Here is a 56,187-nt window from a genome sequence, read left to right as displayed (position 1 = left end):
CTGCTCACCTCCACCGTCTACGAGCCAGGCCTGCGCACCCCCACGGACAAGCGCGGGCTGCTCGCCGGGATGGGCATGACGGAGAAGCAGGGCGGCACCGATGTGCGCGCCAACACCACGGCGGCGGCCGAACAGGCCGACGGGAGCTGGCGGTTGCGCGGCCACAAGTGGTTCACCAGCGCCCCGATGAACGACCTGTTCCTCGTCCTCGCGCAGGCGCCGGGCGGGCTCTCCTGCTTCCTGGTGCCGCGCGTGCTCCCCGACGGCAGCCGCAACACCTTCCGCATCCAGCGCCTGAAGGACAAGCTCGGCAACCGCTCGAACGCGTCCAGCGAGCCCGAGTTCGACGACACCGTCGCCTGGCTCGTCGGCGACGAGGGCAAGGGCGTACGCACCATCATCGACATGGTGACGATGACCCGGCTCGACTGCGTCCTCGGCTCGGCCGGGCACATCCGCGAGGCCCTCGCCCAGGCCGCCCACCACACCCGGTACCGCGCGGTGTTCGGCGCCAAGCTCATCGACCAGCCGCTGATGCGCAATGTGCTGGGCGACCTCGGCCTGGAGTCGGAGGCCGCCACCACGCTCGGTCTGCGCCTGGCCGGGGCCGCCGACCGGGCCCAGCGCGGCGACACGGGCGAGCGGGCGTTCCTGCGCCTGGCCACCGCCGTCGCCAAGTACTGGGTCTGCAAGCGGCAGCCCGCATTCGTCGCAGAGGCCCTGGAATGCCTCGGCGGCAACGGCTATGACGAGGCGTCAGGCATGCCCCGGCTGTACCGCGAGGCCCCGCTGAACGGCATCTGGGAGGGCTCCGGCAACGTCAACGCGCTCGACATGCTGCGCGCCCTGGCCCGCGAGCCCGAGTCCCTGGAGGCGTTCCGCACGGAGATCGAGGCCGCGTCCGGGGCGGACCGCCGACTCGACGCCGCCTGGCGGGAGTTGAAGGAGCAGCTGGTCCTCACCGAGGACGCCCCGGTGCGCGCCCGCCGCGTCATCGAGCGGGCGGCCCTGGTGCTCCAGGGCTCGCTGCTCGTGCGGCACGCCCCGGCCTCCGTCGCCGACGCGTTCTGCGCGTCGCGGCTCGGCGGCGACCAGGGGCTGGCGTTCGGCACGCTGCCGCCGGGGACGGACTTCGGGGCCCTGATCGAGCGGCTGCCCGCCTGAGAGCCCGTCTTCGGGACCGGCTCCGGGCGCTCAGACCGCTGCCCGGGCCGGCTGCGGCGCCACGCGGCGGCGGGCGCCGAGCAGGCCGACAGCGGGATGGGCGACGCCCCAGGCCGCGCCCTTGCAGACGATCTCCTTGTAGAGGGCGGCGGCGCGGCCGGTCAGGGCCGCGTCCTTGGCCGTGTCGTCGGCGGTGACGAACTGGATCAGGCCCTCCTTGCGGCCCAGCGAGACGCACTGGTTGAAGTACCGGATCGGAACCGTCGGCACCTCGCCGCCCGCCAGGCGGGCGGCGATCGCGTCGGCCGCCTGCCAGGCCGAGGGGACGCCCGAGGCGCACGACATCCGCAGCGGCTTGCCGCCGGGTCCCTCGGCGAGGGCCGCGTCGCCGACGGCGTAGACGTCCGGGTGGGAGACGGCGCGCATCGTGCGGTCGACGACGATCTGCCCGGTGTCCGAGACCTCCAGGGTGGTGGCCTTGGCGATCGGGTGGACGGCGAATCCGGTGGTCCACACGGTCACCGCGGCGGGCAGCGACGTCCCGCCGGCGGTGCTCACCCGGTCCGCGTCGACGGCCGTGACGGCGGCGTGCTCGTGCACGGTGATGCCGAGCCGGTCCGCGACCTTGCGCAGGTGGGCGCGGCCCTTGGCGGAGAGCCAGTCGCCGAGGGCGCCGCGGGCGGCGAGCGCGACGTCCAGGTCGGGGCGGGCCTCGGCGATCTCGGTCGCGGCCTCCACGCCGGTGAGTCCGGCGCCGACGACGACCACCGGCTGTCCCGGGGCGAGTTCGGCCAGCCGCTCGCGCAGCACCAGGGCGCCGGAGCGGCTCGCGATCTGGTGGGCGTGCGCGGCGACACCCGGGACGCCGTGGTCGTCCCAGCCGCTGCCGAGGGCGTACACGAGGGTGTCGTACGGGAGCCCCTCCTCGCTCTCCCCCCGTTCGCCGGCGAGCGTCACCTCCTTGCGCTCGGCGTCGACGGCGGTGACCCGCGCGATCCGCACCTCCACGCCCGTACCGGCGAACATGTCGCGCAGCGGGCGGCGGGCGAGGTCCTGGCCGGTGGCGAGCTGGTGCATGCGGACGCGCTCGACGAAGTCCGCTTCCGCGTTGACGAGGGTGATGCGGACGTCGTCGCGGTGCAGCCGCCGGGCGAGGCGGCCGGCGGCGATGGCTCCGGTGTAGCCGGCGCCGAGGACGACGATGCGGTGCTGCTGCATGGCGGGCTCCTACAGGCTCTGGCCGCCCCCGTTCCGGGCGGGCTCGCCTCTTGAACCGGACAGCCCCGCGTTTCCTGACACCACCACGACGTGACCCGCGTCACATCATGTCGGGGCGCTCAGAGGAACGCCGCGAGCACCGGCTCCCCGTGGTCCGTGGCCGCCCAGGTGCGCGTGGCGCGCTCCAGCTTGTCGGGGTTGACCTGGCTGCGGAACGAGACGATGCCGCCGTCCCCGAACTCCGGGCACATGACGCCCACGACCCGGCCGTCGAGAACGGCGACGACCGCGACCGTGCCGTTGGCCGTCGTGACGTACACGTCGGGCGAGCCGCCGACCAGGTCCCGCTTGGACCTGGCGGGCTTGAACAGACCCCGCATGAACGTCGCGACCGCCTTCGCGCCCACGAACGCGCTCGCCCGCGCAGGCACCTTCCCGCCACCGTCGCCGATCGCGGTGACGTCCTGGGTGAGGAGCGCGACCAGGGGCTCGGTGCGGCCACTGGTGGCGGCCGCCAGGAACTCCTCCACGACGCGCCGGGCGGCGGCCTCGTCGATCTCGGTGCGGGCCCGGCCGTCGGCGACGTGCTTCCGGGCGCGGTGGAAGGTCTGCTGGCTGGCGGCCTCGCTGATGTCGAGGATCTCGGCGATCTCCCGGTGGGAGTACGCGAACGCCTCTTTGAGGACGTACACCGCCCGCTCGTTCGGGCTCAGCCGCTCCAGGAGCACGAGGACGGCGTACGAGACCGAGTCGCGCTGCTCGGCGGTGGCGGCCGGGCCGAGCATCGGGTCACCGGCGAGCAGCGGCTCCGGCAGCCAGGCGCCGACGTACGTCTCGCGGCGGGCGCGGGCCGAGGTCAGCTGGGTGAGGCAGTGATTGGTGAGCACCTTGGTCAGCCAGGCCTCGGGCACCTCGATCCGCCCGATGTCGGCGGCCTGCCAGCGCAGATACGTCTCCTGCACGGCGTCCTCTGCCTCGCTCGCCGAGCCGAGCAGGCGGTAGCCGATGGCTTCCAGGCGGGGCCTTGCGGCCTCGAAGCGGTCCACGTCGCGCACGGTCACGGCCATGGCACCGGATCCTAACCCGCACCCTTGTCTCCTCCCAGCCCGTCTGCTTGACTCCCGCCGCCGCTCACCTGCCCCGTCCCGTCCCCTCACGTCGTGGAGGAAGCCGATGGAGATCACCCGCAGACGACTGCTCGGAGTGCTGGCGGCGAGCGGGGTGCTCGCCGCCGTCCCCGCCGGTCCGGCGAGCGCCGACGAGACGGCGGACGGAGTGGCACGGCTGCTCGCGAACACGATCGGTGTCTTCGCGGGCACCGAGGAGGCCAACTCCCGTACGGAGACGGCCGCCAAGGTCGCGGCGGTCGAGCGGACGGCGCGGGCGAACCTGGCGTCGTGGGACGCGGCGAACGGCGAGGACGAGCTGTTCGCCGGTGTCCCTCTCGGCACCAGCGACCCGAACCTCTCCACCACCTACCAGCGCCTGTACGAGATAGCCCTGGCGACCCGCACCCCGGCCGTCTCCGGTGACCTGTACGGGAGTTCGGCGGTCCAGCGGCGCGTCGTGGACGGCCTGTCCTGGCTGCACACGCACTTCTACGGCGACCAGTCCCAGGGCTACTACGGCAACTGGTTCACCTGGGAGATCGGCATATCCCAGTACGTCACCCGCACGCTCGTCCTGCTCGCCGGCACCGACAGCGCCTCCGCCGCCCTGACCGGCGCCTACGTCGACTCCATGGACGCGTATCTGCGCAACGGCAAGGACGGCGACGTCGACCTCGACTCGCGGTTTCACACCGGCGCCAACCTCGCCGACATCACCACGAACCGCATCCTCCAGGGCGCACTCGTCGGCGGCGGTGTCGGCGGGGCCCGCATCACCAAAGCCCTCACCGACCAGCTGACCGTCTTCGCGACCATCGACCCGTACGCGCTTCGGCACGGGGTGACGGACGGCCATTACGCCGACGGGTCCTTCATCCAGCACGCGTCGGTCGCGTACACGGGCTCGTACGGGAAGGGCCTGCTCAGCCGGGTCGTGCAGACCCTGAAGATCCTCGACGGGACGGGCTTCGCGAACGGCGCCGAGCTGGTGCCCGTCATCGACGGATGGGTGCGGAACGGCTTCGCTCCGCTGATCTTCGAGGGCTGGATGATGGAGGCCGTGAAGGGGCGCTCGGTCTCCCGCACCGGCACCGGGTACGCCGACGTGGCCACGGTCGTCGAGGCGGTGGTCGATCTGGCCTCGCTCGCGACGGGCGACCGGGCGACGGCCCTCGCCGGGTACGTGAAGCACGTCCGGGCCACGTCCCGCGCCGCGCTCGACCCCGCGACGTTCGTGTCGCCGCTGAGCGTCGTCCGCTACACCGCGATCCTCGCCGACACCTCGGTGCCCGCCGCCGACCTCAACCCGCCGGCCCGCTCCGTCGCCTTCAACGCCATGGACCGCACGGTGCACCGGCGGCCCGGCTACGCGTTCGCGCTGTCCCGCAGCTCACGGCGGATCAGCAAGTACGAGTACATGAGCGGCGAGAACCTGCTGCCCTGGTTCCAGGGCGACGGCGCCCACCACCTCTACCTCTCCGGCCAGGACCAGACGCAGGCGTTCGGCGTCGACTACTTCACGACGGTCTCCCCGTACGGCCTGGCGGGCGTGACGGCCCCGGTCGAACTCCGGCGCTCCGTACCGGAGTCGTACGACGGAGACCTCTTCTACGACAACCCGTCGCACCCCCTGAACTTCACGGCGTCGTCCGAGTCGCAGAACAAGTACGTGTACTTCCCGACGGCGACGCAGGCGTACTCGGGCGGGGCCGTGCTCGACGGCGTGTACGGCGCGGCGGGCTGGGTGGCCTCGGACGACGTGCCGTGGCGCGACAAGCGGGCCGGGATCCTCCCCGACGACTTCGTCGCCTACCGCGCCGCACGAGCGACCCGTTCCTGGTTCCTCTTCGACGACGAGATCGTGGTCGTCTCGGCGGGCGTCGGGGACGCGCCGGGCGGCGGCCGGGCCGTGACGACGACGGTCGACGCGCGGATCGCCGCCGCGGGCGACCGGGTCGCGGTCACCGGCGGCGACGGCTGGACCCACTGGGCCAACACCACGCAGAACGTGTCCGTCGGCTACCTGCGCCTCGCGGGCCCGGCACCGAAGCCCCGCCTCGCCACGGTGACCCGCAGCCGCCGCACCGTCCGCACCACGAACCCGGACACACCGGTGACCAAACAGGTCTTCTCCCTGACGCTGGAACACCCGGCAGACGCCCGACCCACCTCGTTCGCCTACGCGTTGCTCCCGAACGCCCCCGCACGAAGGCCGCACACCCCGGTCCGCCTCCTGTCCAACACCCCGCACCTCCAGGCGGTCCACCACCCCGCCCTCGCCCTGACCACCGCCAACACCTTCACGCCCGGCACCCACCGCACGGCGGGCCTGACGGTGCAGGGCCCGGCATCGGTCCTGGTACGCCGGGAGAAGACGGTCACCGTCGCGGTCGCGGACCCCACGACGACCCGCGACACGATCACGGTGCTGCTGCCCGGCCGCCCCCTGCGCAAGATCTCCGGCGACGAGGCGATACACGTGAGCCGGGCCCCCGGCGGGACCCGGCTCGACGTGAACACGCGGCACGCTTACGGGCGGAGCTTCACGGTGACGCTCCGCTAGAACCTGCCGGGTTCAGGACTCGTCCGCCTCCAGGTCGCCCTCGGTCTCCAGGTACACCTGGCGCAGGGCCTCCAGGACCTGGGGGTCCGGCTTCTCCCACATGCCGCGGGACTCGGCTTCCAGGAGGCGTTCGGCGATGCCGTGCAGGGCCCAGGGGTTGGCCTCGGAGAGGAACTGGCGGTTCGTCTCGTCGAGGACGTACGTCTCCGTGAGCTTGTCGTACATCCAGTCGGCGATGACGCCGGTCGTGGCGTCGTAGCCGAACAGGTAGTCCACGGTGGCGGCGAGTTCGAAGGCACCCTTGTAGCCGTGGCGGCGCATCGCCTCGATCCACTTCGGGTTCACGACGCGGGCCCGGAACACCCGGCTCGTCTCCTCGACGAGCGTGCGCGTCTTGACCGTCTCGGGGCGCGTCGAGTCGCCGATGTACGCCTCGGGGGCCGTGCCGCGCAGCGCGCGCACGGTGGCGACCATGCCGCCGTGGTACTGGAAGTAGTCGTCGGAGTCGGCGATGTCGTGCTCGCGGGTGTCCGTGTTCTTGGCGGCGACCGCGATCCGCTTGTACGCCGTCTCCATCTCGCCCCGGGCCGCCTTGCCGTCGAGGCCGCGGCCGTACGCGTAACCGCCCCACACCGTGTACACCTCGGCGAGGTCGGCGTCGGTGCGCCAGTCCTTGGAGTCGATCAGCTGGAGCAGGCCCGCGCCGTACGTGCCCGGGCGGGAGCCGAAGATGCGGGTGGTGGCCCGGCGCTCGTCACCGTGCTCGGCGAGGTCGGCCTGCGCGTGGGCGCGGACGTGGTTGTGCTCGTCCGGCTCGTCCAGCGAGGCCGCGAGGCGCACCGCGTCGTCCAGCAGGCCGATGGTGTGCGGGAACGCGTCGCGGAAGAAGCCGGAGATGCGCAGCGTCACGTCGATGCGGGGGCGGCCCAACTCCTCGTACGGGATCGCCTCCAGGCCCGTGACGCGGCGCGAGGCGTCGTCCCAGACGGGGCGGATGCCGAGCAGCGCGAACGCCTCGGCGATGTCGTCACCCGCCGTACGCATCGCACTGGTACCCCAGAGGGACAGCCCGACGGAGGTCGGGTACTCCCCGCCGTTGTCCTGCTTGTACCGGTCCACCAGCGACTCGGCCAGCGCCTGTCCCGTCTCCCACGCAAGGCGGGAGGGAACGGCCTTCGGGTCGACCGAGTAGAAGTTCCGCCCGGTCGGGAGGACGTTCACCAGCCCGCGCAGCGGGGATCCCGAGGGCCCGGCGGGCACGAACCGTCCCTCCAACGCCCGTACGGAGTTGTCGAGTTCGGCGGTGGTGGCGTCGAGACGGGGGACGACTTCGCGGGCGGCGAAGGTCAGGATGTCAGCAACCAAATCCAGCCCCTCCGGCGATTGAGGAGCGGGGTCCGGGGCAGAGCCCCGTGACGCCAGCGCAATCGCCGCCGGAACCGCTTCGGGCGACCAGTCGGCGGCCTCCATCGCCTCGACCAGGCCCCGGGCCGCCGACTCAGCGGCATCAGCATCAGTACGGGTCGCCTTCGACTCGTCCAGCCCCAAAGCCTCCCGCAACCCCGGCAGAGCCTGACTCCCGCCCCAGATCTGCCGCGCCCGCAAAATGGCGAGAACCAGATTGACCCGGTCGGCACCGCCCGGCGCCTGCCCGAGCACATGCAGCCCGTCGCGGATCTGCGCGTCCTTGACCTCGCACAGCCACCCGTCGACGTGCAGCAGGAAGTCGTCGAACCCGTCGTCGTCGGGCCGCGCCTCCAGGCCCAGGTCGTGGTCGAGCTTCGCGGCCTGGATCAGCGTCCAGATCTGGGCCCGGATCGCGGGCAGCTTCGCCGGGTCCATGGACGCGATCTGCGCGTACTCGTCGAGGAGTTGCTCCAGGCGCGCGATGTCACCGTAGGAGTCGGCGCGCGCCATCGGCGGCACCAGGTGATCGATGAGCGTGGCGTGCACCCGGCGCTTGGCCTGGGTGCCCTCGCCCGGGTCGTTGACCAGGAACGGGTACACCAGCGGCAGGTCCCCGAGGGCCGCGTCGGGAGCGCACGCGGCGGACAGGCCGGCGTTCTTGCCGGGCAGCCACTCCAGGTTGCCGTGCTTGCCGAGGTGGATCATCGCGTCGGCGCCGAACCCGCCGTCGTCGGCGGAGGCCGCGATCCAGCGGTAGGCCGCCAAGTAGTGGTGGGACGGCGGGAGATCGGGGTCGTGGTAGATCGCGATCGGGTTCTCGCCGAAGCCGCGCGGCGGCTGGATGAGGATCAGCAGGTTCCCGCGCCGCAGCGCCGCGAGCACGATGTCGCCCTCGGGGTTGCGGGAGCGGTCGAGGAACATCTCGCCGGGCGGCGGGCCCCAGTGCCGCTCGACACCGTCCCGCAGCTCCTGCGGCAGCGTCACGTACCAGCGCTTGTAGTCGGCGGCCGGGATGCGGACCGGGTTCTTCGCGAGCTGTTCCTCGGTCAGCCACTCCTGGTCGTGGCCGCCCGCGTCGATGAGCGCGCGGATCAGTTCGTCGCCGTCGCCGGAGGCGAGGCCGGGGATCCCGTCGGTGTCCCCGAAGTCGTAGCCCTCGTCGATCAGCCGCTTGAGCAGCACGATCGCGGAGGCGGGGGTGTCCAGGCCCACCGCGTTGCCGATCCGGGAGTGCTTGGTCGGGTACGCGGACAGGACGAGCGCCAGCTTCTTGTCCCGGGCCGGTATGTGCCGCAGGCGGGCGTGGCGGACGGCGATCCCGGCGACGCGGGCGGCGCGCTCGGGGTCGCCGATGTAGGCGGGCAGCCCGTCCTCGTCGATCTCCTTGAAGGAGAACGGGACGGTGATCAGCCGGCCGTCGAACTCCGGCACCGCGATCTGCGTGGCGGCGTCGAGCGGCGATACGCCCTCGTCGTTCGCCTCCCAGTCGGCGCGGGACGAGGTCAGGCACAGCGCCTGGAGGATCGGCACGTCGAGGCCGGTGAGCGCGCCCGCGTCCCAGGCCTCGTCGTCGCCGCCCGCGCTCGCCTCGGCGGGGCGGGTGCCGCCCGCCGCGAGGACGGTGGTGACGATGGCGTCGGCGCCGGTCAGCGCTTCGATCAGCTCGGGCTCGGGGGTGCGCAGCGACGCCACGTACAGCGGCAGCGGGCGGGCGCCGGACGCCTCGATCGCGTCGCACAGGGTGTGCACGAAGGCGGTGTTGCCGCTCATGTGGTGGGCGCGGTAGTAGAGCACGGCGACCGTGGGGCCGCCGGCCTGCGACGCGGGCCGGTCCAGGGCGCCCCAGGAGGGCGCGGGCTGCGGCGGCTCGAAGCCGTGGCCGGTGAGCAGCACGGTGTCGGAGAGGAAGCGGGCGAGCTGCTCCAGGTTCGCCGGGCCGCCGTGCGCCAGGTACTTGTGGGCCTCGGCGGCGATGCCGACGGGCACCGTGGAGGCCGCCATCAGCTGGGCGTCCGGCGCCTGTTCACCGGTGAGGACGACCAGCGGCACCCCGGCGGCGGTCAGCCGGTCGATGCCGTCCTGCCAGGCGCGGACCCCGCCCAGGAGCCGGACGACGACCAGGCCCGCGCCGTCGAGCAGCGCGTCGAGATCGTGCTCGACGCTGATCCGGGAGGGGTTCGCGAAGCGGTACTCGACCGGGGTGTCCTCCGCGGCGTTCGCCGCTCGGGCGCTGAGCAGGTCGGTGTCGGAGGTCGACAGGAGCAGCAGCTGCTGGGGCATGCGTCGGCTGGCCTTCCTCGGGGTGTCCGCGCCCCGGGTGGTCGTTCGACGGCAGGAGTTCCTGGCTCATCCCGTGCCGGGCACGGGACTCACAGTGGCGGGACCGCGCCGGATTCGCACCGGCTTCCTCCCCTGTCGCCGTCGCTGGCGATGTTGGTCTGTGCGGCCATCGTACGGGGCCGGTGCGCACCCCGGTACGGGGCGCTCGTCACAGCCCCATGGGTATGCTCCCCGGCATGTCCCCCACCCACATATCCGCTGATCCCGCCCGGGGCGACGCCTGCCCGGGCGCGCTGCGGCTGCACGCGGCGGACGACGGTTTCCTGGCGCGGGTGCGGATTCCCGGCGGGGTGCTGACGGTGACGCAGGCGCGGGCGCTGGGCGCTCTCGCGGGGCGGCTCGGGGACGGCGTGCTCCATCTCACCTCGCGGGGAAACGTTCAGCTGCGCGGGCTGCGGGACGGCTGCGGCGGCGAGTTGGCGGACGCTCTGAGCGCGGCCGGGCTGCTGCCGTCGCCCGCGCACGAGCGGGTCCGCAATGTGGTCGCCTCACCCATGTCGGGGCTCGACGGGGGCGGGCACGTCGACGTACGCGGGTGGCTGCGCGGGCTCGACGCGGCGCTGATCGCGAGTTCCGTCACGCCCGAACTGTCCGGACGGTTCCTTTTCGCGCTGGACGACGGTCGCGGGGATGTCGCCGGGCTCGGCCCGGATGTCCTTCTTCGGGGGCTGCCCGGGGGCGACGGGCTCCTCTCCGTCGGGGGTGTGGCGTTCCGGGTGCCGTACGAGGACGCTGCGCGGGCTGCTGTGAGCGCGGCTGAAGTCTTTGTGGAGGCGGCCAGGGAGGTCTCCGATCGCCGGGTGTGGCGCGTCTCTGAACTCGGCTTGCCCGAAGGCGAGTTGACGGCCCGCCTGTCCCGTCGCCTGGGACTGCGCCCCGTAGGGGCGCGGGGAACTGCGCGACCAGCCACGACGAACGCGCACCCGACGACGGGCACGGGGCTCCGCCCCGGACCCCGCTCCTCAAACGCCGGAGGGGCTGAATGTGCCGGACCCGGCGTGGAAGAGCGCCCCGTAGGGGCGCGGGGAACTGCGCGACCAGCCACGACGAACGCGCACCCGACGACAACCGGCATCGCCCTCCCCTTCGGTACGGCCACCCCCGACCAGTGGGCGGACCTCGTAGCCCGCGCCGCAGAACTCCCCGCACAAGAACTCCGCGTCACCCCCTGGCGCCGCATCGTCATCCCCGGCGCCACCGAAGAGGAACAGCACCCCGAAACCCCCTGGACCCGCGTAGGCGCCTGCATCGGCAGCCCGGGCTGCGCCAAGTCCCACACCGACGTCCGCGCGGACGCCACAGCCCACCTCGCCGAGGCCCACCCGACCCTGCCCACGTACTGGTCGGGCTGCGACCGCCGCTGCGGCCACCCGGCAGGGACGACGTACATCGACATCACGGCCCGCCCGGACGGCGGCTACGACACGACCACCCGCACCACCCCACAACCCAGTTGAAAGAGCCGAACCCCATGTCCCTGTACGACTACGAGAAGGACGGCGCGGCGATCTACCGCGAGTCCTTCGCCACCATCCGCGCCGAGGCCGCGGCAGGCCTCGCCGCGCTGCCCGCCGACGTCGCCCAGGTCGCGGTCCGCATGATCCACGCCTGCGGCCAGGTGGATCTCGTAGCGGACATCGCGTACTCCGCCGGGGTCGTCGCGAAGGCCCGCGAGGCACTGCGCGCGGGGGCACCGATCCTGTGCGACGCCCGGATGGTCGCGAGCGGCGTCACGCGCAAGCGGCTGCCCGCCGACAACGAAGTGATCTGCACCCTCAACGAACCCGAAGTGCCTTCCCTCGCCGCCGAGTTGGGGACCACGCGGAGCGCCGCCGCGCTGGAGCTGTGGCGTGACCGCCTGGAGGGCTCCGTCGTCGCCATCGGCAACGCCCCCACCGCCCTCTTCCACCTCCTGGAGATGATCGCGAAGGGCGCCCCGCGTCCGGCGGCGATCCTCGGCATCCCGGTCGGCTTCGTCGGCGCGGCCGAGTCGAAGGACGCGCTCGCCGCGTCCGGCCTGGGCCTGGAGCACCTGATCGTGCGGGGCCGGCGCGGCGGCAGCGCGATGACGGCGGCGGCACTGAACGCGATCGCCACCGAGGCGGAGATCCTGGAGGACCGGGCATGAGCGCCACCCCCGAGACCACGGGCAGGCTGTACGGGGTCGGGCTCGGCCCCGGCGATCCCGAACTGCTCACCGTGGCGGCCGTGAAGGCGATCGGCGAGGCCGACGTCGTCGCGTACCACTGCGCCCGGCACGGCCGGTCCATCGCCCGCTCGATCGCCGCGCCGTACTTGCGCGAGGGCCAGATCGAGGAGCGGCTGATGTATCCGCTCACCGTGGAGACGACGGACCACCCGGGCGGCTACCGGGGCGCCCTCGACGACTTCTACGCGGAGGCCGCGGCCACGCTCGCCGCGCATCTGGACGCGGGCCGCACGGTCGCGGTGCTCGCGGAGGGCGACCCGTTCTTCTACGGCTCGTACCAGCACATGCACAAGCGGCTCGCGGACCGCTACGACACGACGGTCATCCCCGGTGTCACCTCCATCAGCGCGGCGGCGGCCCGGCTCGGGGAGCCTCTGTGCGAGGACAAGGAGACGCTGACCGTCATACCGGGCACGCTGGACGAGGACGAGCTGGCGGCGCGGCTCGCGGCGGCGGACTCGGCGGTCGTGATGAAGCTGGGCCGTACCTTCACCAAGGTCCGTACGGCGCTGGAGAGTTCGGGCCGGCTCGACGACGCGCGGTATGTGGAGCGGGCGTTCATGGCGGGCGAGCGCACCGGCCGCCTCGCCGACATCGACCCGGACTCGGTCCCGTACTTCTCGGTGGCGGTGCTGCCGTCCCGGGTCGAGACCGAACCGGCCGGGGCGCCGGAGCGCGGCGAGGTCGTGGTCGTCGGCACCGGTCCGGCGGGCGCGCCCTGGCTCACCCCCGAGTCGCGCGGCGCCCTCGCGAACTGCGACGACCTTGTCGGCTACACGACGTACCTGGACCGGGTTCCGGTCCGGCCGTGGCAGCGGCGGCACGGTTCGGACAACAAGGTGGAGTCGGAGCGCGCCGAGTTCGCCCTGGACCTGGCCCGGCGCGGGCGCCGGGTGGCCGTCGTGTCGGGCGGTGACCCGGGCGTCTTCGCGATGGCGACGGCCGTGCTGGAGGTCGCCTCCGAGGAGCGGTACGCGGACCTTCCCGTACGCGTCCTGCCGGGTGTCACCGCGGCCAACGCGGCGGCGGCGAAGGCGGGCGCTCCGCTCGGCCACGACTACGCGACGATCTCCCTCTCGGACCGGCTCAAGCCGTGGGAGGTGATCGCGGAGCGGCTGCACGCGGCGGCCGCCGCGGATCTGGTGGTGGCGCTGTACAACCCCGGTTCGAAGAGCCGCACCTGGCAGGTCGCGAAGGCCCGCGAGCTGTTCCTCGAACACCGGGCGCCGGACACCCCCGTCGTGGTCGCCCGGGACGTGGGCGGCCCGGAGGAGTCGGTCCGCGTACTGGGCCTGGCCGACCTGGACCCGGCCGAGGTCGACATGCGTACGCTGCTGATCATCGGCTCGTCGCAGACGCGGGCGACGACGCGCGGCACCGGCGCCACCATCGCCTGGACGCCCCGCCGCTACCCGGAGACGCCCACGACCCGCTGAACCCAGGCGGCGGCCTCCGCCACGGTGGCCGCCACCTCCACGCCCTGCGGCACGGGCGGCCGCCGCACGACGACGACCGGAATCCCGGCCTCACGGGCGGCGGTCAGCTTGGGCGCGGTGGCGGCGCCCCCGCTGTCCTTGGTCACGAGCACATCGATCCGATGCCGGGCGATGACCTCCCGCTCCCCCTCCAGCGTGAACGGCCCGCGATCGAGCAGCACGTCCATGCGCGGCGGGAACGGCGGCTCGGGCGCGTCCACGGCCCGTACGAGGAAGTGGGCGCCGCCGACGTGCGCGAACGCGGCGAGCCCCTGCCGCCCGGTGGTGAGAAACACCCGCCCGAACCCGGCGACGGCCTCGGCCGCCTCCCCCAACGACCCGACCTCCCGCCAGTCGTCCCCATCCTGTGCCACCCACCCGGCCCGCCGCAGCGCGAGCAACGGAACCCGGGCCTCGGCGGCGGCCCCGGCTGCGTTGAAGCTGATCCGCTCCGCGAACGGATGAGTGGCATCGACGACAGCGTCCACCCCGTGTCCCCGCACCCAGTCAACGAGCCCAGGAACCCCACCGAACCCCCCGACCCGCACCTCCCCCACCGGCAACCGAGGCGCGGCGACCCGCCCCGCGAGCGAACTGGTGACCCGCACCCGCCCGTCCAGCACCTCAGCCAGCTCCCGGCCTTCGGTGGTCCCACCGAGGATGAGTACGTGCGGCAACGGGGGCTCCATGGGCTTGCTCGGACGAAGGGGGTGCGCCCACTCAAACACACGGCGCGCCGCCCCGAACGCCCCGGTGGGCCGCCTCAGGGCTCCCTGCGCACGGGCCGCCAGTCCGAGGGCCAGGGGACGTCCCGTTTGGCCGGGCCGGGTACGCCCAGGCCGATGCGGGCGTGCTCGATGTAGAAACGCTGGGCCTGCCGGAACTCCGCGGAGGCCTGCTCCCAGCTCTGGTCGACCTCGGTGGGCACGTCGCGGGCCAGGAGTTCGAGCCGCCACAGGCAGTGGTCCAGCGCCTTCGACGCGGTGTTCGTGTCGGTGTCGCCCAGCAGGGCGCAGGTCTCCGTCAGTGCGGAGCGTCTGGCTTCAAGGGCGCTCATCTCGGCCAGGACGTCCGCGGTGAGTTCCAGCGGTGCGGGGCCCGTCACCAACCCCCGCCCGGCGGCTATGCGTTGATAGCGGGCCGCCAGTTCCTTGACGGTGTGCAGGTACTCGGCGTACGCGTCCAGGCGGCGCGCGTCCCACCGCACGGACTGCTCACGCCGCCACCGCGACCGCTCGCTCAGGCTGCCCGCGAGAAACGACGTGACGGCGCCGAGCGCCACGCCCGCCAAAGGAATGATCTGCCCCGACAGACTCATGGAGACTCCCCCGTCGATCCCGGCCGTTCCCGTCGACGGCCGCCCCTGGCCGGGACGGTACCCCGCGTGTCCCCCGCGCATCGGCACAGCCGGAACAGCGCCCCCTCAAGTAACCGCCCCGAGTCGGGGTCCACGTGCGTGGAGCCCGCGTCAGCCCCGGCCCCGCCCCGCGTCGCCCAGGTCCCTGACCGCCCGGTCCAGGCGGGCCCGGCGGTTGTCCGGGGTTGCCTGGAGGAGGGGGAGCAGGACCAGGTAGCGGGCGGTTCGGTCGAGGGCGTCGAAGGCTTCGCGGGCCGTCGGGTTCGCGTCGAGGGCCGCCGTCAGGTCGTCGGGGACGGCGGCTGTGGACTGGGAGGCGTAGGCGCGGTCCCAGCGGCCGTCGTCCTGGGCGCGGCGCACCTCGGCGAGTCCGGGCTCGCGCATCCGGCCGGCCGCGGCCAGCGCCGCTACCTTCTCCACGTTCACCCGCGACCAGACGCTGCGCGCCCGCCGCGGCACGTACTTCTGCAGGTAGTAGCGGTCGTCGAGGGCGCGCCGCTGTCCGGAGATCCAGCCCCAGCACAGGCCGATGTCGACCAGTTCGTCGTCCGTGACCGACGCGATCCCCGACGCCTTCTTCGCCACCTTCACCCACACGCCCTCGCGCCGCGTGTGCTGCCCGGACAGCCATTCCTCGAAGGCCGCCGCGTCCGGGAACGCGCGGACCTCCACCCCGTCGAACTCGTCCATGCGGGCAACCTAACCCGGCCGGTGCATCGGCTTCAGCGATTGCGGGGATGGTTGCGCGCCGCGCGTTCGTTGCCGTGTTTGTAGGCGCCGGTCCAGCGCGCCATCACGAGCTGGGCGTCTCCCGACTCGACCTCCTCGAGGAACTTCTCGGCCCGCGCGCCCCGCAGCGTTCCGGCGGCGCGGCCCTGATGGGTGATCGTCACGGTGCCGTCGGGGCGCTGGTCGTAGGTGAAGCCGTAGGGGCGGGGCATGGCGGGATGGTAGGCCCCGGGCGGGCGGGGCCGGTACCGGGTTTCCCGGCTCAGCAGTCGTGCCGGTCCCGGTCCGCCGAGTACAGGTGGCTGTCGCGGAACTGGGAGGCGCCCAGGGTGCGGCCCACCAGGATCACCGCGGTGCGCCGGACTCCGGACGCCTTCAGCTGGTCCGCAATGTCGCCGAGGGTGCCGCGCAGGACGAGTTCGTTGTCGCGGCTCGCGTAGGCGACGACCGCGGCGGGACAGTCGGCGCCGTAGTGCGGGAGCAGCTCGGAGACGATGCGGTCCACGTATTGGGCGCCGAGGTGCAGGACCAGGAGGGCGCCGGACGCGCCCAGCGTCGCCAGGTCCTCGCCGGGCGGCATGGGTGTGGCCTGCTGCGCGATGCGGGTCAGGATGACGGTCTGGCCGACCGTGGGCACGGTGAGTTCGCGCTTGAGGGCCGCTGCCGCCGCCGCGAACGCGGGGACGCCGGGGACGACCTCGTACGGAATGCCGTGCGCGTCCAGGCGGCGCATCTGTTCCGCCACCGCCGAGAACACCGACGGGTCGCCGGAGTGCAGGCGGGCCACGTCGAGGCCGGCCTCGTGGGCAGCGACCAACTCCCGCTCGATGGCGTCCAGATCGAGGTTCGCCGTGTCGATCAGGCGGGCGTCCGGCGGGCACTCGGCGAGGAGTTCGGCCGGGACCAGCGAACCCGCGTACAGGCACACCTCGCAGGCGGCCAGCCTGCGCGCGCCGCGCAGCGTGATCAGGTCGGCGGCGCCGGGGCCCGCTCCGATGAAGTAGACCGTCATGAGGGGTCCGTCCCTGCTGTGTTCGCTGTCTTCGTTGCTGACCATTGGGTGACCGGCATCGCCTGACGCCAGCCCGTGAAGCCGCCGACCGGCACGGCGTGCGCGACCGAGAGCCGCGTCAGGTCACCGCCGTGGCGCCGGTAGTGGTCGGCGAGCAGCGCCTCCGACTCCAGCGTCACCGTGTTCGCGACCAGCCGGCCACCCGCGCCGAGCGCCTCCCAACAGGCGTCGAGCAGGCCCGGAGCGGTCAGGCCGCCGCCGATGAACACCGCGTCCGGGGAAGGGAGTTCGGCCAGGGCCGCCGGTGCCGCGCCCGTCACGACGTGCAGGCCGGGGACGCCGAGGCGGGCCGCGTTGCGGGTGATCCGCCCGGCCCGTTCCGGCGAGCGTTCCACGGTGTACGCGCGACACGACGGGTGCGTGCGCATCCATTCGACGGCGATCGAACCGGAGCCGCCGCCCACGTCCCAGAGGAGTTCGCCGGGGGCGGGCGCGAGCGCGGCCAGCGTCGCGGCCCGGACGTGGCGCTTCGTGAGCTGCCCGTCGTGCTCGTACGCGGCGTCGGGCAGCCCCGGCACCGCGCCGAGGCGCAGCGCGTCCGGGGCGCGTACGCAGGTGACGGCGATGACGTTCAGGGCGTCGCCGGGCGGGTGCGTCCAGTCCTCGGCCACGCCCTCGTGCGCCGTCTCGGCCTCGGCGCCGAGCTGTTCCAGGACCGTCATCCGGCTCGGGCCGAAGCCCCGGTCGGTCAGCAGCGCCGCGACCGTCGCCGGGGTGTCCGCGCCCGCCGACAGGACCAGGACCCGGCGCCCGTCGTGCAGGACGGCGGCGAGCCGGTCCGCCGGGCGCCCCACCAGCGACACCGTCTCGGTGCCCTCCAGCGCCCAGCCGACGCGCGCGCACGCGTAGGACACGGACGACGGGTGCGGCAGGACCCGGAAGGCGTCGGCGCCCGCCGTCTCGGTCAGCGTGCGGCCGATGCCGTAGAACATGGGGTCGCCGCTGGCCAGGACCGCGAGCCGGGAGCCCCGGTGCCGCTCCAGGAGGCCGGGCACGGCGGGCCTCAGCGGCGACGGCCACGCGACGCGCTCGGCGGGGCAGGCGTCGGCGGGGAGCAGGGCCAGCTGGCGCGGGCCGCCGATGATCACCTCGGCGTCGGCGAGCGCGGCCCGCGAGACGGCGGGCAGGCCCGGCCAGCCGTCGGCGCCGATCCCTACGACCGTCACGGGTGTCGGATGCGCGGGAGTCACTGCCTGGTACCTCGTGCCGGGTGCGTCATGCTCGGAAGAACGGAATGGACGGAATCGACGGAATCGACGGGAACACCGTCAAGGACGTCATCGTGGGAGCCGCACTCTATCGGGCGACATCGGCTCCCCTGCCGAGCGCCCCAGGGAGACCCCTCTTGACCCGCACCGCCCTCACCGGCCGCGTCGCCCCCATCATGCCGAGCCGCACCCTGTCGGTGACCATCGACTTCTACGCGGTCCTGGGCTTCGAGGCCACCACCCACCTGCCCGACGACGGCTATCTGATCCTCGTACGCGACGACACCGAACTGCACTTCTTCCACGCGCCCCGCACCGACCCGCTGACCACGGCGCACGGGGCGTACCTGCGGCTCGACGGCGGCGCGCATATCGCCGACGCGCTGTACGAGGAGTGGCGCGCGACCGGGCTGAGCGCCGACCCGTACGCGACGCCGCGGCTCGTCGAGCCCGACGACACGGTGTACGGGATGCGGGAGTTCGCGCTCGTCGACCCGGACGGGAATCTGCTGCGCGTCGGCGCGGTCCTGGAGGCCACCGAGGGCTGACCCGGCGGGTGTTCCGGCCGCCGCCCCGGCGGCGGACCGACGCGCCGCCCGGCGCCACGGTCCGCGGAACCGCCCCTTCCACGGTGTTGGCTCGGACCTCCGGGACACCGAGCAGGAGGAACGAGACGCACATGGCCAGGAACGGGGCGGCGGCGCGGGCCTGGGTCGTGTCCGCCATGGTGCTGGGGGCGTCGACGGCCGGGGTTCCGGCGCACGCCGCCGACGGGGACGGCGCGGACACGGGGCACGCCGCCGTGGTGTGGCCGGTGACGGCCACCCCGCACATGACGGCGGCGGCGCTCGGTTCGGGCGACGACGCGCGGGCGGTCTTCGACTCCGACGAGCTGGCCGGCCTGTTCGCGGACGGCGGGCGGCTGCGCGAGGTCGTCGACGCCGGCAAGGGCCGCGCGGTGAGCTGGGTCCTCGACCCCGATCTGGTGCTCGCCGCGCAGGCCATGGCGCGCGGCTACCGCGTCGCGGACAGCGCCGAGTCCACCAACCCGCAGGACAGCACGCAGGGCACCGGGCAGAGCGCCGCCCGGGCGTGGCTGGCCGACCTGAAGGGCGCGGTGCGCGGCCGCGACGTGTGGCTGCTGCCCTACGCGGACCCCGACATCGCCTCCCTCGCCCACCATCCGTCCGGCGACACCGACGACCTGACGGAGGTCGTCGCGAACCTCGCGGACGACGCGAAGAAGAACGTCGACTCGATCCTCGGCACCGGCACCAGAACCGGGCTCGGCTGGCCCGCCGACGGCGCCCTGGACACGCGGATCACCGGAGTCGCGGGCACCCTGGGCCTGACGTGGATGCTCGCCTCGGGGCAGGGGATCGACCCGGCCGGCGCCGACCCGGTGACGCTCGGCGACGGCGACGACGCGATCACGGCGCTGCCGTACGACACGGACGTGACGACGGCGCTGGGCCGCATCAAGGACGAGGACAAGGACGCGGGGGCGTCTGCCAGTCCGGGTGCGTCGCCGAGCACGTCGTCCGGTACGCCGTCCAGTACGTCACCCAGCGCCTCGCCCACCCCGTCCCCCAGCGGCACCGACGCCTCCCCATCCGACACCGCCTCCCCCTCCCCCTCCGCGTCGGAGAAGCCCGACACCCCCGACCCCGACACCGTCGACCGGATCACCAAGCTCCTGAAGGCGAACACCCGCCCCGTCGTCGTCCCGCCCCGCGACCTGTCCGGCACGGCGGCGAACGCGCTGGCCGCGGCGATCGACTCCGGGACCGACGACGGCTGGCTGGAGCCGGAGGGCATCCGTACCGCCGACAACGACCCGGTCACCGGCGCGGCGGGCGCGTCCTCCGCGTATCCGTCGCGACTGCGCGCGAGCGAGCTGACGTCCGATCAACTCGCGGCGGCGGCAGGTGACTTGGACGGTCTCGCCACGCTCTCGAAGGTGCTCGCCGATCCGAAGGTCACGACGGCGTCCGTGCACGCGGCGATGGCGCGCGCCCTCTCCACGGCCTGGCGGGGCCTGGACGACGCCGACCAGGAGACGTTCCAGCAGCGCACGAGCGCGTTCCTGAGCACGTCGGTGGCGTCGCTGCGGATGGTGCCGAAGTCCACCGTCACGGTGACCTCGGGCGACGCCACGATCCCGGTGACCGTCGACAACGGGCTCCAGCAGCCGGTCGCCGGGCTCGAACTGCGGGTGACCTCAAGCGACTCGGAGCGGCTGCGGATCAACGACGGGACGCTGGCGGTGGAGGCCGCCGGCTCGGCCAGCCACACCAACCAGCTCTCCGTCACCGCGAGGGCCAACGGCAAGGCGCAGCTCACGGCGCAGCTCTACACGACCAGCGACGGCAAGCCGTGGGGCGACCCGATGACGTTCGAGGTGGATGTCGCCTCGGTGTCGTCGGGCGCGATCGCCGTGGTCGCCGTCGGGGTCGTGCTGATCGTGCTGGCCGCCGCGGTCCGGATGCGGAACGTACGCAGGAGGCGCGCCAGGGAGGAGTCCCCCGACGCGCCCGACGACACCCCGCACTCCCCGCACACCCCCGACGGTCAGGACTGAGCGCGCAGGGTCCGCAGGATCAGCCACTGGTCGCCGTAGGCCATCGCGGTGCCGAGCACGGCCATCACGATGCCGACCGTCACCCCGCCGACGGCCGTGCCGACCGCGAACCCGGCCGCGCCGAGCAGGGCGTGCACCGCGAAGCGGACGGCGACCAGGCCGAGGGCGAGCAGCCGGGTGCGCTTGTTCTTCCACAGCGCCTTCATCAGACGCATCCGCTTCTTGAGGACGGTGAGGGAGAGCACCAGGTTGAGGACGATCAGGACGGGGAGCAGCGCGTACGTGGCCGGGTAGGCGCGGGCGATGTCGAAGACCCCGGCGAAGCAGCCCGCGATCGGGAAGTACCAGGCGGGCAGCCCCTGGAAGTCCGCCGTGGCCCGCTCCTCGACCATCGTGCCCCGTGCGACCGTCGCCGTGTCCGCGCTCATGTCCGTCCCCCTGGATTCCGTGTGTCTCGTCTGTCGCCGGCCGGTTGTCTCCGGCACGACTGAGCTTCGCGGAGAAGGGGGGTCCCTCGGCAGAGCGAGCCGTCCTCACTCGACACGTACAAATGTCACGGCCCGCTCTTACCCTCGCGACCTACGCTCCCGCCCGTGCGCCGCCACCTCAGCCGGTACGTCGCCGTGGCCTACGCCGCGGCCGTGCTCGCTCCCCTCCCCCACGCCCTCGCCGCCCCGTTCCTGCCGTACCTGCTCGCCCTGATCATGTTCAGCGCGGGTCTTCAGGTGCCGGTGCGGGAGCTGGCCCATCTGCTGCGGGGGCCACGGGCGCTCGCCGCCGGGCTCGTCGTCCATCTCACCGCGCCGCTGCTGATCGTCCCGGCCGTCGCCTGGGTGCTGCATCAGTCGTCGGACTCCGACGGGGGCAGCGGGGTGACGGCCGCCGTGATCCTCACCGTCGCCATGCCGGTCGCGGCCGGTGCCACCGTGTGGACGGGCCGGGGCAACGGCGACCAGCCCACCATGGTCGGCCTCGTGCTGCTGTCGACGCTGCTGAGCCCGCTGACCGTCCCGCTGACCGTGGCGGCGCTCGCGCCGCTGCTCTCCGACGCGTACGCGGGCACGCTCACGGCCGTCGCCCACGACACCGGTTCCGGGCTCGCCCTGACCGGGGTGCTGCTGCCGTGCGTGGCGGGCATCGCGGTGCGGCTGCTGCTTCCCGAGCGGCCGTTGACGCGGGTGCGGGGCACCGTGCTGCCCACCGCGACGGCCGGTTCCCTGGTGCTGACGTACGCGAACGCGGGCGGCGCCATCGGCCCGTTCCTCGCCCACCCACGGTTCCTGCTGCTCGGGGCCGCGCTGGGGGTGGCGGCGGCGGTGTGCCTGCTGTCGTTCGCGCTGGGCCGGGTCACCGCGCGCGTGCTGCGGCTCGACCGGCCGGCCGGGGCGTCGGTCACGCTGGCCTGCGGCATGAACAACAGCAGCGCGAGCGCCGTCCTCGTCTCCGCCGCGCTGCCGGACCGGCCGCACGTGCTGCTGCCGGTCCTGGCGTACGGAATGCTCCAGAAGCTGGCCGCGAACCAGGTCGTGACCCGCGCCATGCGGTCCTCCGCCTGACGGCCGTTGGCGCGGGTGTGGAGCGGCCGTGACTCAGGCGGCCGGTCCCCGACGCGCGCCGGGGGCCCGTTGGTCGTCGTGCGCGGTATCGGGTCTGCTGTCGTCCCGGCTGTCGGCGGCGGTCAGCAGGAGGACGGCTGCGAGGCAGAAGGCGAGAGGGGGACGCGTGCGCATGGTCCGAGCCTGCGCGCGCGAGGGCGCGCACGCATGTGGGGGCGGGCCGTGCGAGCTATCCCAGGGCCGGTTCTACGCACGCTTCAGGCCCGGTTGGCGGGCCAGTCCGGTACCCACAGTTCGTCGTCGGGGACCGGCTCCCGCTCGTAGCGGTCGGCCAGGTGCGCGCGCAGCAGCCGCAGTGCCGGGTGCGGGTTGTCGTCGCGCCACAGCAGCCAGTGCGGGTAGACGGGCGTGGGGCGGGCGAGGGCGACGAAGTGCAGGCCGAGGCCGGTGGGGCGGGTGAGCGGGGTGCGGGTGCCGATGAACGTGCCCAGGTCGTCGGAGGCGGTGATGGTCCGCGCCATGTGCTCCATGCCGAACGCGGGGCCCGACGCGTCGAGGCGGAACCCGAACGCGGCGGCGAACTCGGCGTAGTAAACGCCCCATTCGCTCGTCGGATCCAGGCCCGGCATCACGATCCGCAGCCCCGCGAGATCGGCCGGGGAGACGGTCTCCCGGCCCGCCAGGGGATGCGCGGGGCCGACCGCCAGGACCGCAGGCTCGTCGAGGACCCGCGCCGTGCGCACCGGCGCGGGCAGCCGCTCGGCGGGCAGGCTGTGCGCCCAGAACGAGGCGTCGACGCCGCCGTCCCGGACCGCTTCGAGGGCGGCCCGGCCCGCCGTGCGGACCACCGTCACGTCGAGCGCCGCGTCCGGGTGGGCCCGGTGGAAGTCCTGGAGCAGCCCGGCCGTGCTCACGCGCGTGCCGAGCACGTCCACGCGCAGTGGCCGCGCGCCGGGCCGCACGGCCGCCTCCGCCTCCGCGACGGCCGCGAGGACGGCCCGCGCGTGCGGCAGGAACGCGGTTCCGTCGAGGGTGAGGCGGGCCCCGCGCGGGGTGCGCAGCAGCAGCCGTACGCCGAGCTGCCGCTCCAGGGCGGCGATGCGCTTGGAGGCGGCCTGCTGGGTGATGCCGAGGCCGGCGGCGGCGAGCTGGATCTGCCCCTCGTCGGCGACGGCGACGAAGGTGCGTACGGCTTCCGGATCCACCCCGCCATACAACCACGGGTTGTACGGGGGTGCCGTGTCGGTTGTTTGATCCGGGGCGGTCGCTGCGGCTTGGATCGCAGGTCATGGGCGATGTGCGGGGAGTACGGGCGGGGCGGCTCGGGCCGGATTTCGGGTGGCTGTGGGCGGCGTTCGCGGTGAGTTCGGCGGGCACCATGCTCGCCTTCGACGCGTTCGCGCTGATCGCGGTGACGGTGCTGCACAGCAGCTCGGTGCAGGTGTCGTTCCTGTCGGCGGCCGGGATCGCGGCGGGCGCGCTCTTCGCGGTGCCGCTGGGGCCGTGGGTGGAGTTCCGCCGCAAGCGGCCCGTGATGGTCGGCGCCGACCTGGTGCGCTGCGCGGCCCTGCTCACCCTCCCCCTCGCGTACGCCCTGCACGCGCTGAGCTATGCGCAGTTGGTGCTCGTGTCGGTGGTCGTGGCGACGGCCGACATCGTCTTCCGGGCCGCGAGCGGCGCCCATCTGAAGGCGCTGGTCCCGCAGGAGGGGCTGATGGTCGCCAGCGCGCGCTTCGAGTCGACGACCTGGACCACGACGGCGCTGGGCCCACCGCTCGGCGGCGCCGCGATCGGCCTCTTCGGCCCGCTGACGACGGTCCTCGGCGACGCGGTGAGCTACCTGCTCTCGGCGGCCGGCGTCCGCCGCATCCGCCGCCCCGAGCCGCCGCCGCCCACCGCCGCCTCGACCCGGATCACCCGCGCCGACATCGCCGAGGGATGGCGCTACCTCTGGCGCACCCCGTACCTGCGCGCCCTGTTCCTGAACTCGACCCTCGTCAACGGCCTGATCATGGTCGGCGCCCCGCTGATGGCCGTCCTGATGCTCCGCGAACTCGGCTTCCCCGCCTGGGAGTACGGCCTCGCCTACGGCGTCCCGTGCATCGGCGGCCTCATCGGCTCGCGCCTGTCGTCACGCCTCGTACGCCGGTACGGGGAACAGCGCGTCCTGCGCTGGAGCGGCACCGCCCGCGTGTGCTGGCCGGTGGGGCTCGCCCTCACCGGCACCGGTACGGGTGGGCTGCTGACGGTGATGGCCGTCGAGCTGGGCCTGATCACGTGCATCGGCGTCTACAACCCGATCCTGGCCAAGGAGCGCCTCCAGCACACCGACTCGGACCGCCTGGCCCGGGTCCTGTCGGCATGGACGGTCACCGGCAGAGCGGTCACGGCCACGCTGACGCTGGCCTGGGGCGCCCTGGCCTCCCTGATCGGCACGCGTCCGGCGTTGGCGGTGGCCGGGGTCCTGCTCCTGGCGACCCCGGCACTGCTCCCTACAACTCCCCGAGCTTCGCTGCCCGAACGAACGCCTCGAACGCCTGCGACGGGACCGTGATGGTGCCGCCCGCGGGGGTCTTGGAGTCGCGGAGGGCGATGTGGGGGTTCAGGGCGGCGTACTCGACGCACTGGCCGCCGGTGTCGCCGCTGTACGAGGACTTGTGCCAAGCGGCGCCCGCCAGGGGGGCGCATTCGACGCAGTCGCCGCCGCTGTCCCCGCTGTAACTCGACTTACGCCAGGCCGCGTTCCTCGTCGTCCAGGTGATCCCCATAACGCTCCTCCATCACGCGGCTGATCAGCGCCGCGGAGTCCTCCACGGAGAGCGCGGCAGCCTGCAAGCGAGCGTAACGGAATGCCCCCTCCTTGAACGTCTCGGGCCCGGCTGTCGCGTGCCCCTGCGCAAAGTCCTCGGTATAGAGGACGTTCGGGTCGTCGTCGAAGCGCAGAAGGTTGAACGATCCCGTGAGGCCTGTGTGTTGACCGACCGCATAGGGCAGCACCTGGATGTTCACGTGCCGCTGCCCTCGGAAGCTCAACAAGTGCGCAAGTTGGTTCCACATGACGTTTCGGCCACCGATCGGTCGGTGCAGCATCGACTCGTCCAGCACCACCCACACTTGCGGCGGCTCGCCCCGCTCCAGGATCCGCTGCCGCTCCATGCGCGCGGCGACCAACTCGTCCAGGTTCGGCGGGCTGGGCGCCTCCATCACGGCGCGTGCGTACGCCTCCGTCTGGAGCAGCCCGTAGACGACCTGCGCCTGATAGGTCGAGATGTACGTCGCCTTCGCCTCAAGGCCCGCGTACTGCTGAAACCAAGCCGGAAGCTGCGACCGAAGCACCAGCCCCACCAACCGCGCGAACGCACCCCCGGTCTCCAGCGCGGCGTCCACCCGCTCGGCGAAATCCCGGGTCGGGACCTTGTGGGCGGTCTCGATCTGGCCGATCAGGGATGCGGTGCAGAAGAGTTTGGCGCCGAGCTGTGGCTGGCTGAAGCCGGCGGCCTCGCGCCAGTACCTCAGCTCGGAACCGAAGTGATCGAGCGGCGACGCGCTCGGGTCGAGTTGCCGGATGTGTGCCATGGCCGTCCCCCAACAGGAGTCAAGGTTCATTTCCCCGCCGTGACTGACCGTAGCCACACGAAAACTCACCGCACAGCCGAACCGACCGATCTCCACCCCCAACCCGGCAACTTGTTGGGACCCCCTCACGGAACAGCCCGTTGGGGCCGCCCCTCTCCCGGAAGGACCGCGCAGGCCAGGAGGCTGGAAGGGCTCAACTGCCCACCCGCCTACGGGAGTCACGATGCAGCACGCCCTGAACCACTTCACGGTCGGCGACCACTCGGCCCGGCACATCAGAAGGATCATCCGCGACTACGCGCGGCAATGGGGGATGGCAGAACTCTCGGACGCGGCGGAGCTGGCGGCGACGGAGCTGCTGACGAACGTCGTACGGCATGTGCCGGGCCGTAGGTGCTCCCTGGTGATCCTGCGCCTGGAGGGAGGCCTCCGGGTAGAGGTGACGGACCCGGACCCGCGCCCGCCGGTGCTGAGGGTGGCGGACCAGCTGGCGGAGGGCGGGCGGGGCCTGATGCTCGTACAGGCGGTGACGGACCGCTGGGGATCGCAGCCGCGCCCGCCGGGCAAGTCGGTGTGGTTCGAGTGCGACGCGAAACGGGACGCGGTCAGCGGTTGAGGTCGGGCCGCTGCGGGGCACTCTGTCGGCGGGAGAAGGCGTCACGCAGCTTCCCGCCCATCGCGGCACTCTCCTCGTCCGACATCGGCTCAGCGAAGTCGAGCACCGGCAGATCGACGTCTCCGATAGGAGATGCCGGTCGCGGCGGGATCTCCCATCGGCCGATCGGGATCATGCGGGCAACCGGGCGGCCATGCCTGGTCACCGTGATCTCTTCGCCGCGCTCGACCCGGTCGAGCAGCGCCGAGGAATGCCGACCGAGTTCGCGTGCCGTGACGTCCATGGGCGCCAACGTAACGCCCGCCGCCACCCGATCAGGCGCCCCCGGATGCCGGTCCCCCCAACCCTGTACAGAGTTGCGGCATGGCCGCCCCCTCCTCCTCGTACGGCGCCGTCCCCCTGGTTCCCGGTGCCGAGCCCCTGCCCGAACTCGATGTGCCGTCGCCCGGCCGCCAGCACCGGCTGACGGTGCTGCTGCGGCTGCTGCTCCTGCTGCCGCACGCCGTGCTGCTCGCCGTGCTCGGCGTCGTCACGTTCTGCGTGGCCGTCGTGGCGTGGGTGGCCACGCTGATCCTCGGCCGGGTGCCGGACTCGCTGGAACAGTGGCTCGCGGGGTACGTCGGGTACGCGACCCGGTTCGACGCGGCGGCGATGCTGCTGACCGACCGCTACCCGCCGTTCCAGGTGCTCGGGGAGCCCGGCGGCTACCCGGTGCAGGTGCGGCTGCGCTCCACGGCCCTCAACCGGGTCGCGGTGTTCTTCCGGCTGCTCCTGGTGATCCCGGCGGCCGTACTGGCCTCCCTCGCGGTGGCCGGGTGGTGGGCCGTGGCGCTGGTGTCCTGGATCGTCGTGCTGGTGCTCGGGCGGATGCCGCTGCCGCTCTTCGAGGCGACGGCGGCCGTGGTCCGGTACCGGATGCGGGTGTCCGCGTACCTGCTGCTGCTGACGTCCGCGTACCCGAAGCGGCTCTTCGGCGACCAGTCGTCGGCGGACGCCGTCATCGGCATCGTCCGGGGCCCTTCGGCGACCCGGCCGCTGATGCTGGGCACGGCCGGGCGCGTACTCGTCGGCGTCTTCCTGTTGCTGGGCGTGGCGGGCTGGGCCGGGAACGCGGTGGGGTACGAGCCGTCGCCGGCTCAGGCGGGCACGGAGCGCGTCTCGCCCTGAGCCGCCAGCAGCGCCGCGAGCCCCGTGCGCGCCCCACACGCATACGCCTCCGCCCGCCGCGCGGGCGGCAGCAGCCCGTCGAGCAGGGCCTCGGCGCGGCGGCGCACCGGGGCGAGGTAGGGGGAGCGGGGCAGCGGGATCTCGTGGAAGGCGTCCACGGCGCCGAGGAGTCGGGCGGCCAGGAGGCCGTCGCCTGACAGGGCCGTCGCGTCCGCGAGGAGTTCTCCGGCGCAGCGCCCGCCGATCGGCGAGCCGTACGCGAGGAACGTGCGCAGCGCCTTGCGGGCCAGCACCTGCGCGGAGTCGGCGTCGCCCTCCCAGCGCAGCACCTCCGCCCGCGCGTAGCGCGCCCACGCCTCCGCCCAGCCGTCCCGCGCCGCGCCGGGGTGCGCGGGGCCCGGCTGGGCCGTCTCCAGGGCGGCCTCCGGGTCGGTGCGGACCAGGGCGAGGGCCAGCGCGGCCCGGATCTGCGCCGGTCCGGGGCCGAAGTCGGAGGTGTCACCGGCGAGTTCGAGCGCCGTGCGGAACTCGACGGCCGCCGCCTCGGTGCGGCCCTGCCACAGCGCCGCCGCGCCGCGCAGTTGGGCGAGCAGGCCCAGACAGTGGCCGTCACCCGCGCGCACCGCCTCCGCCCAGGCCGCCGTGAGCAGCGGATCGGCCCGCTCGGGCGCGCCCAGGTCGAGTTCGAGCCAGGCCGCGAGCCACAGCGCCCGCGCGGGCGGCGGGGCCTGGTGCAGGGCGAGGGCGTGGCGCAGCAGGGTGCGGCCCTCGGCGGTGTGCCCGCACGCCGTCCACAGGAACCACAGGTGCACCACCACGTCCAGGGCGGTGGCCGCCTCGGCGCGCGGGGACAGCGGCGAGGTCTCCGGGTCCATGGCCGCCCGCAGTCCGGGCAGTTCGCGGCGGGCCAGGGCGGCGGCCTCCTCCTGACGGCCCGCGGTCCACCACTCGGCAGCCTGTCGGGCGACGCCGAGCGCCCAGCGGCGGTGCGCGAGGACGGCCGCCCAGCGTTCGCCGGACAGCTCCAACTCCCTTTTGGAAACGGCTAGTTGAGCGGGCGGGAGATGGTAGCGGCCGGAGTGCGGGTCCTGGATCAGGGCGTGCGGGGCGATGCGGTCGAGGATGCCCAGTACCTCGGTGGCGGGCAGCGGGCCGCCCCCGCACACCTCGGGCGCCGCCTCCCGCCGGAACCCGTCCTCGAAGACGGCGAGCCTGCGCCACAGCAGCTGTTCGACGCGGGAGCAGCGGGCGTAGGAACGGGCTGCGGCGGCCAGTTGCCGCTCCCCCGGACCGATGCCGTCCGCGTCGCCATCGGCCGCCGTCCAGGCGCGGGCCGCCTCGACGAGCGGCCCCGGCACCCCGCCGAATCTGCGGCACAGCCGGGCCGCGCCGTCCGGGTCCCGGTCCACGGCCGCGTCGCCGAGCACGGCCCGCAGCAGCTCCAGCGCCTCGGACGGCCGGTCCGCGCCATCAGGTACGGATGCGTCGAGCGGGCGCAGCACCATGACGGTCTCGCCGCGCAGATGGCACGGGCGCTCCGCGACGACCAGCACCGTCAGCTCCGGCAGGTCCAGGAGCAGCGACGCGACGAGGGCGGTGCCCGCGCCGCCGAGATGGTCCCAGTCGTCGAGCACCAGCAGCGGCCCGGACCGCCCGGCGAACCGGTGCCGCAGCCGCGCCCCGACCCCGGCGAGCATCTCCGGCTCGTACCCGGCGCCCGACTCCCACACCACCTCGCGCCGCAGCTGCCCCACGGCCTCCAGCGCGAGCCGGGTGCGGCCCACGCCGGGCAGCCCCGTCAGACAGACCAGGCGTGCGGTGGCGAGACGGGACAACAGAGCCGCCAGATCCCGTCCCCGGCCCACGAGTTGGCCGCCGCCGGACGCGTCCTCGGCCCTGTGCGCCGCCATCGTCACCGATACCCCCGGTTCCGGCCACAAAGGCCCGTTCGATCACCCGGGGACCCGCATGCCCTATTTAATGCATATGCCTGGGGTCAATGTTCGTACGGCGTCCGGCGCCATCACCGGGTGACCCGGACAACCACCGAGGAGCAGCAGTGCGTACACGGGAATCCGCCATCTCGGAGGCCGATCTCACCCTGATCCACGCACTCCAGCTCGCCCCGCGCGCCACCTGGTCCCAGCTCGCCGGGGCGCTCGGCCCCACCCCCGACACCCTGGCCCGCCGCTGGGCCCGGCTCACCGCGCGCGGACACGCCTGGTCGGGAGTGCTGCCGGGCGCGCTGACGGCGGGCAGCCCCGCCGTGACCGCCGCCTGGATCAGGGTCGAGTGCGCGGCGGGCACCGTGCCGGCCACCGCGGCGGCCCTCACCGAGGACCCCGGCACCCTGACCGTGCAGCACGTCACCGGCGTCGCCGACCTCGTCGCGTACGTCGCCGCGCCCGACCCGGCCGCCCTCGACGCCTACGTCGTGGACCGGCTGCACCAACTGCCGGGCGTCCGCGCCACCCGCACCCACGTCGTCACCGCCCTGTACACCCCGGCGGCGTCCCCGCGCCTGGACCAGCTCACGCCCCGGCAGATACGCGCCGTGCGGGAGCTGGGCGGCCGTCCGGGCCGCACGGTCCGCCCCGGCCGTACCGCGCCGCTCACCGCGCCCGACCCGGTCGACCAGCGGCTGCTGCTCGCACTCGCCGAGGACGCCCGGACCGGCGTCGCCACCCTCGCCCAGCGGATCGGCGCCAGCGAATCGACCGCCCGGCGCCGCCTCGCCCGGCTGGAGACGGCCGACGCCGTGCTGTTCAGAACCGAGGTGGCCCCGCGCCACTCCGGCCGCCCCGTCTGGGTCCTGATCTGCGCCGACGTGCCCCCGGACCAGCTCGCCCCGGTGGCCGCGGCTGCGGGCCGGCTGCGCGGCACCCGCACCGTCACCGCCGTGACCGGACCGCACAACCTCTTCGTCTGCGCCTGGCTGAGCCGCGTCGAGGAACTGCCCGGCTACACCGAGAAACTGGCCCGCGCCGCCCCCGGACTGCGCATCGCCGACACCAAGGTCTCGCTGCGCACGCACAAACTCGGCGCGCACGTGCTCGGCCCCGACGGACACCGCGAACGCGTCGTCCCGCCGGACATCTGGGGCATCTCACCCCGCGCCTGACGGCGTGTACACCCCGGCTCACGGCGGCCGCGCTGCCACAGTGACCACGACCCCCTACCCCAATTCGTCGGTTACGCCGGTTACTACGGCTGTACACCGGTTCGGGAGCTTTCGTGGCACACGTACACGTGATCCTCAATCAGAAGGGCGGCGTCGGAAAGTCCACGCTCGCCGTGAACCTCGCCGCCGTGACGGCCGACGTCCTCGGAGGCCCCCTCGGCGGCGGCGACGAACAGCCGCCCGTCGTCGCCGTCTCCATCGACCCGCAGGGCTCCGCCGTGTGGTGGTCCGAGCGCGTCGGCGACGGCCTGCCCTTCGACTTCGTGCAGGCCCACGACGACCTCGCGGGCCTCGCCGCGCTGTCCCGCATCCCGTCCGCGCAGCACGTCTTCGTCGACACCCCGGGCTGGCTCGACCTCTCCGAGGACGACGGCGCCGACCCGCTCGGCAAGGGCGCCGCGGCCGACGCCCTGCGCGCCGTGCTGTCCAACGCCACCGACGTCATCGTGCCCGTCGAGCCCGAACCGCTCGGCTTCCAGCCCACCCAGCGCACCATCGAGAAGGTCGTGAAGCCGCGCGGGCTGCCGTTCCGCGTCGTCATCAACAACTGGGACCCGCGCGACGGCAAGGCCGACCTGGAGCAGACCCGCGCCTTCGTCGAGGGCCAGGGCTGGCCGCTCGCCCGCACCGTCGTACGCCACTACAAGCTGCACACCCGGGCCAGCGCGGACGGCCTCGTCGTCACCCAGTACGGCGCCAACAAGGTCGCCCTCCAGGCCCGCGAGGACTTCTTCCGCCTCGCCCTGGAGGTCGGCCTCGCCGCGATCCCGAAGCCCGCCCGCAAGCCGCGCGCGAAGTCCGCGACGAAGACCGGCGCCGGCCCTGCCGAGAAGGCCGCACCCAAGCCCCGCAAGAAGAAGGTGACCGCCTGATGGGCCGCCGGACCGATCTGTCCTCCCTGCTGGCAGCGGCCAAGGACGGCGAACCGGCCATGGCGACGGCGGTGCGCAAGCGGCCCGACACCAGACCGCTCACCGTCCGCGTCACCGAACTCGCCGAGAACCCCGACAACCCGCGCCACGAACTCCGTGACCTGGAAGGACTCGCCGAGACGGTCCGCGAGCGCGGGGTCCTCCAGGCCCTGGGCGTCGTCCCCGCCGCCGTCTTCCTCGCCGCCCACCCGCACCACAAGGACGCGGTCGGACCGTCCCCGTACGTGGTCCTGCACGGCCACCGCCGCCTCGCCGCCGCCAAACTGGCGGGCCTGGACGAGGTGCCCGTCCTGGTCCGCGACGACGCCACCCGCTCCGACGAGGACGCGCTCATCGAGAACGTCCAGCGCGACGACCTCACCGAGCTGGAGCAGGCCCAGGCCATCCAGGGCCTGATCAGCGCGTACGGCTACTCGCAGCGGCAGGTCGCCGCCCGCATCGGCAAGACCCAGGGGTTCATCTCGCAGCGGCTGTCCCTGATGAAGCTGCGCGAGGACCTCCAGGAGGCACTCGCCGACGGCCGGGTCTCGGTCGAGGACGCCCGGCGCATCGCCCGGCTGCCCCGCGACGAGCAGGAGCTGCCCGGACCGGTCACCGGGGCGACGGTCCCCGCGGCCCGCCAGGAGAAGCGCGAGCGCCGCCGCAACGATTACGGCGTAATCGAACTCGACAGCCGCTCGACGCCGGAGGAGATCGTGGAGGCCCTGCGCCGCCATCTCGCCCCGGCGGCGCTGGATCGCGTGGTGAAGCTGCTCGGACGGTAGTCCCCCACCGTTTACCGTTGGCCCGTGCTCGATCTGCCGTCCCCGTCCGTGAAGGACGCGCCGCCGCCCGCCGAGGCCGTCGCCCCGCTGATGCGCGGTCTCGACGTCCTGCGGCGCCTCACGGACGCGGACGGCACCCTCGCCCTCGCCGAACTGGCCCGGGGCACCGGGCTCGCCCGCTCCACGGTGGACCGGATCTGCGCGACCCTCGCCCACCTCGGATACCTCCGCCTCGACGGGCGGGACGCCTCCCTCGCGCCGCCGCTCATGGCCGTCGCCAACGCCTGCCTCGACGCGCTGCGGGTGCCCGGACCGCTCGGGCCGCTCGCCGACCGGCTCGCCGACGAGCTCGACGAGTCCGTCTCCATCGCCGTGCCGGACGGGGACGACATCCGCTTCGTCCATCAGGTGCTGCGGCGGCGGGCCCTTTCGATCAGCTTCCGGGTGGGGGATCTGCTGCCCGGGGAGGGATCCGCGCCGGGGATCGTGTTCCGCCGGGGGGCCTCGCCGTCCGTGGACGATCAGCTGGTCGAGCCGGGGCTTGTCGCTGTGGCGGTGCCCGTACGCGGGCCCGGCGGGGATGTCGTGTGTGCCGTGAGCGTCGTCAGCCATACGAGTCGGCACTCGGCGCGGGGCCTGCCGGGGGTTGTTCGGGGGGCTCTGGAGGCTTGTGTGCGGGACATGGAGGGGGTGCTCCGTGACGACGCCGAGGTCACGGGGCTCCGCCCCGGGCCCCGCTCCTCAAACGCCGGAGGGGCTGAATCTGCCCCTGTGCAAGCACTGGCCCGCGGGCTCTCCGTGCTCACCGTGTTCAGCGGGGAGCGGCCCGCGATGACGCTCTCCCAGGTCGCCGAGGCCGCCGGACTGTCCCGGGCCAGTGCCCGGCGGGCGCTCATCACCTACGAGTATCTGGGGTACGTGCGTCAGGACGGCCGTGTCCATCGGCTCACCCCGCGCGTGCTCGGGCTCGGGTGCGCGCCGTTGTCGCGGACCACGGTGCCGCGGATCGCCGGGCCCCATCTGGCCGCGCTGTCGGACACGCTCGGTGAGTCGGTGGGGCTGTCGGTGGCGGACGGGGAGTGGGTGCGGTGCACCGCGCGGGTCGCTCCGCGCCGGGTGATGAGCGTCGACATCGGCGTCGGCACGCGGCTGCCGGCGGGGGCGACGGCCGCCGGAGAGGTGCTGGCCGGGAAGGTCGGCGAGGCCGTGGCCGACGGGCCCGAGGACGGGCTGTGGTCGGTGGCCGTGCCGCTGCGAGGGCGGGACGGAAGCGTCGTCTCCGCGCTCGACGTCACCGCGCACCGGGGGCGCGGCGAGCGCACCGCCTGGGCGGAGGCGCTGCGCGCGACGGCCGCCGGGATCGAGGCGGACCTGCGCGTCACCTCGCGGTTCGTGACCGTCCCCCGCCACTGACCCGCTACCGGCCCGTCACCGACCCGTGTGAGACGCGGGTCTCAAGGGCGTACGGACCTTCGGCCCTACCCCGGGCGACCAAGTCCCCGCGACCCTTTACACGTATGCCTTTCTCCGGCTCCAGCAGCTTCACCTCGCCCACCCGTGCGGCACGGACGACCGTGCGCCCCACGGACCGCTGGCGTGCCGCGCTGCTGGTCTCGCTGGTGTCGGTCGTCAGCATCGTCTCGCTCGGCCTCGCCACCCCGGCCGACTTCAGGACCCGGGCGCTGCTCGGCCTGGTGCCGATCGCCGTGGGGGTCCTGACCTCGGTCATGACGACCGCCGTGGTCACCGGGGTGATGCTCGCCCTCTACATCACGCTCCAGATCATCGAACCCACCCCGTCCGGCGGCTGGGCCGTGCTCGGCCCGCTGCTCATCGGCACCGGCGGACTGCTCGGCGTACTGATCGCCCGCCGCCGCGAGGAGCAGCACGCCCGCATCCAGGCCGTCGTCGACATCGCGGAGGCCACCCAGCGGGCCGTGATGCGCGCCCTGCCCGACCACGTCGGCGACCTGCACATCGCCGACTTCTACCAGCCGGCCGCCCGCGCGGCCCGGGTCGGCGGCGACTGGTACGACTTCCAGCCCTCCCCGCACGGCGTGCGCGCCGTCCTCGGCGACGTCAGCGGCAAGGGACTTCCGGCCGTGTCCGCGTCGGCCTCACTGCTCGGCGCGTTCCGCGAGTCCGGATACCACGAGGCCGATGTGCGCGAGGTGGCCCGGCGCCTGGAGATCGCCATGCAGCGCTACAGCGCGTGGGCCAGGGTCATGGGCGAGGAGGAGCTGCCGGACGCCTTCTCCACGGCGCTGCTGCTGCACTTCCCGCCCGGCCTCGACGCCGTGGACATCGTGAACTTCGGGCACGAGCCGCCGCTCGTCGTCGGCGCGGACGGCCGCGTGCACACCCCCGACGTGCCGCCCGGCGTGCCGCTCGGCATGGGGGCGCTCGGCGCGGAGCTGCCCGAGCCGGTGCGGCTGCCGTTCCGGGCCGGCGACACGCTCGTGCTGTTCACCGACGGCGTCACCGAGTGCCGGGACGACGACGGCGTCTTCTACCCCGTACGGGACCGGCTGCCCGGCCTCGTCGAGCGGCTGCCCGCGGACGCGCCGCCCGCCGAACTGCTCCGCCGTATCGCCTTCGACCTGCACGGACACCGGCACGGGCCGCCCAGCGACGACACGGCGATCACCGTCATCCGGCGGACCGAGGGGCGCGTGAAGCCGTACGCGACGCCCTCGGACGCGGTGCTGTACGAGCCCGCGGGTTCCGCCGGGGAGTCTCAGTACGCGACCGACATGCGCGAGCGCGCGTGCCCGTCCCGCTCGACCTCGTCGACGAAGGCGATCGCGTAGTCCTCGGCGCTGATCCGGCTGTTGCCGTCGGCGTCCACCATGAGCCGGTCGCCGCCGATCCGGAACTCGCCCGTGCGCTCCCCCGGCGCGATCTCCGCCGCCGGTGAGATGTACGTCCAGTCCAGGTCGTCGACCGTGCGCAGGAACGCCAGGACGTCCCGGTGGGCGAGCGCCTCGCCCAGGTAGGCGTCCGGGAAGCCCGGCTGGTCCGCCAGGGCCTGCCCCGGGGCCACCTCAAGGCTGCCCGCGCCGCCGACCACCACAAGGCGTCCCAGGCCCGCCCTGCGGACCCCGGCGACCAGCGTCTCGTTCATGTTCAGGAACGGCGCCGTGGGGTTGCTGCCGTCGCGCGGCGGCGCCACCGCGGAGGCCACCACGTCGTGCCCCGCCGTCACCTCCGCCACCCGCGCGAGATCGGTCAGGTTCGCCGAGACCGCCGTCACGCCCGGCACGGGGGAGCTGCCGGAGCGGCTGACGGCCGTGACGCTGTGGCCGCGCTCCACGGCCTCCGCGGCGATGCGACTGCCGACCATGCCGGTGGCTCCGAACAGCACGATGTTGAGGGACATGATCACAGCGAAGCACGACGCCCCGTGGTGCGCATGTTGCGCAACGTACGCCAAAAGAGGTCAATGGAGAGCGGGGGGACCCTCGCACGAAAGGAGCCCCTCATGGCTCAGCATGCGGCCCCGGCGCCCAGACGCGCCGCCTCCGGCTTCTCCCTCACCAGCGCGGCCGTATGGGTCCCGGCGGTCACCGGCGTCCTCTACGGCTTCTGGGCGGCGAACATCCAGCGCTTCGGGCAGGGCGTCACCGGCGGCAACGTCGCGCTCGGCTTCGTCACCGGCATCATCGTCGCGGCCCTCTGCTTCGGCATCCACCAGTGGTCCCGGCAGCTCGCCGGGCGCCATCTCGCGGTGCGCGCGGCGACCTGGGGAGCGTTCGCCGGCATCGCCGTCGGCTTCCTGCGCTCCCTCGGCAACGACGCGGTCCTCTGGCCGATCGTGCTCGGGCTCATCGTCGCGTCGGCCGTCTTCGTGATGACGTACTACCGCTTCTACACGTCGGAGGCCTGACAGCCGGACAGAGAGGAGCGGGGGGGGGGGGGGGGGCCCCCCCCCCCCCCCCCCCTCCTCTCTGTCACTGCCTCCTGCTGCCTCCTAGTTGGTGACGCCGAACTCCACGCGGTAGTCCGAGCGGAAGTAGAAGCTGCTCGGGCTGTTGTTGTCGTGCCGCTGCTTCTCCGGCGGGCAGGGCACCGACGTCCCCGAACAGTCCGGCGGATTGGCGCTGATGGACACGTAGGCGGCACTCGCCCAGCCGTGGGCACCGGTGAACCAGTACCAGTCCGAGGTGCCGTGCACGGACGATCCGTGCGTCACGCACTCGATACGGTCCTGGCTGCCCGGCGCCATCCGGTAGACGACGGATGCCGAAGTACTGGGCCCGGAACGGAGGTTGAGGTCCGTGGACGAGACCACCGTGCCCCAGACGACGCTTCCGCCACCGCTGTTCGCACTGGCGGGAGCCGCCGCCGACACGGCGAGCACGCCGCCCGTGAGCAGGGCGGACGCGACAAGGGCCATGGGCGTACGACGCATGATCGGCCTCCAAGCTCCCCACTCCAGGAAACACCCGTTCGGCCCAATGGACCACTGGAGCCGTCGGCCTTCCGCAGGGGCCGCCGTAGGCCGTATGCAGGCATCCCGGTCGCGCCCGGCCGCCCCGCGCCCTTGCCTGGAACGGTGACCCGAACCCTCCCGTCGACCGTGCTGCTCGTCCTCGCCTGCCTGCTCGTGCCCCTGGGCACCCTCTCCACCTGGGCGAAGTACGAGATCGGCGACAGCGACCGCTACGTGGCCGCGATGGCGCCGCTCGCCACCCAGCCGGACATCCAGAGCGCCGTCGCGGACGCGATCACCGACGGGGTCATGAAGAACCTCGACGTGGGCCCGCTCCAGTCCACCGTCGAGGACTACCTGCACGACGCCGTCGTCTCGTTCACCGGCACCGCCGCCTTCCAGAAGGCGTGGAACACCGCCAACCGGGCCGCCCACGACGCCGTCCAGCAGGCCATCGACGACGACAGCTCAGGACCCGTCACCCTCGACCTGGCGCCCGTCACCGAGCAGGTCAAACAGCAACTCAAGGACGAGAACGTGCCGTTCGCGTCCCAGCTGCCCGTCACCCACACCGAGATCACCATCCTGCCCGCCGACGACCTCGACTCACTGCGCAAGGGGCTCCACATGCTGCAAGTGGCCGGTCTGTGGCTGCCGTTGGCGGCCGTCGTGTTCGCGGTCGCGGGCCTCGCCCTCGCCGTACGCCGCCGGCGCGCGGTCACCGCCACGGGGATCGGCATGGCGCTCGGCGCGGGCGCGCTGCTGCTCGCGCTGGCCATCGCCCGCTCGCTCACCCTGAACGACCTCGCCGACAGCGCCGACGAGGGGGCGGCGGGCGCCGTGTACGACGCGCTCACCGCGACGATGCGGACCGCGTCCTGGGTGATCGTGGGCGTGGGGCTCGCCGTGGCGCTGGCGGCCTGGCTGACCGCACGGTTCGGGCTCGGGAGGCGGCGCGGGGTCACCCGTTCGGAGGCGCCCGGCATGCCGTCGGGCCGTCCCGGAGGGACTCTGCCGATGACGCAGAAGGAGGGTGCCCCATGAGCCAGACCACTCCCGACCCGGGCCCCGGCCCCGGCACCGGCCCCCACTCCGCCTGGTCGGCGGAGCACCGCACGCCGCGCCCCGACCCGGGCCCCGGACAGCCGCCCGGCACCGGCTGGGCGAGCGGCGGCCTCATGTTCGCCGGTGTCCTCATGCTCGTCAGCGGGGTCCTCGGGATCCTCAACGGGATCGCGGGCATCGCCAAGGACGACGTCTACGGCCGCATCGGCGACTACACGTACGCCTTCAACCTCACCGCGTGGGGCTGGATCCACCTCGTCATCGGCATCCTCGTGGCCCTCACCGGCTGGGGCCTGCTCAAGGGCGCCGACTGGGCGCGCGGCGCGGGCATCGGGTTCGCCGCGCTGTACATCGTGGAGTACTTCATGTTCCTGCCGTACGCGCCCGTGTGGTCGGTGATCTCCATCGGCATCGGCGTCTTCGTCATCTGGTCCCTGGCCACGGCCCCGGCCAACCCGGGCACGGGCCGCCACGCCTGACGCGCCCGTCCGGGGTTGTCGGTCGGGTGCGGGCCGGTGGGGCTTCTCGCGCAGTTCCCCGCGCCCCTGGAGCATGCGCTTCGCGCAGCTCCATCGATGAGATGCCGCACGAAGTGCGCATCTCAGGGGCGCGGGGAACTGCGCGACCAGCCCCCACCGGCCCGCACACGAACCACAACCCAATAAGGGGCGCGGGGAACTGCGCGAGAACAGGCCACCGGCCCGCACCCGACCGGCAACTCACAGACCTCGCATAATGGCGGCATGCCACCCCGTCTCAGCCCTCCCGACTGGCTGGTCAGCACGCCGCAGCGGGCCCCGACCCCCTGGCCGGCCGTGGCACGAGCCTCAGTGGCACTGGCACTCCCCCTCGCGGCAGGCCTCGCCACGAACCACGTCACCTACGGCGCCCTCGCCGCGATGGGCGGCCTCTCCGGAGTCATCGGAGACACCGCGGACGCGTACCGCATGCGGATCTTCAACATCGCCGTACCCCAGCTGTTCGGCGCGATCGGCGTGACCGTCGGGTCAGCCGTGTTCGGCCAGGGCTGGCTCGCGGTCGCCGTCGTCACCGCCGTCGCGCTCGTCTCCGGAATGATCTCCACGATCGGCGCGGTCGCCTCCGTCTCCGGACTGCTCCTGCTCCTGAACTGCGTGGTCGGCGCAGGTCTGCCGATGCCCGGCGAGTGGTGGCTGGCGCCGCTGCTGATGACCGGCGGCGGCCTGCTGGTGCTGCTGCTCGCGCTGCTGGCCTGGCCCCTGCGCGCCGGGGCCCCGGAACGAGCCGCCGTCGCGGCGACGTACCGCGGCGTCGCGAACCTCCTGGAGGCCGCCGCCACCGACGACCTCGCCTACGCCGAGACCCGCCTCGCCGTCACCCAGTCCCTGAACCAGTCCTACGACCTGGTCCTCGCCCGCCGCGCCCTCGCCCACGGCCGCAACCCCGAACTGGTCCGCCTGGTCAGCGAGTTGAACGCGGTCACGCCCATCGTGGAGGCCGCGCCCGCCGCCCACCAGTGCGGGATCCCGCTGTCGCCGTCCGTGCCCGCCGCCGTACGGCACCTCGCCGACACCATCGCCGCGGGCCGTCCCGACGACGTCGGCACCCTCGACCTGCCCGAGCCCGACGGCCCCGCCTCGCGCGCCGTCGACCACGCCCTGCGGCACGCCGCCGAGGTCGCCTCCCGGCGCGGCGACGCCGACTTCACGTACGTCACCGGCACCGGATCCGACAGCGACGACCGCCTCGGCCGCCCGGCCGCACTGCGGGTCCGGGCCCGCCGCGCGACCCGCAACGTCCTGCTCTCCGCGACCTCCTGGCGCTACGGACTGCGCCTCGCGCTGTGCATCGGCCTCGCCCAGGCGCTGGTGTCGATCGTGCCGGTGCCACGCTCGTACTGGGTGGCGCTGACCATCACGTTCGTCCTGAAGCCGGACTTCGGGTCGGTGTTCTCGCGGGCCGTGCTGCGCGCGGTGGGCACCGCGGTGGGCCTGGTCCTGGCGGCGGCCGTGCTGTCCCAGGTGCCGATCGGCTGGTGGAACGTGCCGGTGATGATGCTGCTCGCGCCGCTGATCCCCGCCCTCACCCCGCGCGGCTACGGCTTCCAGACCGCCGCCATCACCCCGGTGATCCTGCTGCTCTCCGACATCCTCAACCACCAGGGCACCGCGCTGCTCTGGCCCCGGCTGCTCGACAGCCTGATGGGCTGCGCCATCGCGCTCGTCGCGGGCTATCTGCTGTGGCCGGAGAGCTGGCACACCCGGATCGGCGACCGGCTCGCCGACGCCGTCGCGGACGCCGCCGACTATGTGGAGTGCGCGTTCGGCTCCGCCGAGGATCCCGCCGTGCGGGCCCGGATGCGGCGCAGGCTCTACCGGGACCTGTCCGTCGTCCGCACCGAGTTCCAGCGGGCGCTCACCGAACCGCCGCCGACGGGGAAACGGGCGGCGGCCTGGTGGCCGCTGGTCGTCGCCGTCGAACGCATCGTGGACGCGACGACCGCGGCGCGGGTCCGGGTCCGGCACGGCTTCCCGCCGCCGTCCCCGGCCGAGGTGACCCATGTGGTCGGCCAGCTGCGGGAGTTGGCGCAAGGGCTGCGCAGTTCGGTGGTGCTGTGGGAGGTGCGGGCCGACTTCGGCGCGACCGGGGAGCAGGACGGGGTCCTGGAACACGTACGCCAGGAAGTGGCCGCCGCGCGCGCCATCGGTGTCGGCGAGGGGCCGACGGCCGGTCAGCCGGCCGCGGGCTGAGAGGCCTCTCCGGCGCCTCCGGACGGTCCCGCCGGTCCCGCCGCCCGGTCGGACGCGCTGCGCAGCACGCAGAACTCGTTGCCCTCGGGATCGGCCAGGATCGCCCAGCCCGAACCGTCGGATGCGCGGTGGTCGGCCAGGAACGCGGCCCCGAGGCCGAGCAGCCGCTCCACCTCCTCGTCCCGCGAGGTCTCGGGGCGCAGGCACAGATGGATCCGGTTCTTGACCGTCTTCCCCTCGGGCACCTGGTTGAAGTACAGCACCGGCCCCTCGGCCAGCATCACCTGTGTCTCCCGGGCGCCCGGCCCGTCCTCCGGGTCCAGCGGGCGGCCGGTGACCGCGCTCCAGAACCGGGCCAGTTCATAGGCGTCCGCACAGTCGATCGCGACGTTCTGCACCACTGAGACCATGCGCGCGAGCCTCCCCGATCCCGGCGCCGGACGCCACCGGGACCTTCGGCCCGGACTTTCGGCCGGGTCTTTCGGACGGTTCCGCACCGCCGGGCACGGCTGTTACACAACGTACGGGTGACGCACACGAAGCCGCGCGACCGGCGTCCTACGTTCATGAAGGCAGCCCCGCAACCAGCCCGAACGACGGAGACGACCGACATGCGCGCCACCCGCCACCTCCTCCGTACCGCCACCCTCACCACCGGTGCGGTCGCCGCCCTGGCCCTCCCGGTCACCTCGGCCTTCGCGGACAACGCCCCCTCCCACGCGAAGGGTTACGCCGTCGCGCCGGCCGGCGACGGCTCGGTCGACGCCCGGCAGGCCGCGGCCCCGTCCGACAACAGCCGCTCCGCGCTGATCGCCGCGGGCGCCGGTGTCGCCGCGACCGGTGCGGCGAGTCTGGGCTTCGCCCTGTACCGGCGCGACAGCGAGCGCTGACCGAGCGCGCTCTCCCGCTCCACGGCTCCGAACAAGCCGTCGCGGGAGACGAGTTGGTTGCGGTACGGCAACCGGAGGATGTCCGGGGCGGCCCGTTCGCCCTCACCAATGGGCACAGAACCGCAGATCGCCGGTGATACGGCGAGGTCGATCGGCTCGCCCCTGCCCAAGATCCCCGTCGGCGGCGGCTAACCTTACGTGTCCGCCCTGGCCAGGGGTTCCAGGGACGCCGGGACCAACTCGACCAATTCATGCGGAAGGTTGCGCACATGGGCATTCTGGATCTGCTGCGGAACGCGTTCGGGCGGTCCCGCAAGAAGGACGACGCCGCGGCAGCGCCGGAACCGGAGGCCGCACCGGCCCCCGCTGCCGCCGCCGCGGACGAGCCGACCGTTCCCGCGCCGTCCGCTCCGGCCACCGCGCCGTCCGCGCCGGCCAAGGGGGCGTCGGCCAAGGTCCCCGCCCCGAAGAAGGCCGGCGCGGCCGACGATCTCGTGGCCGCCGCGTTCGACAACGTCTCGGTGCCGAAGCCGGCGAGCCCGGTCGGCGACGAACACATCGCCTCCACCACCGAGCCGTCGGCAGCCCCGAGCGAGCCCGAGCCGGCCACCGAGCCGGACAAGAAGGCCGGCACAAAGGCCGGCACCAAGGCAGGCGCCAAGGCTGCGGCCAAGGCACCGGCCGAGGCGGACACCAAGACGGAGGCCGAGCCGGAGACCAAGCCGGAGACGGCTGTCGAGGCACCGGCCGAGGCCGACTCGAAGGCCGATGCCGAGCCGGAGAGCCCCGCCGAGGCCCAGGTCGAGGCAGAGGCCGAGCCGGAGACCCCCGCCGAGGCGGACTCCAAGACTGAGACCGAGACCGCGCCGGAGGCAGCACCCGAGACCCCGGCCGTGGCCGAGGCCAAGGACGAGGCCGAGCCGGAGACCCCCGCCGAGGCACCGGCCGAGGCCCCCGTCGTGACGGACGCCGAGACGGAGCCCTCCACCGAGGCCGACGCCAAGACCGAAGCCACGCCGGAGACCCCCGCCGAGGCCGAGACCAAGGTCGCGGCCGAGCCGGAAGCCGCGGCCGAGCCGGTCGTCGAGCCCGCCGCCAAGGCCCCTGCCGCCAAGCCCGCCGCCAAGAAGAGGGCCGCCAAGGCCAAGCCCGCCACCGCCGCGAAGGCCGCCGAGCCCAAGGCCGCCGCTGTGGCCGAGCCCACCTCGGAGCCGAAGGCCGCCGAGCCCGAAGCCGCCGACGAAGCCCCGGCCGCCGAGCCCGAGCCCGCTCCCACCCCCGTGGCCGAGCCCATCGCCGAGCCGAAGGCCGAGGCCGAACCGGCCGCCGAGCCCAAGGCCGCGCCCGCCCCGAAGGCCAAGGCCAAGCCGAAGTCCGAGCCGAAGCCCGCCGCCGAGCCGCAGCCCGAACCCGTCACGGCCGCGGCCACGACTGCGGTCACGACCGAGGCCCCCTCTCCCGAGGCCACGGACACCACCCCCGAGCCGAACGCGGTGGCCGCTCACCCGGCCACCCGCGTCAAGACCCGCGCCCCGGGCCTCTCGGCCGCGTACAAGGCCGCCGGGGCCGCCCTGAAGAAGAACGGGCTGGTCGGCGCGCGGGCCACCGTGTACCTCGTGCTCGACCGGTCCGGGTCGATGCGGCCTTACTACAAGGACGGATCGGCGGCGGCGCTCGCCGAGCAGACCCTCGCGCTCGCCGCCCACCTGGACGAGCGGGAGACCCCGACCGTGCACACGGTGTTCTTCTCCACGGACATCGACGCCACCGGCGACCTCACGCTCGACACGGACGGCCACGAGGGCAGGATCGACGAGTGGAACGCGGCGGCGGGCCGGATGGGCCGCACCAGCTACCACCGCGCGATCGAGGAGATCGTCGCCCACCACGAGAAGTCGGACGACCCGACCCGGCCCGCCCTGGTGGTCTTCCAGACCGACGGCCCGCCGGACGTGCAGCGCCCGGCGAACGAGGCCCTCGCGAAGGCGGCGGGCCACCCGCTGCACTTCCAGTTCGTCGCGTTCGGTGACCCGGAGTCCAAGGGCTTCGACTACCTGCGCAAGCTGAAGGCGGACAACGCCGGCTACTTCCACGCGGGCCAGTCCCCGCTGGAGCTGACCGACGCCGAGCTGTACGAAGGCGTCCTGGCCACCTGGCGCCCGTAGGACACAGCCCCGTAGGACACGGCAGGACCCCGCAGGACCGGTGAACCGGACGGGGGCGGTCCACCCGCTGAAACGCGGGTGAATCGCCCTCCCCCGGGCCAGTAGGATTTCGACCATGGCGGCCACTGGAACCGAGAAGCAGGGTGCGAAGGCGTACTACGTCTCCACCCCGATCTATTACGTAAACGACGCTCCTCACCTGGGCCACGCCTACACGACCGTCGCAGGGGACGTGCTCACGCGCTGGCACCGTCAGCGCGGCGAGAAGGTGTGGTACCTCACCGGCACGGACGAGCACGGTCAGAAGATCATGCGCACCGCCGAGGCGAACGACGTGACGCCTCAGGAATGGTGCGACAAGCTCGTCGAGGAGGCCTGGAAGCCCCTCTGGGAGCACCTGAACATCGCGAACGACGACTTCATCCGCACGACGGAGAAGCGCCACACGGACCGCGTTCAGGAGTTCGTCCAGGATCTCCACGACAAGGGTGAGATCTACAAGGGCGGCTACGAGGGCCCGTACTGCGTCGGCTGTGAGGAGTACAAGCTCCCCGGCGACCTCATCGAGGACGAGAACGGCACGAAGCTGTGCCCGATCCACAAGAAGCCGGTGGAGATCCTCAAGGAGGAGAACTACTTCTTCAAGCTGAGCGAGTACGGCGACAAGCTCCTCGCCCTGTACGAGGCGAACCCCGGCTTCATCCAGCCGGAGTCCGCGCGCAACGAGGTCGTGAACTTCGTCAAGCAGGGCCTCCAGGACCTGTCCATCTCGCGCTCGACGTTCGACTGGGGCGTCCCGGTCCCGTGGGACGACAAGCACGTCATCTACGTGTGGGTCGACGCGCTCCTGAACTACGCGACGGCCGTGGGCTACGGCGCGAACCAGGAGAAGTTCGACGAGACGTTCCCGGCGAACGTGCACCTGGTCGGCAAGGACATCCTCCGCTTCCACGCCGTCATCTGGCCCGCCATGCTGATGGCGCAGGGCCTGCCGGTCCCCGGCCGGGTCGCGGCCAACGGGTGGCTGATGGTCGGCGGCGAGAAGATGTCGAAGTCGAACCTGACGGGCATCAAGCCGCAGGACCTGACCTCGCACTTCGGCGTGGACGCGTACCGCTGGTACTTCCTGCGCGCGATCGCGTTCGGCAGCGACGGCTCGTTCTCGTGGGAGGACTTCACCGCCCGCTACACGTCCGAGCTGGCCAACGACTACGGCAACCTCGCCTCCCGCGTGGCCGCCATGGTCGGCAAGTACTTCGGCGGCGCGCTGCCGGAGGCCACCGCCGCGGGCGAGGCCGAGCAGGCCGTCCAGGACGGCCTGGCCAAGGCCGTCGCCGAGGCCGACCGGAAGATCGGCGAGGAGCTGGACTTCCAGGGCGGCATCCTGGCGATCTTCGACTTCGTGAAGCAGGTCAACGGCTACATCACGGAGCAGGAGCCCTGGAAGGTCGCCAAGGACACGTCGGAGGAGGGCCAGGCCCGCCTCGCGACGATCCTGTACACGGCCGCCGAGTCGCTCCGCGCGGTCGCCGTGCTCCTGAACCCGGTCATGCCGGAGACCTCGGCCGCGCTCTGGGACTCCCTGGGCGCCGAGCCGTCCCTGGGCGCCCTCGCCGACCAGCAGGTCCAGTCGGCCGGCACCTGGGGTCAGCTCCCGGTCGGTGCCACGGTGACGAAGGGCGCGGTGCTCTTCCCGCGCTTGGAGGACCCGAAGAAGGACAAGTAGGCAGACATGAGGGCGGCCCGGGACCGGTACGGTCCCGGGCCGCTGTCACATCAAGGGCCGCTCAGCCCGCCCACTCCTTGAGCGGCTCGGCGTCCAGCCCGATGCCGACCGGCTCCGCCACGGGTGTCCCGGGGTCACGGCGCGCGTCACCCCAACCGGGCACGGGCCTCAGGCGTCCCGCACCCGCAGCACCAGCCATCCCGCCGTCAGGGCCGCCCCGGCGTACCCCGCCAGCACCGCAAGCCCCTCGCCCGGGGACAGCGGTGCCGTGCCGGTGCCTGTGGCCGTCTGTACCGCGAGGCCGGCCGTCATGGGGGACGCCTTCTGGATGGTGTGCAGGACGTGGTCCGGCATCTTGATGATGAGGATCGCCAGGTACGGGCCGTACAGCAGCGCCAGCGCCACGCCCACCGCGGCCGCCGCGTGCCGCACGATCAGGGCGATCCCCGCGGCCAGCAGCGCGGTGAGCAGCAGATAGACGGCCGTACCGGACGTCGCCCGCCACACCACGCCCGACGACAGCGGGAGTTGGGAGACCTGGTCGAGCGTGCGCCGCCCGGCCAGCAGCGACAGCGCCACCGCCGGGACCGAGAGCGCCCCGACCGCCCCCGCGACCAGCAGGGTCTTCGCCGTGAAGACCTGACCGCGACGCGGGTTCGCCAGCAGCGTCGTACGGATCGTGCGCGGGTACTCCGACGACACCACCGCCACGGCGACGAGCACGGCGACGGTCTGCGCGACATAGACGCCGGACAGGGACAGCACCGTCGGATCGAGAGTCCCCGACTCCTTCGGGTGGGCGGCCGTGGCGACGAGGACCGTGCAGCCGATCATCGCCAGGGGCAGTGCGGGCAGGGTCCACAACTGCCCGGGCACGGTGCGGAGTTTGGTCCACTCGCCGTGCAGGGTGCGGGACATCCGCCTCCTCATACGTCCCGCCGTACGAGCCTGAAGCGCGCGGCGACCAGGGCCACGGCCACGTACAGGCACAGGACCCCGAAGCCCGCCCAGGGGGTGGTGGCGCTGTCGATGAGGTGCACCGTCTGCTGGATCGCCATGCCGGCCACCGGAGTCGCGCTGCTGACGAAGTCGCCGAGGGCGATGGAGGTGGTCGCGGCCACGAGGGGCAGCACCACCACGGCCATGAACATGAGGACGATCGCCGGGACCGTGCGGCGCAGCAGCGCGCCGACGCCCAGGCTGAGTACCGCGATCAGGGCGAGGAAGGCGGCGCTGCCGACGACCGCGCGGATGCCGGCGGGGTCGGTGAGGGACGGATTGTCGAAGAGGGGCGGCCGGAAGCCGTTGTCGCGCTGGTAGGGGCGGGCCAGGAGGAACGCGGCCACCGTGGCCGGCAGCGCGACCACGAAGACGGCCCCGCCGAGCACCGCGGCCTTCGCGGCGAGGACCCGGCCGCGGCGCGGGCTCGCCGTGAACGTCGTCCGTAGGGTGCCGGTCTTGTACTCGGAGGTGACGAACAGGACGCCGAGCGCGATCACCGCGAGCGTGGCGAGCTGGGTGCCGTCGTCCAGGGACTGCTTGACGAGGTCGACGCCGGGCCCCGCGCCGACCCCGGCCATGCCGAGGCCGCCGAGGTCACCGCTGCCGGTGACGGTGAGGGCGCCGGAGGCGGCGCGGTGGAGGGTGCCGGGGGCGGGTTCGTCCATCGGTGGTTCGGACTTCTCGGGCGGCTGCACGATGTCCGTACGAGACCAACTCCTCTGACCTACGGGCATGGTGACGTGGTCGAAGGTGGCCCGGCCCGTCGTCGGCACGGGATGGGCCGAGATCTCGGTGGGGCCGGTCCGCTTCTCGACCGAGCGCTTCGGCGAGGTGACGAAGACGCCGGCCTCGGCGCCCGTCGCCGGCAGATCCGCCACGGTCAGGGTGCCGAGGGTGTGCCAGGTGCGGCCGTCGGCCGACCAGGCACCGGTGACCCGCTGGCCCGCGCGGGTCATGCGCAGCCGGACCGGCGCCTTGACGTCGCTGTCGCCGACCAGCTCGTGCTTGCTGTCGGTCATCATGCGCACCCCGTGTCCGGGGGTCACCATCAGGGCGGCGTACGAGGATCCGCTCTTCGTGCCGTCCTTGAGCAGCAGTCCCGCCTTGGCCCAGGGGGAGCTGTTCTTCTGGCTCGCGACGCGGGCGGTGTACGTGCCGTCGCCGGTCGTGGTCGTCCGGTGGGCGAAGGTCAGGGTGTCGTACGCCTTCGGCCCGTCGTAGCTGGTGCTGCTGCCGCTCGCCGAGGCGATGGTCATCAACAGCAGCAGGCCGACCATGGCGATCAGCGCGAAGGCGGTGCTGCGCACGGAACGCAGCTTGGTCCACTCGGCGCGCAGCGCCCGCACCGGGCCGCTCATGACGCCTCCCGAGCGGTGAACTCGGCGCTGCTGGAGGTCAGTTCCATGTACGCCTCTTCCAGCGTGGCCCGGTGCCGTGAGAGTTCGGAGAACGGTATGGCCTGCGCGCCGAGGAGTTCCGCGACCTTCTGCGCGGTCGGCCCGGTGACCGTGAGGGACTCGGGACCGTTCACGACGACCGTGGCCCCGGCGGCGCTGAGCACCGTCATCGCCTCGGCGCGCCGGGACGTGCGCAGGGCGACGCGCTCGCCGGAGACCTCGTCGAGCAGCTCACCGACATCGGTGTCGGCGAGCAGCCGGCCGCGGCCGATCACGAGGAGATGGTCGGCGGTGTCCTCCAGCTCGCTCATCAGGTGGGAGGAGACGAGCACCGTGCGGCCTTCCGCGGCAAGGGACTTGAGGAAGCGGCGGATCCATTGGACGCCTTCGGGGTCGAGCCCGTTGACCGGCTCGTCGAGGATCAGCACGGGCGGGTCGCCGAGCAGCGCGGCCGCGATGCCGAGCCGTTGCCGCATGCCGAGGGAGAAGCCTCCGGCGCGTTTCTTCGCGGCCGGGGCCAGGCCGACCTGGTCGAGGACGAGGTCGACGCGGCGGGCCGGGAATCCGCTGTAGTGGGCCAGCCAGAGCAGATGGTCACGGGCCCGGCGTCCCGGATGCAGCGCCTCGCAGTCGAGCAGCGCCCCGACGGTGGCGAGCGGTTCGTCGAGCTCGGTGTACGGCTTTCCGCCGATCAGCGCCGTACCGCTGTCGGGCGCGTCGAGCCCGAGCAGCATCCGCAACGTGGTGGACTTCCCGGCCCCGTTGGGCCCCACGAACCCGGTCACCCGCCCCGGCAGCACCGTGAAACTCAGCTCGTCGACGGCGATGTCCCCGCCGTACCGCTTGCACAGTCCCCGGGCCTCGACGGCCGGGCCCTTCATGTCATCGGTCATGCCCCAGAAGGTAGGCACCACCCCCACCACCCCGCGTCCCACCACAGCGCGCTTTCCACCCCGCCCGGGTCCCCCGGCAGGGGGAGCCCGGCAGACCTTCGTCCGCGGGCCGGTGGGGGCTGGTCGCGCAGTTCCCCGCGCCCCTGAGGCGTGCGCTGCGCGCCGCCTCCCCTTGATGGAGATGGCGCACGCAGTGCGCATCTCCAGGGGCACGGGGAACTGCGCGAGAAGCGGCCACCGGCCCGCACCCGACCACGAACCAGGGCGAGCGCAGCTCGCTTCAGGGGCGCGGGGAACTGCGCGACCAGCCACGACGCAGCCCGCACCCGACCGACAACCGTCCCCCTCCCCCCGCAGGGTGACGCCCACCCACCCGACACCCCCCGATAATGACCGGCATGAAGGGGACCGCAACCGCCCGGAGAACCCTGACCCACCCCGACCTCCCGCTGACCGCGGCAGCAACCGTCACCGCCCTGGCCCTGACAGAAATCCTCGCCCCGGGCCCCACCGTCCCCTCCGACAGCCTCCTCGGCCTGCTGGCGCTGGCCCTCGGCGCCACCGTCCCGCTCGCCTTCCTGCACACCCAGCTCCTGCTCACCGCCGTGACCGTGACGGCGGCGACGCTGCTCACCCCGCTCACGTACGACCGGCTCCTGGTCTCCGGCCTCCCGGTGCTGGCCACCGTCCTGTACACGGTGGGGCGGCGCCTGCCGGGCCGCACCACCACCGCGTTCGCCGTCCCCTTCGCCGGCTACGCGCTGGCCGGCGGCGCGTACGGCACCGCTCTGCTCGTCGGTGCCGGCACCGCGCTCACCGCGGGCCACGCCCACCGCACCCGGGCCGCGAAGGCCCGCCGCGCCGCGGCCGACTGGGCGTACGCCGACACCGCCCTCGCGCACGCCGCGCTCGGCGAACGGGCGCGGATCGCACGGGAGTTGCACGACATCGTCGCCCACCACATCTCGACGATCTCGGTGCAGGCGGAGACGGCCCGCTACACGACGCCGGGGCTGCCGTCCGAGGGCGCGGAGAAGTTCCTGGCGATCGGTGACACGGCGCGGCTCGCGCTCACCGAGATGCGCCGCCTGCTCGGCGTGCTGCGCGAGGACGTGCCCGAGGAAGCCGTCCGCGCCCGGACCCCGCAGCCCGGCCTCGACCAGCTCCTCACGCTCGTGGACGAGGCCCGCGAAACGTCCGGCGGCGCGATCCGGCTCATCGTGCGCGGGCCCGTCACCCCGCTCGATCCGGGCCTGGAACTGACCGCGTACCGCATCGTCCAGGAAGCACTGACGAACGCCCGCCGCCATGCGCACGGCGTCGCGGTCGACGTGGAACTCCACTACAAGGAGGACGAGTTGAGACTCCGGATACGCGACTGCGGGCCGGGCGGCACCCCCGAGGGGGCGGCCGGACACGGCCTGCTCGGCATGCGCGAGCGCACCGCCATGGCGGGCGGCACCCTGCACGCGGGCCCGGCCCCGGCCGGCGGTTTCCTGGTGACGGCGACCCTGCCCGTACGGAGCCCCGGCGCATGAGCGACGGGAACTCCCCCGGCATCCGCATCGTCGTCGCCGACGACCAGGACGTCGTACGGGCCGGATTCGGCGCCCTCCTCGACAGCCGCCCCGACCTCACGGTCGTCGGCAGCGCGAGCGACGGCGCCGACGCCGTCCGCGTGTGCCGTGCCGTCCGCCCCGACCTGGTCCTGATGGACGTACGGATGCCGGGCATGGACGGCATCGAGGCCACCCGCCGCATCACCCGCGAGCAGCCGGACGTGCGCGTCGTGATGCTGACGACCTTCGACCTCGACGAGTACGTGTACGACGCCCTCGCGGCCGGGGCCAGCGGCTTCCTGCTCAAGGACATGCAGGCCGAGCGGCTCTTCGAGGCGGTCCGGGTGGTCGCGGCGGGCGAGGCGCTGCTCGCGCCGACCGTCACCCGGCGCCTCATCGCCGAGTTCACCCGGCTGCGCCCGCGCGCGCTGCCCGAACAGGCCCGCGCCGTCGACGCCCTGACCCCGCGCGAGCGCGAGGTGCTGCGGCTGATCGCCGAGGGACTGTCCAACCAGGAGATCGCGGTACGGCTCGTGGTGGGCGGGGAGACCGTGAAGACCCACGTCAGCCGGGTGCTCGCCAAGCTAGGGGTGCGCGACCGGGCGCAGGCGGTGGTGGCCGCGTACGAGTCGGGGATCGTGGTGCCGCGCTCGGGGTGAGGCGGCCGTCCACAGCGAACGCCAGGGGCCCGGAACCGACGAACGGTTCCGGGCCCCTTCAGGTCACACCAGGTGCTACTTCTTCTCGACCGGCTTGCGCAGCTGGATGTTGAGCTCGCGCAGGCGCGTCTCGTCCAGCTCGGTCGGGGCGCCCATCATCAGGTCCTGCGCGTTGCCGTTCAGCGGGAAGGAGATGGTCTCCCGGATGTTCGGCTCGTCGGCGAGGAGCATGACGATGCGGTCGACGCCGGGGGCGATCCCCCCGTGCGGCGGGGCGCCGAAGCGGAACGCGCGGAGCATGCCCGCGAACTCGGCCTCGACCGTCTCGGCCTCGTAGCCCGCGATCTCGAACGCCTTGAGCATGATGTCGGGCTCGTGGTTCCGGATCGCGCCGGAGGACAGCTCGATGCCGTTGCACACGATGTCGTACTGCCAGGCCAGGATGTCGAGGGGGTCCTTCTCCTCCAGGTCCTGCATACCGCCCTGCGGCATGGAGAAGGGGTTGTGGGAGAAGTCGATCTTGCCGGTCTCCTCGTCCTTCTCGTACATCGGGAAGTCGACGATCCAGCAGAAGCGGAAGACGCCCTCTTCGAAGTGCCCGGCACGCTTGGCGGCCTCGACCCGGACGGCGCTCATGATCTTGGAGACCTCGTCGAACTCGCCCGCGCCGAAGAACACGGCGTGGCCGGCCTTGAGGCCGAGGCGCTCGGTGAGGACCTTCATGTTCTCCTCGGTGAGGAACTTCGCGATCGGGCCCGCGAACGCGCCGTCCTCGCCGACCCGGATCCAGGCCAAGCCCTTGGCGCCCTGCTCGACCGCGTAGGCACCGAGGCCGTCGAAGAACTTGCGGGACTGCGAGGCGGTGTCCGGCACCGGCAGGGCGCGCACGTGCTTGCCCGCGAACGCCTTGAACTCCGAGCCCTCGAACACGTCGGTGATGTCGACGAGCTCCAGCTTGGCGCGCAGGTCCGGCTTGTCGTTGCCGTACTTCAGCATCGACTCGCGGAACGGGATCCGCGGGAACGGGGACGTGACCTCGCGGCCGCCGCCGAACTCCGTGAAGATCTCCGTCATGAGCTTCTCGATGGGCTGGAAGACGTCTTCCTGCTCCACGAAGCTCATCTCGACGTCGAGCTGGTAGAACTCGCCCGGCGAGCGGTCCGCGCGCGCGTCCTCGTCGCGGAAGCACGGCGCGATCTGGAAGTAGCGGTCGAAGCCCGAGATCATCAGCAGCTGCTTGAACTGCTGCGGGGCCTGCGGCAGCGCGTAGAACTTGCCGGGGTTCAGACGGGAGGGGACGACGAAGTCGCGGGCGCCCTCGGGGGAGGTCGCGGCGAGGATCGGCGTCGCCATCTCGTTGAAGCCGAGGGCGACCATCTTCGAGCGGATCGAGGCGATGACCGCGCTGCGCAGCATGATGTTCCTGTGCATGCGCTCGCGGCGCAGGTCGAGGAAGCGGTACTCCAGGCGCCGCTCCTCGTTCACCCCGTCGTCCGCGTTGATCGTGAAGGGGATCTGCTGGGCCGCGCCCAGGACCTCGACCTCGGCGGCCTCGATCTCGATCTCGCCGGTGGGCAGCTCGCCGTTCACGTTGTCCGCGCCGCGGGAGACGACCTTGCCGTCCACGCGGACGACGGTCTCCTTGGTGAGCTTGTCCAGGACCTCGGCGGCCTTCGTGCCCGGGCGGGCGACGAGCTGCGTGATGCCGTAGTGGTCGCGCAGATCGATGAAGAGGATGCCGCCCAGGTCTCGGCGATTGTGCAGCCAGCCGCTCAGCCGGACGTCGGAGCCGACGTCAGAGGCGCGGAGCTCGCCGCAGGTGTGGGACCTGTACCGATGCATCGTCGTTCATCCAGCCTTTGCGCTTGGGGTTCCCGGGGAGACAACCCGGATCTCCCCAAGGGTACCGGCCGCCCGACCACCGCTCGGCGGCCGCGCCCATCCGGGGGACAGCCGCGGACCCCGGCTCTCGGTGGCAGTTCTCGATCACCTCTTCATAGAGTGGAGCAATGCGCACTGGTGACCCCCTCCCTCCGGTGGAGGACGTCCTCGCCGCACTCGCGACCGGCCTGTGGCGCTGGGACAACCGGGCGGGCACCGTCACCTTCGACGCGGAGGCCGCCCGCCTCATCGGGCTGCCCGCACGGACGACGACCCTCACGGAGGCCGGTGCGCGCGCCCGTTTCCACCCGGTCGACTGGAACGAGATCGACGGCATCATCCGTCTCGCCGTCGCCGAGGGCACCCTCGCCGAGGCCCGGCTGCGCATCATGGACGACCGGGGCCATGTCGTCCGTACCGTGCGCAGCCGCTCCAAGCCGATAGTGCACGGCGACGCCCCGGACGTGTTCGAGCTGATCGGCACCCTCCAGGAGGTCGCCGAGCCGCCGCCCGGCGCCTCCTCCCGCACCCCCGTCACCGGCGACTGGCGGCGCTCCCGCGAGGCGTTCCTGCTGGACGCGGGCCGCGCGCTGGCCGAGGCCGACTCCACGGCCGAGGTGATGCGGGTCGCGGCCGGTCTGTCGATGCCGGGGTTCTCGCCCGACGGCCTCGCCGTGTTCGGCGTCGCGGGCGACCGGCTCACCGTCATCGGCCACCACGGGCACAAGCCAGGCGCCGAGGGCCCCTTCACCGACATGGACCTGGCCACGGACTATCCGGCGGCCGAGGTCTGCCGCACCGGCCGCGCCGTCTACCTCTCCGCCCCCGAGGAGTACCGGAGCCGCTATCCGGCGGCCTGGCCGCTCGCCGCCGGCTTCAACCGCCAGTCCTGGGCGTTCCTGCCGCTCATCGTCGCGGGCCGCACCATCGGCGCGTGGATGGCGGGCTTCGCCTACCGGGTCACCTTCACCCCCGACGAGCGCTCGGTGCTGACCACCGTCGCCCGCATGCTGGCGCAGGCCCTCTCCCGGGCCGGGGTCGCCGAGTCGGAGCGCGAGCTGACCGACGGCCTCCAGAAGTCGATGCTGCCCTCGATCGGCCCCGAGATCCCCGGCATGACCATCGCGGCCCGCTACGTCCCGACCGGCGGCGGCCTCCAGGTCGGCGGCGACTGGTACGACATGATCCCGCTGCCCAGCGGCCGGATCGCCCTGGTCATCGGCGACGTACAGGGCCATGACGTGCAGGCCGCGGGCCTCATGGGCCAGCTGCGGATCGCGCTGCGCGCCTACGCGTCCGAGGGCCACGGCCCCGACGCGGTCCTCTCCCGCGCCTCCCGCTTCCTGTACGGGATCACCGCCGACTCCGCCGACACGGCGGACCTGCGCTTCGCGACCTGCCTGTACGTCGAGGCCGACCCGGTCACCGGCACCCTGGAGATCGCCCGCGCGGGCCACCCGGACCCCGCGATACGCACCGCCGACGGCACGGTGATGATGCGTCCGACCGCCGGCGGCCTGCCGCTCGGCATCGACCCGGACGCCGACTACCCGACGACGCGGCTCGCCCTCGAACCCTCCGAGACACTGCTGATCTGCACGGACGGCCTCATCGAGACGGGCGGGCACGATCTCGACTCGGGCTGGGCCCGGATCCGTACGACGCTGGAGAAGCTCCCCGCCGACGACCTGGAACTGCTGGCGGACGCCCTCGTCCAGGCGGTCCACGGGCCGTCCTCGCACCACACCACGGGCCCGCTCGCGGACCGCCGCGAGGACGACATAGCGCTGCTCCTGCTGCGCCGCGCGACCGAGTCGCGGGTGCCCGTCACCGCCCGGCGCACCGCGATGACCATCGCGCAGGCCGAGCCGGAGCGGATCGCCGTCGCCCGTCAGCAACTGCGCGAGCTGCTGCACGACTGGGCCGACGACGACCAGATCGACTCGGCGGTGCTGATGGTCTCCGAGATGGTCACCAACGTCCTGGTGCACACCGACGGCGACGCGCTGATGGTCGCCGAGGTCGGCCGGGGCTGCGAGGGGCCGCGCCGGCTGCGGGTGGAGGTCGCGGACGCCTCGGACAACCTGCCGCACAAGCGCAGGCCGGGCGAACTCGCCTCATCCGGACGAGGGTTGGTGCTGATGGAGCTGCTCGCCCAGAAGTGGGGCGTCGACCCGCGGGGCGAGGGCAAGAGCATCTGGTTCGAGCTGTACGAGCCGTCGGGCCCGGACGCGGCGGACATCACCGAGCCGGACCTCTCTGGGCCGGGCGTCTCTGGGCCGGGCGTCTCTGGGCCGGATATCACTCAATCGGCGGTTTCACGTGAAACAGCCGGCTCCGACGAGCTCGCGTAACGCCCCTTCAGCTCCCCGATGATGCCGAACGCGGCCGCCGTCAGCGGCACCGCGAGCAGCATCCCGAGGATGCCGGCGACGGAGGCCCCCGCGGCGATCGCCAGCATCACCAGCGCCGGATGCATCTGCACCGTGCGCGACTGGATCATCGGCTGGAGGATGTGCCCCTCCAGCTGCTGCACCGCGAGGATCACGCCGAGCGCCCACAGGGCGATGACGAAGCCCCGGTCGGCGAGTGCGACGAGGACGGCGACGGCGCCGGAGATGGTGGCGCCCAGGTAGGGGATGTAGGCGCCGACGAAGACGAGCGCGCCCAGGCCCACCGCGCCCGGCACCCGCAGGATCAGCAGGCCGACGGTGATGCACAGGGCGTCGATGAGCGCGATGAAGGTCGTCCCGCGCATGAAGCCCGAGATCGCCTCGAAGGCCCGGCGGCCCATCGCCTCGATGACCTCACCGGCACCGCGCGGGGCGACGGCGTAGGCGAGGCCCGCGGCGCGGTCGGAGTCCTTGAGGAAGAAGAACGTGAGCAGCAGCGCGAGCACGGAGGTCGCCAGGAGCGAGCCGATCACGGAGAGCCCGGTGAGCACGCCGCCGGCCAGGCTGGATCCCCATTTGGTGAGCAGGCTCTTGGCGTTGTCGGCGACGTTGCCGAGGTCGTCGGCGCCGCTGATCCCGAAGTGCGCGCGGATCCAGTCGCCCGCGTCCTGCACGGAGTCGACGATCTGGTCGCCGGTGTCGATGAGCGCCTTGACCACGATGTACCCGGCACCGCCGACGACGGCGACCAGGGCGACGCAGGTCAGCGCGGCGGAGAGCGCGCGCGGCACCTTGCGCCGGTTCAGCCATTCGAAGACGGGCGCGAGCAGCGCGGTGCCGAGCAGGGCGAGCAGGACCGGGGTGACCGCCGACTTGAAGACGATGCAGAGCCAGACGGCGACGGCGGCGACCCCGGTGACGAGCAGGGCCACCGTGCACCAGGCGGCGGCGCGCCGGACCGCCTCGGGCAGCAGGGGTGTGCCCGCGGGCGCTCCCGGGGGCGGGTCCTGGGACTCTCGGCTCGTCTGCACCCTCCCAGGCCATCACGCGCGCGTGGGCCCGACCCTCCGGGGGGGGGGAAGAGGGGGGGGGGGTGTTGGGTGGTGTGTGGGGGACAGTCCATGGTGGGGGGGAAAAACAAGAGGGAAGGCTGGGGGGGGTAGAAGGAATGC

At 73.2% G+C, this 56,187-nt stretch carries 50 protein-coding genes and 1 riboswitch (1 of these 51 running past the window's edge); of the genes, 26 read left to right on the top strand and 24 right to left on the bottom strand.

Annotated elements, in window-relative coordinates:
* Positions 1-1,164 carry the 3' portion of an acyl-CoA dehydrogenase family protein gene (locus ACFVDP_RS37040; protein WP_383499776.1) on the top strand. The gene continues 483 nt to the left of window position 1, outside the view, so only the last 1,164 of its 1,647 coding nucleotides appear in the window; its start codon lies off the left edge, out of view; the stop codon is at positions 1,162-1,164.
* Between the two features lie 30 nt (positions 1,165-1,194).
* Here ACFVDP_RS37040 and ACFVDP_RS37035 read toward each other — a convergent pair whose 3' ends face one another.
* Together ACFVDP_RS37035 and sigJ are read right to left on the bottom strand one after the other, a co-directional pair.
* Positions 1,195-2,382: an NAD(P)/FAD-dependent oxidoreductase gene (locus ACFVDP_RS37035; RefSeq protein WP_383499773.1), complete on the bottom strand. Its 1,188-nt coding sequence runs from the start codon at positions 2,380-2,382 to the stop codon at positions 1,195-1,197.
* A 119-nt stretch (positions 2,383-2,501) separates the two neighbouring features.
* Positions 2,502-3,449 (bottom strand): RNA polymerase sigma factor SigJ, encoded by a 948-nt coding sequence (sigJ, locus tag ACFVDP_RS37030; RefSeq protein ID WP_383499770.1) that lies wholly within the window; start codon positions 3,447-3,449, stop codon positions 2,502-2,504.
* Positions 3,450-3,555: 106 nt separating this feature from the next.
* Here sigJ and ACFVDP_RS37025 point away from each other — a divergent pair, with 106 nt between their 5' ends.
* A complete protein-coding gene (locus tag ACFVDP_RS37025; protein WP_383499767.1) occupies positions 3,556-6,054 on the top strand; it encodes a polysaccharide lyase family 8 super-sandwich domain-containing protein in 2,499 nt (832 codons plus the stop codon).
* A gap of 12 nt (positions 6,055-6,066) precedes the next feature.
* Here ACFVDP_RS37025 and cobN read toward each other — a convergent pair whose 3' ends face one another.
* Positions 6,067-9,741, bottom strand: coding sequence for a cobaltochelatase subunit CobN (cobN, locus tag ACFVDP_RS37020; RefSeq protein ID WP_383499764.1), 3,675 nt, complete (start codon positions 9,739-9,741; stop codon positions 6,067-6,069).
* 32 nt (positions 9,742-9,773) lie between these two features.
* A riboswitch (cobalamin riboswitch) is annotated at positions 9,774-9,899 on the bottom strand.
* A gap of 78 nt (positions 9,900-9,977) precedes the next feature.
* Here cobN and ACFVDP_RS37015 point away from each other — a divergent pair.
* Genes ACFVDP_RS37015 through ACFVDP_RS37005 form a run of 3 tightly spaced genes read left to right on the top strand, consistent with a single transcriptional unit; the run spans position 9,978 to position 13,446 of the window.
* Entirely contained in the window at positions 9,978-11,258 is a 1,281-nt protein-coding gene (locus tag ACFVDP_RS37015; RefSeq protein WP_383499762.1) for a cobalamin biosynthesis protein CobG, read from the top strand.
* A 14-nt stretch (positions 11,259-11,272) separates the two neighbouring features.
* Positions 11,273-11,929 carry a precorrin-8X methylmutase gene (locus tag ACFVDP_RS37010; RefSeq protein ID WP_383499759.1) on the top strand — a complete coding sequence of 219 codons (657 nt, stop codon included), beginning with the start codon at positions 11,273-11,275 and terminating at the stop codon, positions 11,927-11,929.
* Positions 11,926-13,446, top strand: a complete 1,521-nt coding sequence (locus ACFVDP_RS37005) for a precorrin-2 C(20)-methyltransferase (RefSeq protein WP_383499756.1) — start codon at positions 11,926-11,928, stop codon at positions 13,444-13,446. Before ACFVDP_RS37010 ends, ACFVDP_RS37005 begins: the two co-directional genes overlap by 4 nt.
* Here the strand turns inward: ACFVDP_RS37005 and ACFVDP_RS37000 are convergent.
* The 6 genes from ACFVDP_RS37000 to cbiE all read right to left on the bottom strand — a co-directional run bounded on the left by ACFVDP_RS37000 (position 13,419) and on the right by cbiE (position 17,833).
* A complete protein-coding gene (locus ACFVDP_RS37000; RefSeq protein WP_383499753.1) occupies positions 13,419-14,174 on the bottom strand; it encodes a cobalt-precorrin-6A reductase in 756 nt (251 codons plus the stop codon). The genes ACFVDP_RS37005 and ACFVDP_RS37000 overlap by 28 nt on opposite strands.
* A gap of 74 nt (positions 14,175-14,248) precedes the next feature.
* Positions 14,249-14,803, bottom strand: a complete 555-nt coding sequence (locus tag ACFVDP_RS36995; RefSeq protein ID WP_383499750.1) for a hypothetical protein — start codon at positions 14,801-14,803, stop codon at positions 14,249-14,251.
* Positions 14,804-14,953: 150 nt separating this feature from the next.
* A complete protein-coding gene (locus tag ACFVDP_RS36990; RefSeq protein WP_383499747.1) occupies positions 14,954-15,532 on the bottom strand; it encodes a YdeI family protein in 579 nt (192 codons plus the stop codon).
* 32 nt (positions 15,533-15,564) lie between these two features.
* Positions 15,565-15,783, bottom strand: a complete 219-nt coding sequence (locus ACFVDP_RS36985) for a hypothetical protein (RefSeq protein ID WP_383499744.1) — start codon at positions 15,781-15,783, stop codon at positions 15,565-15,567.
* 50 nt (positions 15,784-15,833) lie between these two features.
* Positions 15,834-16,583: a precorrin-4 C(11)-methyltransferase gene (gene cobM / locus ACFVDP_RS36980; protein WP_383499741.1), complete on the bottom strand. Its 750-nt coding sequence runs from the start codon at positions 16,581-16,583 to the stop codon at positions 15,834-15,836.
* Entirely contained in the window at positions 16,580-17,833 is a 1,254-nt protein-coding gene (gene cbiE, locus ACFVDP_RS36975; protein WP_383499738.1) for a precorrin-6y C5,15-methyltransferase (decarboxylating) subunit CbiE, read from the bottom strand. Before cbiE ends, cobM begins: the two co-directional genes overlap by 4 nt.
* Positions 17,834-17,988: 155 nt before the next feature.
* Between cbiE and ACFVDP_RS36970 the strand changes: the two genes are divergently transcribed.
* Both ACFVDP_RS36970 and ACFVDP_RS36965 read left to right on the top strand, forming a co-directional pair.
* A complete protein-coding gene (locus tag ACFVDP_RS36970; protein WP_383499735.1) occupies positions 17,989-18,399 on the top strand; it encodes a bleomycin resistance protein in 411 nt (136 codons plus the stop codon).
* Positions 18,400-18,530: 131 nt separating this feature from the next.
* Positions 18,531-20,432, top strand: coding sequence for a DUF6049 family protein (locus ACFVDP_RS36965; protein ID WP_383499732.1), 1,902 nt, complete (start codon positions 18,531-18,533; stop codon positions 20,430-20,432).
* Here ACFVDP_RS36965 and ACFVDP_RS36960 read toward each other — a convergent pair.
* A complete protein-coding gene (locus ACFVDP_RS36960; RefSeq protein ID WP_383499729.1) occupies positions 20,423-20,860 on the bottom strand; it encodes a hypothetical protein in 438 nt (145 codons plus the stop codon). The two genes, ACFVDP_RS36965 and ACFVDP_RS36960, sit on opposite strands and share 10 nt — an antisense overlap.
* A 165-nt stretch (positions 20,861-21,025) precedes the next feature.
* Between ACFVDP_RS36960 and ACFVDP_RS36955 the strand changes: the two genes are divergently transcribed.
* A complete protein-coding gene (locus tag ACFVDP_RS36955; protein ID WP_383499726.1) occupies positions 21,026-21,988 on the top strand; it encodes a sodium-dependent transporter in 963 nt (320 codons plus the stop codon).
* A 33-nt stretch (positions 21,989-22,021) separates the two neighbouring features.
* On the opposite strand, the gene ACFVDP_RS36950 is transcribed toward ACFVDP_RS36955, so the two are convergent.
* Positions 22,022-22,162 carry a hypothetical protein gene (locus ACFVDP_RS36950; RefSeq protein WP_383499723.1) on the bottom strand — a complete coding sequence of 47 codons (141 nt, stop codon included), beginning with the start codon at positions 22,160-22,162 and terminating at the stop codon, positions 22,022-22,024.
* 83 nt (positions 22,163-22,245) lie between these two features.
* Complete coding sequence (locus ACFVDP_RS36945; protein ID WP_383499720.1) at positions 22,246-23,193, bottom strand: LysR family transcriptional regulator; 948 nt, start codon at positions 23,191-23,193, stop codon at positions 22,246-22,248.
* An 83-nt stretch (positions 23,194-23,276) separates the two neighbouring features.
* Between ACFVDP_RS36945 and ACFVDP_RS36940 the strand changes: the two genes are divergently transcribed.
* Positions 23,277-24,542, top strand: coding sequence for an MFS transporter (locus ACFVDP_RS36940; protein ID WP_383499717.1), 1,266 nt, complete (start codon positions 23,277-23,279; stop codon positions 24,540-24,542).
* Here ACFVDP_RS36940 and ACFVDP_RS36935 read toward each other — a convergent pair.
* Entirely contained in the window at positions 24,481-24,756 is a 276-nt protein-coding gene (locus ACFVDP_RS36935; RefSeq protein ID WP_383499714.1) for a DUF397 domain-containing protein, read from the bottom strand. The two genes, ACFVDP_RS36940 and ACFVDP_RS36935, sit on opposite strands and share 62 nt — an antisense overlap.
* Positions 24,716-25,564: a Scr1 family TA system antitoxin-like transcriptional regulator gene (locus ACFVDP_RS36930; RefSeq protein WP_383499711.1), complete on the bottom strand. Its 849-nt coding sequence runs from the start codon at positions 25,562-25,564 to the stop codon at positions 24,716-24,718. The genes ACFVDP_RS36935 and ACFVDP_RS36930 overlap by 41 nt, the downstream gene beginning before the upstream one ends.
* Before the next feature lie 223 nt (positions 25,565-25,787).
* On the opposite strand from ACFVDP_RS36930, the gene ACFVDP_RS36925 reads away from it, so the two are divergent.
* Positions 25,788-26,180, top strand: coding sequence for an ATP-binding protein (locus ACFVDP_RS36925; protein ID WP_383499708.1), 393 nt, complete (start codon positions 25,788-25,790; stop codon positions 26,178-26,180).
* Here ACFVDP_RS36925 and ACFVDP_RS36920 read toward each other — a convergent pair.
* The gene (locus tag ACFVDP_RS36920) at positions 26,170-26,463 is read right to left on the bottom strand and encodes a type II toxin-antitoxin system Phd/YefM family antitoxin (RefSeq protein WP_383499705.1); all 294 of its coding nucleotides are present in this window, start codon (positions 26,461-26,463) and stop codon (positions 26,170-26,172) included. The genes ACFVDP_RS36925 and ACFVDP_RS36920 overlap by 11 nt on opposite strands.
* Positions 26,464-26,543: 80 nt before the next feature.
* Here ACFVDP_RS36920 and ACFVDP_RS36915 point away from each other — a divergent pair, with 80 nt between their 5' ends.
* On the top strand, positions 26,544-27,347 hold the full coding sequence (locus ACFVDP_RS36915; protein WP_383499702.1) for a DUF4389 domain-containing protein: 804 nt from the start codon (positions 26,544-26,546) through the stop codon (positions 27,345-27,347).
* Here the strand turns inward: ACFVDP_RS36915 and ACFVDP_RS36910 are convergent.
* Positions 27,317-29,257 carry an ATP-binding protein gene (locus ACFVDP_RS36910; protein WP_383499699.1) on the bottom strand — a complete coding sequence of 647 codons (1,941 nt, stop codon included), beginning with the start codon at positions 29,255-29,257 and terminating at the stop codon, positions 27,317-27,319. The genes ACFVDP_RS36915 and ACFVDP_RS36910 overlap by 31 nt on opposite strands.
* Positions 29,258-29,406: 149 nt before the next feature.
* Here ACFVDP_RS36910 and ACFVDP_RS36905 point away from each other — a divergent pair, with 149 nt between their 5' ends.
* The 5 genes from ACFVDP_RS36905 (at position 29,407) to ACFVDP_RS36885 (ending at position 35,034) form a co-directional block, all read left to right on the top strand.
* Complete coding sequence (locus tag ACFVDP_RS36905; protein ID WP_383499696.1) at positions 29,407-30,468, top strand: Lrp/AsnC family transcriptional regulator; 1,062 nt, start codon at positions 29,407-29,409, stop codon at positions 30,466-30,468.
* A 113-nt stretch (positions 30,469-30,581) separates the two neighbouring features.
* On the top strand, positions 30,582-31,400 hold the full coding sequence (locus ACFVDP_RS36900; RefSeq protein WP_383499693.1) for a ParA family protein: 819 nt from the start codon (positions 30,582-30,584) through the stop codon (positions 31,398-31,400).
* Complete coding sequence (locus ACFVDP_RS36895) at positions 31,400-32,224, top strand: ParB/RepB/Spo0J family partition protein (protein WP_383499690.1); 825 nt, start codon at positions 31,400-31,402, stop codon at positions 32,222-32,224. Before ACFVDP_RS36900 ends, ACFVDP_RS36895 begins: the two co-directional genes overlap by 1 nt.
* A 24-nt stretch (positions 32,225-32,248) precedes the next feature.
* Positions 32,249-33,637, top strand: a complete 1,389-nt coding sequence (locus ACFVDP_RS36890; protein ID WP_383499687.1) for a helix-turn-helix domain-containing protein — start codon at positions 32,249-32,251, stop codon at positions 33,635-33,637.
* 104 nt (positions 33,638-33,741) lie between these two features.
* On the top strand, positions 33,742-35,034 hold the full coding sequence (locus ACFVDP_RS36885; protein WP_383499685.1) for a PP2C family protein-serine/threonine phosphatase: 1,293 nt from the start codon (positions 33,742-33,744) through the stop codon (positions 35,032-35,034).
* Here ACFVDP_RS36885 and ACFVDP_RS36880 read toward each other — a convergent pair.
* Complete coding sequence (locus tag ACFVDP_RS36880; RefSeq protein ID WP_383499682.1) at positions 34,962-35,603, bottom strand: NAD(P)-dependent oxidoreductase; 642 nt, start codon at positions 35,601-35,603, stop codon at positions 34,962-34,964. The genes ACFVDP_RS36885 and ACFVDP_RS36880 overlap by 73 nt on opposite strands.
* Positions 35,604-35,705: 102 nt before the next feature.
* Between ACFVDP_RS36880 and ACFVDP_RS36875 the strand changes: the two genes are divergently transcribed.
* Positions 35,706-36,110, top strand: coding sequence for a hypothetical protein (locus ACFVDP_RS36875; protein WP_383499679.1), 405 nt, complete (start codon positions 35,706-35,708; stop codon positions 36,108-36,110).
* An 84-nt stretch (positions 36,111-36,194) separates the two neighbouring features.
* On the opposite strand, the gene ACFVDP_RS36870 is transcribed toward ACFVDP_RS36875, so the two are convergent.
* Entirely contained in the window at positions 36,195-36,635 is a 441-nt protein-coding gene (locus ACFVDP_RS36870) for an SH3 domain-containing protein (protein ID WP_383499676.1), read from the bottom strand.
* Between the two features lie 144 nt (positions 36,636-36,779).
* Between ACFVDP_RS36870 and ACFVDP_RS36865 the strand changes: the two genes are divergently transcribed.
* The 3 genes from ACFVDP_RS36865 to ACFVDP_RS36855 all read left to right on the top strand — a co-directional run bounded on the left by ACFVDP_RS36865 (position 36,780) and on the right by ACFVDP_RS36855 (position 40,450).
* Entirely contained in the window at positions 36,780-37,700 is a 921-nt protein-coding gene (locus tag ACFVDP_RS36865; protein ID WP_383499673.1) for a hypothetical protein, read from the top strand.
* Positions 37,697-38,200, top strand: coding sequence for a hypothetical protein (locus tag ACFVDP_RS36860; protein WP_383499669.1), 504 nt, complete (start codon positions 37,697-37,699; stop codon positions 38,198-38,200). The genes ACFVDP_RS36865 and ACFVDP_RS36860 overlap by 4 nt, the downstream gene beginning before the upstream one ends.
* Positions 38,201-38,464: 264 nt before the next feature.
* A complete protein-coding gene (locus ACFVDP_RS36855; RefSeq protein ID WP_383499666.1) occupies positions 38,465-40,450 on the top strand; it encodes an FUSC family protein in 1,986 nt (661 codons plus the stop codon).
* Here ACFVDP_RS36855 and ACFVDP_RS36850 read toward each other — a convergent pair.
* Positions 40,432-40,860: a VOC family protein gene (locus ACFVDP_RS36850; RefSeq protein ID WP_383499663.1), complete on the bottom strand. Its 429-nt coding sequence runs from the start codon at positions 40,858-40,860 to the stop codon at positions 40,432-40,434. The two genes, ACFVDP_RS36855 and ACFVDP_RS36850, sit on opposite strands and share 19 nt — an antisense overlap.
* Positions 40,861-41,061: 201 nt before the next feature.
* On the opposite strand from ACFVDP_RS36850, the gene ACFVDP_RS36845 reads away from it, so the two are divergent.
* The 3 genes from ACFVDP_RS36845 to metG all read left to right on the top strand — a co-directional run bounded on the left by ACFVDP_RS36845 (position 41,062) and on the right by metG (position 45,231).
* A complete protein-coding gene (locus ACFVDP_RS36845) occupies positions 41,062-41,340 on the top strand; it encodes a hypothetical protein (RefSeq protein WP_383499660.1) in 279 nt (92 codons plus the stop codon).
* Between the two features lie 269 nt (positions 41,341-41,609).
* A complete protein-coding gene (locus tag ACFVDP_RS36840) occupies positions 41,610-43,505 on the top strand; it encodes a VWA domain-containing protein (protein WP_383499658.1) in 1,896 nt (631 codons plus the stop codon).
* Positions 43,506-43,620: 115 nt separating this feature from the next.
* On the top strand, positions 43,621-45,231 hold the full coding sequence (metG, locus tag ACFVDP_RS36835; RefSeq protein WP_383499655.1) for a methionine--tRNA ligase: 1,611 nt from the start codon (positions 43,621-43,623) through the stop codon (positions 45,229-45,231).
* Positions 45,232-45,399: 168 nt separating this feature from the next.
* Here metG and ACFVDP_RS36830 read toward each other — a convergent pair whose 3' ends face one another.
* From ACFVDP_RS36830 to ACFVDP_RS36820, 3 genes are read right to left on the bottom strand one after another with little or no spacing between them, the layout of a single operon-like run.
* A complete protein-coding gene (locus ACFVDP_RS36830) occupies positions 45,400-46,149 on the bottom strand; it encodes a hypothetical protein (protein ID WP_383499652.1) in 750 nt (249 codons plus the stop codon).
* 8 nt (positions 46,150-46,157) lie between these two features.
* On the bottom strand, positions 46,158-47,591 hold the full coding sequence (locus ACFVDP_RS36825) for a hypothetical protein (protein WP_383499649.1): 1,434 nt from the start codon (positions 47,589-47,591) through the stop codon (positions 46,158-46,160).
* Positions 47,588-48,523: an ABC transporter ATP-binding protein gene (locus ACFVDP_RS36820; RefSeq protein WP_383499646.1), complete on the bottom strand. Its 936-nt coding sequence runs from the start codon at positions 48,521-48,523 to the stop codon at positions 47,588-47,590. The genes ACFVDP_RS36825 and ACFVDP_RS36820 overlap by 4 nt, the downstream gene beginning before the upstream one ends.
* Before the next feature lie 398 nt (positions 48,524-48,921).
* On the opposite strand from ACFVDP_RS36820, the gene ACFVDP_RS36815 reads away from it, so the two are divergent.
* Positions 48,922-50,061 carry a sensor histidine kinase gene (locus ACFVDP_RS36815; protein ID WP_383499644.1) on the top strand — a complete coding sequence of 380 codons (1,140 nt, stop codon included), beginning with the start codon at positions 48,922-48,924 and terminating at the stop codon, positions 50,059-50,061.
* A complete protein-coding gene (locus tag ACFVDP_RS36810; protein ID WP_383499640.1) occupies positions 50,058-50,741 on the top strand; it encodes a response regulator in 684 nt (227 codons plus the stop codon). Before ACFVDP_RS36815 ends, ACFVDP_RS36810 begins: the two co-directional genes overlap by 4 nt.
* A gap of 75 nt (positions 50,742-50,816) precedes the next feature.
* Here the strand turns inward: ACFVDP_RS36810 and aspS are convergent, their stop codons facing one another.
* Positions 50,817-52,583 (bottom strand): aspartate--tRNA ligase, encoded by a 1,767-nt coding sequence (gene aspS / locus ACFVDP_RS36805; RefSeq protein ID WP_383499637.1) that lies wholly within the window; start codon positions 52,581-52,583, stop codon positions 50,817-50,819.
* 167 nt (positions 52,584-52,750) lie between these two features.
* Here aspS and ACFVDP_RS36800 point away from each other — a divergent pair, with 167 nt between their 5' ends.
* The gene (locus ACFVDP_RS36800; RefSeq protein ID WP_383499634.1) at positions 52,751-54,976 is read left to right on the top strand and encodes a SpoIIE family protein phosphatase; all 2,226 of its coding nucleotides are present in this window, start codon (positions 52,751-52,753) and stop codon (positions 54,974-54,976) included.
* Here ACFVDP_RS36800 and ACFVDP_RS36795 read toward each other — a convergent pair.
* Positions 54,928-56,046, bottom strand: coding sequence for an AI-2E family transporter (locus tag ACFVDP_RS36795; RefSeq protein WP_383499631.1), 1,119 nt, complete (start codon positions 56,044-56,046; stop codon positions 54,928-54,930). The two genes, ACFVDP_RS36800 and ACFVDP_RS36795, sit on opposite strands and share 49 nt — an antisense overlap.
* Between the last annotated feature and the right edge of the window lie 141 nt (positions 56,047-56,187).

The sequence above is a fragment of the Streptomyces sp. NPDC057694 genome (genome assembly GCF_042799415.1).
Lineage (GTDB): Bacteria > Actinomycetota > Actinomycetes > Streptomycetales > Streptomycetaceae > Streptomyces.
The sequence above is the reverse complement of the archived record's forward strand: the minus strand, read 5'-3'. Positions and strand labels throughout refer to the sequence as shown.

Coding starts and splice junctions, on each gene's coding strand:
- ACFVDP_RS36810 (WP_383499640.1), top strand. CDS start 50,058: ATGAGCGACGGGAACTCCCCCGGCATCCGCATCGTCGTCGCCGACGAC.
- cobN (WP_383499764.1), bottom strand. CDS start 9,741: ATGCCCCAGCAGCTGCTGCTCCTGTCGACCTCCGACACCGACCTGCTC.
- ACFVDP_RS36815 (WP_383499644.1), top strand. CDS start 48,922: ATGAAGGGGACCGCAACCGCCCGGAGAACCCTGACCCACCCCGACCTC.
- ACFVDP_RS36950 (WP_383499723.1), bottom strand. CDS start 22,162: ATGCGCACGCGTCCCCCTCTCGCCTTCTGCCTCGCAGCCGTCCTCCTG.
- ACFVDP_RS36930 (WP_383499711.1), bottom strand. CDS start 25,564: ATGGCACACATCCGGCAACTCGACCCGAGCGCGTCGCCGCTCGATCAC.
- ACFVDP_RS36990 (WP_383499747.1), bottom strand. CDS start 15,532: ATGGACGAGTTCGACGGGGTGGAGGTCCGCGCGTTCCCGGACGCGGCG.
- ACFVDP_RS36965 (WP_383499732.1), top strand. CDS start 18,531: ATGGCCAGGAACGGGGCGGCGGCGCGGGCCTGGGTCGTGTCCGCCATG.
- ACFVDP_RS36825 (WP_383499649.1), bottom strand. CDS start 47,591: ATGAGCGGCCCGGTGCGGGCGCTGCGCGCCGAGTGGACCAAGCTGCGT.
- ACFVDP_RS36820 (WP_383499646.1), bottom strand. CDS start 48,523: ATGACCGATGACATGAAGGGCCCGGCCGTCGAGGCCCGGGGACTGTGC.
- ACFVDP_RS36870 (WP_383499676.1), bottom strand. CDS start 36,635: ATGCGTCGTACGCCCATGGCCCTTGTCGCGTCCGCCCTGCTCACGGGC.
- ACFVDP_RS36860 (WP_383499669.1), top strand. CDS start 37,697: ATGAGCCAGACCACTCCCGACCCGGGCCCCGGCCCCGGCACCGGCCCC.
- ACFVDP_RS36995 (WP_383499750.1), bottom strand. CDS start 14,803: ATGAGTCTGTCGGGGCAGATCATTCCTTTGGCGGGCGTGGCGCTCGGC.
- ACFVDP_RS36885 (WP_383499685.1), top strand. CDS start 33,742: ATGCCTTTCTCCGGCTCCAGCAGCTTCACCTCGCCCACCCGTGCGGCA.
- ACFVDP_RS36910 (WP_383499699.1), bottom strand. CDS start 29,257: ATGGCGGCGCACAGGGCCGAGGACGCGTCCGGCGGCGGCCAACTCGTG.
- ACFVDP_RS36845 (WP_383499660.1), top strand. CDS start 41,062: ATGCGCGCCACCCGCCACCTCCTCCGTACCGCCACCCTCACCACCGGT.
- ACFVDP_RS36840 (WP_383499658.1), top strand. CDS start 41,610: ATGGGCATTCTGGATCTGCTGCGGAACGCGTTCGGGCGGTCCCGCAAG.
- aspS (WP_383499637.1), bottom strand. CDS start 52,583: ATGCATCGGTACAGGTCCCACACCTGCGGCGAGCTCCGCGCCTCTGAC.
- ACFVDP_RS36985 (WP_383499744.1), bottom strand. CDS start 15,783: ATGCCCCGCCCCTACGGCTTCACCTACGACCAGCGCCCCGACGGCACC.
- ACFVDP_RS37035 (WP_383499773.1), bottom strand. CDS start 2,382: ATGCAGCAGCACCGCATCGTCGTCCTCGGCGCCGGCTACACCGGAGCC.
- ACFVDP_RS36855 (WP_383499666.1), top strand. CDS start 38,465: ATGCCACCCCGTCTCAGCCCTCCCGACTGGCTGGTCAGCACGCCGCAG.
- ACFVDP_RS36925 (WP_383499708.1), top strand. CDS start 25,788: ATGCAGCACGCCCTGAACCACTTCACGGTCGGCGACCACTCGGCCCGG.
- ACFVDP_RS36800 (WP_383499634.1), top strand. CDS start 52,751: ATGCGCACTGGTGACCCCCTCCCTCCGGTGGAGGACGTCCTCGCCGCA.
- ACFVDP_RS37015 (WP_383499762.1), top strand. CDS start 9,978: ATGTCCCCCACCCACATATCCGCTGATCCCGCCCGGGGCGACGCCTGC.
- metG (WP_383499655.1), top strand. CDS start 43,621: ATGGCGGCCACTGGAACCGAGAAGCAGGGTGCGAAGGCGTACTACGTC.
- ACFVDP_RS37025 (WP_383499767.1), top strand. CDS start 3,556: ATGGAGATCACCCGCAGACGACTGCTCGGAGTGCTGGCGGCGAGCGGG.
- ACFVDP_RS37010 (WP_383499759.1), top strand. CDS start 11,273: ATGTCCCTGTACGACTACGAGAAGGACGGCGCGGCGATCTACCGCGAG.
- ACFVDP_RS36875 (WP_383499679.1), top strand. CDS start 35,706: ATGGCTCAGCATGCGGCCCCGGCGCCCAGACGCGCCGCCTCCGGCTTC.
- ACFVDP_RS36895 (WP_383499690.1), top strand. CDS start 31,400: ATGGGCCGCCGGACCGATCTGTCCTCCCTGCTGGCAGCGGCCAAGGAC.
- sigJ (WP_383499770.1), bottom strand. CDS start 3,449: ATGGCCGTGACCGTGCGCGACGTGGACCGCTTCGAGGCCGCAAGGCCC.
- ACFVDP_RS36830 (WP_383499652.1), bottom strand. CDS start 46,149: ATGTCCCGCACCCTGCACGGCGAGTGGACCAAACTCCGCACCGTGCCC.
- cobM (WP_383499741.1), bottom strand. CDS start 16,583: ATGACGGTCTACTTCATCGGAGCGGGCCCCGGCGCCGCCGACCTGATC.
- ACFVDP_RS37000 (WP_383499753.1), bottom strand. CDS start 14,174: ATGGAGCCCCCGTTGCCGCACGTACTCATCCTCGGTGGGACCACCGAA.
- ACFVDP_RS36850 (WP_383499663.1), bottom strand. CDS start 40,860: ATGGTCTCAGTGGTGCAGAACGTCGCGATCGACTGTGCGGACGCCTAT.
- ACFVDP_RS37005 (WP_383499756.1), top strand. CDS start 11,926: ATGAGCGCCACCCCCGAGACCACGGGCAGGCTGTACGGGGTCGGGCTC.
- ACFVDP_RS36920 (WP_383499705.1), bottom strand. CDS start 26,463: ATGGACGTCACGGCACGCGAACTCGGTCGGCATTCCTCGGCGCTGCTC.
- ACFVDP_RS36935 (WP_383499714.1), bottom strand. CDS start 24,756: ATGGGGATCACCTGGACGACGAGGAACGCGGCCTGGCGTAAGTCGAGT.
- ACFVDP_RS36960 (WP_383499729.1), bottom strand. CDS start 20,860: ATGAGCGCGGACACGGCGACGGTCGCACGGGGCACGATGGTCGAGGAG.
- ACFVDP_RS36915 (WP_383499702.1), top strand. CDS start 26,544: ATGGCCGCCCCCTCCTCCTCGTACGGCGCCGTCCCCCTGGTTCCCGGT.
- ACFVDP_RS36940 (WP_383499717.1), top strand. CDS start 23,277: ATGGGCGATGTGCGGGGAGTACGGGCGGGGCGGCTCGGGCCGGATTTC.
- ACFVDP_RS36880 (WP_383499682.1), bottom strand. CDS start 35,603: ATGTCCCTCAACATCGTGCTGTTCGGAGCCACCGGCATGGTCGGCAGT.